At 65.5% G+C, this 48,124-nt stretch carries 47 protein-coding genes and 1 tRNA gene (1 of these 48 cut by a window edge); 29 read left to right on the top strand and 19 right to left on the bottom strand.

The window, feature by feature from the left end:
• Positions 1-211 precede the first annotated feature (211 nt).
• Positions 212-1,039 (bottom strand): outer membrane protein assembly factor BamD, encoded by an 828-nt coding sequence (locus BLT40_RS08325; protein WP_090352639.1) that lies wholly within the window; start codon positions 1,037-1,039, stop codon positions 212-214.
• A gap of 69 nt (positions 1,040-1,108) precedes the next feature.
• Here BLT40_RS08325 and rluD point away from each other — a divergent pair, with 69 nt between their 5' ends.
• Together rluD and pgeF are read left to right on the top strand one after the other, a co-directional pair.
• A complete protein-coding gene (gene rluD / locus BLT40_RS08320; RefSeq protein WP_090352638.1) occupies positions 1,109-2,083 on the top strand; it encodes a 23S rRNA pseudouridine(1911/1915/1917) synthase RluD in 975 nt (324 codons plus the stop codon).
• A gap of 2 nt (positions 2,084-2,085) precedes the next feature.
• Positions 2,086-2,820 carry a peptidoglycan editing factor PgeF gene (gene pgeF, locus BLT40_RS08315; RefSeq protein ID WP_090352637.1) on the top strand — a complete coding sequence of 245 codons (735 nt, stop codon included), beginning with the start codon at positions 2,086-2,088 and terminating at the stop codon, positions 2,818-2,820.
• 10 nt (positions 2,821-2,830) lie between these two features.
• Here pgeF and otsA read toward each other — a convergent pair whose 3' ends face one another.
• A complete protein-coding gene (gene otsA / locus BLT40_RS08310) occupies positions 2,831-4,246 on the bottom strand; it encodes an alpha,alpha-trehalose-phosphate synthase (UDP-forming) (protein WP_079522658.1) in 1,416 nt (471 codons plus the stop codon).
• A 17-nt stretch (positions 4,247-4,263) separates the two neighbouring features.
• Entirely contained in the window at positions 4,264-5,028 is a 765-nt protein-coding gene (gene otsB / locus BLT40_RS08305; protein ID WP_090352636.1) for a trehalose-phosphatase, read from the bottom strand.
• Between the two features lie 165 nt (positions 5,029-5,193).
• Between otsB and clpB the strand changes: the two genes are divergently transcribed.
• On the top strand, positions 5,194-7,776 hold the full coding sequence (gene clpB / locus BLT40_RS08300) for an ATP-dependent chaperone ClpB (RefSeq protein ID WP_090352635.1): 2,583 nt from the start codon (positions 5,194-5,196) through the stop codon (positions 7,774-7,776).
• Positions 7,777-7,853: 77 nt separating this feature from the next.
• Here the strand turns inward: clpB and BLT40_RS08295 are convergent, their stop codons facing one another.
• Complete coding sequence (locus tag BLT40_RS08295) at positions 7,854-10,280, bottom strand: TonB-dependent receptor domain-containing protein (RefSeq protein WP_090353823.1); 2,427 nt, start codon at positions 10,278-10,280, stop codon at positions 7,854-7,856.
• 380 nt (positions 10,281-10,660) lie between these two features.
• On the opposite strand from BLT40_RS08295, the gene BLT40_RS08290 reads away from it, so the two are divergent.
• From BLT40_RS08290 to queC, 18 genes are all read left to right on the top strand, one after another.
• On the top strand, positions 10,661-10,972 hold the full coding sequence (locus BLT40_RS08290; RefSeq protein ID WP_036110620.1) for an FmdB family zinc ribbon protein: 312 nt from the start codon (positions 10,661-10,663) through the stop codon (positions 10,970-10,972).
• Between the two features lie 98 nt (positions 10,973-11,070).
• Positions 11,071-11,634: a DUF3011 domain-containing protein gene (locus tag BLT40_RS08285; protein WP_254857321.1), complete on the top strand. Its 564-nt coding sequence runs from the start codon at positions 11,071-11,073 to the stop codon at positions 11,632-11,634.
• Between the two features lie 73 nt (positions 11,635-11,707).
• The gene (gene aspS / locus BLT40_RS08280; protein ID WP_036110622.1) at positions 11,708-13,480 is read left to right on the top strand and encodes an aspartate--tRNA ligase; all 1,773 of its coding nucleotides are present in this window, start codon (positions 11,708-11,710) and stop codon (positions 13,478-13,480) included.
• Positions 13,481-13,499: 19 nt separating this feature from the next.
• Positions 13,500-14,144, top strand: a complete 645-nt coding sequence (locus BLT40_RS08275) for an esterase/lipase family protein (RefSeq protein WP_079522654.1) — start codon at positions 13,500-13,502, stop codon at positions 14,142-14,144.
• Positions 14,145-14,194: 50 nt separating this feature from the next.
• Positions 14,195-14,944 (top strand): YebC/PmpR family DNA-binding transcriptional regulator, encoded by a 750-nt coding sequence (locus tag BLT40_RS08270; protein WP_079522653.1) that lies wholly within the window; start codon positions 14,195-14,197, stop codon positions 14,942-14,944.
• A gap of 41 nt (positions 14,945-14,985) precedes the next feature.
• The gene (gene ruvC / locus BLT40_RS08265) at positions 14,986-15,507 is read left to right on the top strand and encodes a crossover junction endodeoxyribonuclease RuvC (protein ID WP_036110629.1); all 522 of its coding nucleotides are present in this window, start codon (positions 14,986-14,988) and stop codon (positions 15,505-15,507) included.
• Entirely contained in the window at positions 15,504-16,103 is a 600-nt protein-coding gene (gene ruvA / locus BLT40_RS08260) for a Holliday junction branch migration protein RuvA (protein ID WP_036110633.1), read from the top strand. The genes ruvC and ruvA overlap by 4 nt, the downstream gene beginning before the upstream one ends.
• Positions 16,104-16,106: 3 nt before the next feature.
• Positions 16,107-18,008, top strand: a complete 1,902-nt coding sequence (locus BLT40_RS08255; RefSeq protein WP_079522652.1) for a potassium transporter Kup — start codon at positions 16,107-16,109, stop codon at positions 18,006-18,008.
• A 22-nt stretch (positions 18,009-18,030) separates the two neighbouring features.
• Complete coding sequence (gene ruvB, locus BLT40_RS08250) at positions 18,031-19,071, top strand: Holliday junction branch migration DNA helicase RuvB (protein ID WP_036110638.1); 1,041 nt, start codon at positions 18,031-18,033, stop codon at positions 19,069-19,071.
• Positions 19,068-19,472, top strand: coding sequence for a tol-pal system-associated acyl-CoA thioesterase (ybgC, locus tag BLT40_RS08245; RefSeq protein WP_036110640.1), 405 nt, complete (start codon positions 19,068-19,070; stop codon positions 19,470-19,472). Before ruvB ends, ybgC begins: the two co-directional genes overlap by 4 nt.
• Before the next feature lie 32 nt (positions 19,473-19,504).
• Complete coding sequence (gene tolQ / locus BLT40_RS08240; protein ID WP_036110643.1) at positions 19,505-20,188, top strand: protein TolQ; 684 nt, start codon at positions 19,505-19,507, stop codon at positions 20,186-20,188.
• Positions 20,189-20,200: 12 nt separating this feature from the next.
• Entirely contained in the window at positions 20,201-20,653 is a 453-nt protein-coding gene (tolR, locus tag BLT40_RS08235) for a protein TolR (RefSeq protein WP_043695681.1), read from the top strand.
• Positions 20,640-21,581: a cell envelope integrity TolA family protein gene (locus tag BLT40_RS08230; protein WP_036110649.1), complete on the top strand. Its 942-nt coding sequence runs from the start codon at positions 20,640-20,642 to the stop codon at positions 21,579-21,581. The genes tolR and BLT40_RS08230 overlap by 14 nt, the downstream gene beginning before the upstream one ends.
• Before the next feature lie 110 nt (positions 21,582-21,691).
• A complete protein-coding gene (gene tolB / locus BLT40_RS08225) occupies positions 21,692-23,020 on the top strand; it encodes a Tol-Pal system beta propeller repeat protein TolB (protein ID WP_090352634.1) in 1,329 nt (442 codons plus the stop codon).
• Between the two features lie 245 nt (positions 23,021-23,265).
• A complete protein-coding gene (gene pal, locus BLT40_RS08220; protein WP_036110655.1) occupies positions 23,266-23,775 on the top strand; it encodes a peptidoglycan-associated lipoprotein Pal in 510 nt (169 codons plus the stop codon).
• A gap of 3 nt (positions 23,776-23,778) precedes the next feature.
• A complete protein-coding gene (gene ybgF / locus BLT40_RS08215) occupies positions 23,779-24,642 on the top strand; it encodes a tol-pal system protein YbgF (protein WP_176167874.1) in 864 nt (287 codons plus the stop codon).
• Between the two features lie 4 nt (positions 24,643-24,646).
• A complete protein-coding gene (gene queE, locus BLT40_RS08210; RefSeq protein ID WP_090352633.1) occupies positions 24,647-25,339 on the top strand; it encodes a 7-carboxy-7-deazaguanine synthase QueE in 693 nt (230 codons plus the stop codon).
• Positions 25,340-25,362: 23 nt separating this feature from the next.
• Positions 25,363-26,046, top strand: coding sequence for a 7-cyano-7-deazaguanine synthase QueC (gene queC / locus BLT40_RS08205; protein WP_079522649.1), 684 nt, complete (start codon positions 25,363-25,365; stop codon positions 26,044-26,046).
• Positions 26,047-26,067: 21 nt separating this feature from the next.
• Here the strand turns inward: queC and BLT40_RS08200 are convergent.
• The 9 genes from BLT40_RS08200 to BLT40_RS08160 all read right to left on the bottom strand — a co-directional run bounded on the left by BLT40_RS08200 (position 26,068) and on the right by BLT40_RS08160 (position 35,651).
• Positions 26,068-26,143 (bottom strand) — tRNA-Lys (locus tag BLT40_RS08200).
• A gap of 66 nt (positions 26,144-26,209) precedes the next feature.
• A complete protein-coding gene (locus tag BLT40_RS08195; RefSeq protein WP_197056491.1) occupies positions 26,210-27,154 on the bottom strand; it encodes a DedA family protein/thiosulfate sulfurtransferase GlpE in 945 nt (314 codons plus the stop codon).
• 77 nt (positions 27,155-27,231) lie between these two features.
• Positions 27,232-28,620 (bottom strand): sensor histidine kinase, encoded by a 1,389-nt coding sequence (locus BLT40_RS08190; RefSeq protein ID WP_176809129.1) that lies wholly within the window; start codon positions 28,618-28,620, stop codon positions 27,232-27,234.
• Positions 28,621-28,724: 104 nt separating this feature from the next.
• Positions 28,725-29,762 carry a phosphate/phosphite/phosphonate ABC transporter substrate-binding protein gene (gene phnD / locus BLT40_RS08185; protein ID WP_090352631.1) on the bottom strand — a complete coding sequence of 346 codons (1,038 nt, stop codon included), beginning with the start codon at positions 29,760-29,762 and terminating at the stop codon, positions 28,725-28,727.
• Positions 29,763-29,831: 69 nt separating this feature from the next.
• Entirely contained in the window at positions 29,832-30,596 is a 765-nt protein-coding gene (locus tag BLT40_RS08180; protein ID WP_079522646.1) for a LuxR C-terminal-related transcriptional regulator, read from the bottom strand.
• A gap of 87 nt (positions 30,597-30,683) precedes the next feature.
• Positions 30,684-32,594, bottom strand: coding sequence for an ATP-binding response regulator (locus BLT40_RS08175; RefSeq protein ID WP_079522645.1), 1,911 nt, complete (start codon positions 32,592-32,594; stop codon positions 30,684-30,686).
• Between the two features lie 63 nt (positions 32,595-32,657).
• Positions 32,658-33,350: a TVP38/TMEM64 family protein gene (locus tag BLT40_RS08170; protein WP_079522644.1), complete on the bottom strand. Its 693-nt coding sequence runs from the start codon at positions 33,348-33,350 to the stop codon at positions 32,658-32,660.
• A gap of 16 nt (positions 33,351-33,366) precedes the next feature.
• Positions 33,367-33,924 carry a nucleoside deaminase gene (locus BLT40_RS08165; protein ID WP_090352630.1) on the bottom strand — a complete coding sequence of 186 codons (558 nt, stop codon included), beginning with the start codon at positions 33,922-33,924 and terminating at the stop codon, positions 33,367-33,369.
• A complete protein-coding gene (locus BLT40_RS08160; protein WP_090352629.1) occupies positions 33,924-35,651 on the bottom strand; it encodes a glutamine--tRNA ligase/YqeY domain fusion protein in 1,728 nt (575 codons plus the stop codon). Before BLT40_RS08160 ends, BLT40_RS08165 begins: the two co-directional genes overlap by 1 nt.
• A gap of 100 nt (positions 35,652-35,751) precedes the next feature.
• Between BLT40_RS08160 and BLT40_RS08155 the strand changes: the two genes are divergently transcribed.
• Together BLT40_RS08155 and BLT40_RS08150 are read left to right on the top strand one after the other, a co-directional pair.
• Positions 35,752-36,027 carry a putative signal transducing protein gene (locus BLT40_RS08155; protein WP_036110680.1) on the top strand — a complete coding sequence of 92 codons (276 nt, stop codon included), beginning with the start codon at positions 35,752-35,754 and terminating at the stop codon, positions 36,025-36,027.
• Positions 36,028-36,057: 30 nt separating this feature from the next.
• Complete coding sequence (locus tag BLT40_RS08150) at positions 36,058-36,576, top strand: adenine phosphoribosyltransferase (protein ID WP_090352628.1); 519 nt, start codon at positions 36,058-36,060, stop codon at positions 36,574-36,576.
• A gap of 9 nt (positions 36,577-36,585) precedes the next feature.
• On the opposite strand, the gene BLT40_RS08145 is transcribed toward BLT40_RS08150, so the two are convergent.
• Both BLT40_RS08145 and oxyR read right to left on the bottom strand, forming a co-directional pair.
• On the bottom strand, positions 36,586-37,191 hold the full coding sequence (locus BLT40_RS08145) for a hypothetical protein (protein WP_090352627.1): 606 nt from the start codon (positions 37,189-37,191) through the stop codon (positions 36,586-36,588).
• A gap of 12 nt (positions 37,192-37,203) precedes the next feature.
• The gene (gene oxyR, locus BLT40_RS08140) at positions 37,204-38,163 is read right to left on the bottom strand and encodes a DNA-binding transcriptional regulator OxyR (protein WP_090352626.1); all 960 of its coding nucleotides are present in this window, start codon (positions 38,161-38,163) and stop codon (positions 37,204-37,206) included.
• 153 nt (positions 38,164-38,316) lie between these two features.
• Here oxyR and BLT40_RS08135 point away from each other — a divergent pair, with 153 nt between their 5' ends.
• The 3 genes from BLT40_RS08135 to BLT40_RS08125 all read left to right on the top strand — a co-directional run bounded on the left by BLT40_RS08135 (position 38,317) and on the right by BLT40_RS08125 (position 42,532).
• On the top strand, positions 38,317-38,865 hold the full coding sequence (locus BLT40_RS08135) for a peroxiredoxin (protein WP_079522639.1): 549 nt from the start codon (positions 38,317-38,319) through the stop codon (positions 38,863-38,865).
• Positions 38,866-39,125: 260 nt separating this feature from the next.
• A complete protein-coding gene (locus BLT40_RS08130) occupies positions 39,126-39,668 on the top strand; it encodes a carboxymuconolactone decarboxylase family protein (protein ID WP_043695646.1) in 543 nt (180 codons plus the stop codon).
• A 179-nt stretch (positions 39,669-39,847) separates the two neighbouring features.
• A complete protein-coding gene (locus tag BLT40_RS08125) occupies positions 39,848-42,532 on the top strand; it encodes a M1 family metallopeptidase (protein WP_043695643.1) in 2,685 nt (894 codons plus the stop codon).
• 70 nt (positions 42,533-42,602) lie between these two features.
• Here the strand turns inward: BLT40_RS08125 and BLT40_RS08120 are convergent, their stop codons facing one another.
• Positions 42,603-43,028, bottom strand: a complete 426-nt coding sequence (locus BLT40_RS08120) for a DUF4879 domain-containing protein (RefSeq protein WP_090352625.1) — start codon at positions 43,026-43,028, stop codon at positions 42,603-42,605.
• A 175-nt stretch (positions 43,029-43,203) separates the two neighbouring features.
• On the opposite strand from BLT40_RS08120, the gene BLT40_RS08115 reads away from it, so the two are divergent.
• On the top strand, positions 43,204-43,683 hold the full coding sequence (locus BLT40_RS08115) for a hypothetical protein (RefSeq protein WP_143025854.1): 480 nt from the start codon (positions 43,204-43,206) through the stop codon (positions 43,681-43,683).
• Positions 43,684-43,726: 43 nt separating this feature from the next.
• A complete protein-coding gene (locus BLT40_RS08110) occupies positions 43,727-44,758 on the top strand; it encodes a LacI family DNA-binding transcriptional regulator (protein WP_217699787.1) in 1,032 nt (343 codons plus the stop codon).
• 35 nt (positions 44,759-44,793) lie between these two features.
• Here BLT40_RS08110 and BLT40_RS08105 read toward each other — a convergent pair whose 3' ends face one another.
• Entirely contained in the window at positions 44,794-45,912 is a 1,119-nt protein-coding gene (locus BLT40_RS08105; protein ID WP_079522634.1) for a Gfo/Idh/MocA family protein, read from the bottom strand.
• 140 nt (positions 45,913-46,052) lie between these two features.
• On the opposite strand from BLT40_RS08105, the gene BLT40_RS08100 reads away from it, so the two are divergent.
• Positions 46,053-46,955, top strand: a complete 903-nt coding sequence (locus tag BLT40_RS08100) for a phytanoyl-CoA dioxygenase family protein (RefSeq protein ID WP_090352623.1) — start codon at positions 46,053-46,055, stop codon at positions 46,953-46,955.
• A 65-nt stretch (positions 46,956-47,020) separates the two neighbouring features.
• Here BLT40_RS08100 and BLT40_RS08095 read toward each other — a convergent pair whose 3' ends face one another.
• Together BLT40_RS08095 and BLT40_RS08090 are read right to left on the bottom strand one after the other, a co-directional pair.
• The gene (locus tag BLT40_RS08095) at positions 47,021-47,917 is read right to left on the bottom strand and encodes an alpha/beta hydrolase (protein ID WP_079522632.1); all 897 of its coding nucleotides are present in this window, start codon (positions 47,915-47,917) and stop codon (positions 47,021-47,023) included.
• Positions 47,918-48,059: 142 nt separating this feature from the next.
• Positions 48,060-48,124 carry the final stretch of an alpha/beta hydrolase gene (locus BLT40_RS08090; RefSeq protein WP_079522631.1) on the bottom strand. 793 nt of this gene lie beyond the right edge of the window, so only the last 65 of its 858 coding nucleotides appear in the window; the start codon falls outside the window, past its right edge — the gene reads right to left on this strand; its stop codon occupies positions 48,060-48,062.

The raw sequence follows: 48,124 nt of genomic DNA, 5'->3' as shown, positions 1-48,124 counted from the left end.
ACCCGGCCGAAGGCCATTGATACACGGCCGCGGTAGCGGCCCTCCTTGAGGGGTCGCCGCAGGCGTGGACGCGAGGGTGGCACCCGCCGGCTCTTCGACGCGACACCACACGCCGCGACAACGCCAAACGCGATGGCGCAGCCGAGCCCCTACAGAGCATTACCAACCAAAAAAAAACCGGCTTTCGCCGGTTTTCTTCGTCATCCAGGGATCAATGGTGCCCCGAGAACGGGATCGCCTTGCGCCAGACCGACGGGTGGTGCGGCCAGTTCGGGTCCGTGAGATACGGGTGGTCCGGATAGTTCAGGGCCAGCACCTTGCGGCTCTGGTCCGCCAGCGGCTGACGGTCGAGGCCAAGGTAGCTGCGGGTCAGGATGGCCAGGGCGTCGCCCGTTTCCGGCGACTGCTGGTAGTGCTCGATCACGTACTGGGCGCGATCCGCCGAAGCGATGTAGGCCTTCGTGCGCAGGTAGTACTCGGCCACGTTGATCTCGAAGCGGGCCAGCTGATTGCGCAGGAAGATCATGCGCTGGCGGGCGTCGGTGGCGTAGGCGCTGTTCGGATAACGACGCGTCAGCTGGCTGAAGTCGTCGAATGCGGTCAGGTTGAACCCCTGGTCGCGACGGGTCGAACCCGAGTTGTCACGCTGCAGATAGCGCTCGATGATGCCGCCCGTGCGATCGAAATTGATCAGACCGCGCAGGTAATAGGCATAATCTGCATGCTTGTGGGTCGGAAACGTCTTGATGAAGCGGTTGATCGTCGAGTAAGCGTCGTCCGGCTTGTTGTCTTTGTACTGCGCGTAAGCCAGTTCGATTTGCGACTGTTCATTGATGTCACCCGACGGGAAGCGAGCGATCAGTCGCTGGTACGCTTTCTCGGCCGCGGCGTAATCGGAATGCTCCAACGAGTTGTGAGCATTGGCATACAGCCGGTCGACCGGCATCGTGTCGATCGTCTCCTTCTTGCTGCGGAACATCGAGCAGGCGCTCATCGACAGGGCGAGGACGAGCAGAATGGTGATCTTGGTTGCACGCATTGAGAGAGTTCGGATGCTTAAGCGAATGGGCATGATAGCCGAAACCGGCCTTCGGCCGGGCGGGTCGGTATGACGACGGTCCGGCATGAAGCCACGGTACCGGTGACGGCCGCTGGACGGCGTTTCGACCAGTCCGTGGCCGAGATGTTCCCCGATTACTCCCGATCCCGCCTGACGGGCTGGATCAAGGACGGGAAACTGTTGCTGGACGGGGCCCGGGTGGCTCCGCGGCATCTCGTCCGGGGTGGGGAGCACGTGGTGCTGGAAGCGGAACTGGAGGCGGAAGTCCACGCCCTGCCCGAGGATATCGCTCTGGACATCCGCTATGAGGACGACGACCTCCTGGTGCTGGACAAGCCTATGGGGCTGGTCGTCCATCCCGGGGCGGGCAATCCGGCGGGCACCCTGCTGAACGCGTTGCTGCACCACGCGCCGTCGCTGGCCGAGCTGCCGCGTGGCGGCATCGTGCATCGTCTGGACAAGGACACGGCGGGTCTCATGGTGGTCGCCAAGTCCCTGGCGGCGCACACGGGCCTGGTCGCCATGCTTTCGCGCCACGACGTCCACCGGCAGTACGAAGCGGTGGTACTCGGCACCATGGTCGCCGGCGGCACCGTGGACCAGCCGATCGGCCGTCACCAGCACGATCGGCTGAAGCAGGGCGTTCGCGACGTGGTGGACGGCGGCAAGGAAGCGATCACCCATTACCGGGTGCGCGAGCGGTTCCGCTCGCACAGCGTCCTCCAGTGCAACCTGGAGACGGGGCGTACCCATCAGATCCGCGTGCATATGGCGCATATCGGCCATCCGCTGGTCGGCGATCAGCTCTATGGCAACGGTCTGCGCCTGCCACGCGGCGCCAGCCAGGAGCTGATCGACGCCCTGCGCGGCTTCCGTCGGCAGGCTCTGCATGCCGAGAAGCTGGCCTTCGACCACCCGATCACCGGTGAGCGTCTCGAGTTCGACTCCCCGCGGCCGGCGGATCAGGACGCCCTGATCGCGACGCTGCGGCTCGATACCGAGCTGCATCCGATCGAGGACTGAGCATGCCCGACGCCTGGATCGTTCCGGACTGGGTGGCGCCCTCGGGCGTCGGCGCCGTCGTCGCCACCCGGAACGGCCCCGGCGTATCGGTCGGTCCGTACGGACGGTTCAACCTGGGCCTGCGCTCGGGCGATGCGCCGGAGGCGGTGGCCGCCAACCGCGCGGCGCTGTTGCCGGCCCTCGGTCTCCCCGAGGCGCCGCTGTGGCTGCGCCAGGTCCACGGCGTCGACGTGGCCGACGCACCCGGCGCCCACGGTGAGGAGCCCGTGGCCGATGCCGCGATCGCACGCGGGCCGGGTCGTGTCCTGGCCATCCTGACGGCGGACTGCCTGCCGGTGCTCTTTTCTTCGACGGACGGTGAGACCATCGGCGCCGCTCACGCCGGCTGGCGCGGACTGGCGGCCGGTGTCCTGGAGCACACCGTGGCGCGGATGGATGCCGATGGCGTTCAGGCCTGGCTGGGACCCGCGATCGGTGCGGCGTCTTACGAAGTGGGCGAGGAGGTCCGTGCGGCCTTCGTCGACTCGGATCCGGGTGCCGAAGCGGCGTTCACGCCGACGCGGCCCGGACACTGGCGTTGCGATCTGTACGTGCTGGCGCGGCGCAGGCTGTCGCGCGCGGGAGTGACGAACGTGTCCGGTGGCGGCTTCGACACCTTCCGCGACGACCGCCTCTATTCGTATCGTCGCGACGGTGCGGCCAGCGGCCGCTTCGCCAGTCTTATCTGGACCCGCTGAGGCGACCGCCTCAGGGGGCCGTCATGGGTCGCTGCACGTAGATTTCCGGCTTCACCTTGGGCGGCTCCATCAGCGCATGCAGGAACGCGTTGCGCCACGTCGTAATGTCGTTCCGCTCGAGCACGTCCATCATCGACTGCCAGCGCATGCGCCGCTCTTTCAGCGGCATCTCGAGGGCTCGCTTGAGCGCTTCCGACACCTCGTCCAGATCGGACGGGTTCACCAGCAGGGCGGCGTCCAGTTCCTGGGCCGCACCGGCAAAGCGCGACAGCACGAGCACGCCCGGATCCTGCGGGTCCTGGCAGGCCACGTATTCCTTGGCGACGAGGTTCATGCCGTCGCGCAGGGGCGTAACGAGGCCGACCTTGGCCACACGGAAGTACCCGGCGAGTACCTTGTGCCCGAAGGATTTGTTGACGTAGCGAATGGGCACCCAGTCCGGCTCGGCGTACTGGCCGTTGATGTGACCGGCGCTGCGCTCGAGTTCGCGGCGCAGCGAGCGATATTCCGGAACGTCCGAGCGCGAAGGCGGGGCGATCTGCAGCAGCGAGACCCGGCCGCGCATGTCCTTGTGGTCGCGCAACAGCCGCGCGAAGCCCTCGAAGCGCTCTGGAAGGCCCTTGGAGTAGTCGAGGCGGTCGACGCCGATGATCAGCTGGCGATCGTCGATGCTGGCCCGGAGCTTGGCGACCGCACCACTGTCTTCGGCGCGATGGGCCAGCTCGACCGCTTCGGCCGTATCGATGCTGATCGGGAAGACGCCGGCGCGGAAGATGCGACCGTTGGCGGCGCGGATCCGGCCACCCGTGCGCATCGCCGCGCCCAGTTCGTGCAGGAAATAATCTTCCAGCGCGCGCAGGTCGCGCTGCGTATGCAGGCCGACCAGATCATAGGAAGCCAGCGGCTCGAGCAGTTCGCGATGGCGGGGCAGCGTGATCAGCAGACCGGCGGCCGGCAGGGGCGTGTGCAGGAAGAAGCCGATCCGGTTCTCGACGCCCAGTTCGCGCAGCATGGAAGCCAGCGGAATCAGGTGGTAGTCGTGCACCCAGATGATGTCGTCTTTCTTGAGCAGCTTGGCCACGCGCTTGGCGAATGCCCGGTTGACCCGGAAATAGCCTTCGAGGTGGTCGCGCCGGTAGTCGACCAGATCGCCCCGGTAGTGAAACAGGGGCCAGAGCGCGCGGTTGGCGAAGCCGCTGTAGTAGTCGTCATGGTCCGCTTTGGACATGTCGATCGTGGCGTATTCGATGTGTCCGTCGCTGACTTCGTGCAGCTCCTTGCCGGTCTCGGCAGCGATGTTGCCGCTCCAGCCGAACCAGAGGCCGCCCATTTCCTGCAGCGCCGCGTTCATCGCGGAGGCAAGGCCACCGGTCTGCGTCTGCTTGGGCAGCGCCACGCGGTTCGATATGACGACTAGTCGGCTCATTGTGCGCGCACGGCTCCTTACATCAACCTGGATTTCACGGAATCCAGCCAATTGTGAACATCGGCCGGGCTAGACAATGTGAACGTCGCTTGTGACGGGGTCCGCGTGCCGATCCGGATGGATGCGCCGCCCCGTTCATTGACGACGGCAAAGGCGTGCTCATCGGTCAGGTCGTCACCCACGTAGACCGGGCGTCGGCCCGCGAAGGGCGCTTCGGCGAGAAAGGCGGCGACCGCCACCCCTTTGTCCATGCCCCGGGGTTTGAACTCGAACACGTAGCTGCCCGGCTGAAGTTCGAAGCCGGGAAACGCCGCCGCGATCTCCGGCGTCCGTCTGGCCAGTTCGGCTTCGAAACGCGGGTGTTCCCTGCAGTGGAGCGCCACCGACCAGCTCTTGTCTTCCACCCGCACGCCCGGCAGTTCCGCCGCGACGGCGTGCACCGTCGCACGCAGCCGGGCCAGGGCTTCCTCGTCGACCGGCACCGTCACCAGTTGGCCCTTGTCGTCCCGGCGCTCCAGGCCGTGCTGCCCGGCGGCCGCCCAGTCCGGACGATGGAAGATCGCGTCGAGCCCGGCGATGGCCCGTCCGCTGACCAGTGCCACGGCGCCACCGAGTTCCCTGCGCAGGGCATCCAGCGTATCCATCAGGCCGTCCGCGGGCGCGACGGCGGCGGGGTCGTCGGCGAACGCCAGGAGCGTGCCATCGGCGTCGAGGAAGAGAGCGGTCCGGCTGTCGATCAGATCCACAGGTGGACGGGGCAAGGTGTCGCGGTCGGCTGTCACGGCGTTTCCATCGGGCGGCTATTCCCCGAGGATGCCGTCGCTCGCGTGAAAAAAGTGCTCGCTTTTCACCGTTGAAGGACTAATGTTCGAGCCGCATCTCTTGCGCCAGAGGCGGTCGCGGGGAGGTCCCGGGTCGCGCCATCACCTTTTGGGAGACACCTTACGATGCGAATGGACAGACTTACGTCGCGTTTCCAGCAGGCCCTGGCGGACGCACAGTCGCTGGCCGTGGGCCGCGACAACAACATGCTCGAGCCGGCCCACGTCCTGGTCGCGCTGCTCGACCAGCAAGGCGGTTCGACGGGTCCATTGCTCACCCAGGCCGGGGTCAACGTACCCGCGCTGCGCCAGCGTGTGGGCGAGATCCTCGACCGCCTGCCGCGCGTCAGCGGCCAGGAGGGCAACATCAACCTCGGCAACGACCTCAACCGCCTGTTGAACCTCACTGACAAGCTGGCCCAGCAGCGTGGCGACCAGTTCATCGCCAGTGAGCTGTTCCTCCTGGCGACGCTGGAGGATCGTGGCGAAGTGGGTGGTGCGCTCAAGGCCGCGGGCGCGACGAAGGAGCGCCTCGAGGCCGCGATCGAGAAGCTGCGCGGTGGTGAGAAGGTGCAGTCCGAGAACGCCGAAGAGCAGCGGCAGGCGCTCGAGAAGTACACCATCGACCTGACCGAACGGGCTGAGAACGGCAAGCTCGATCCGGTGATCGGCCGTGACGAGGAAATCCGGCGCACGATCCAGGTGCTTCAGCGCCGCACGAAGAACAATCCGGTGCTCATCGGTGAGCCCGGCGTGGGCAAAACGGCCATCGTCGAAGGCCTGGCGCAGCGCATCGTCAATGGCGAAGTGCCCGAAGGTCTGCGCGACAAACGCGTCCTTTCGCTCGACATGGGCGCGCTGATCGCGGGCGCGAAATTCCGTGGCGAATTCGAGGAGCGCCTCAAGGCCGTGCTCAACGACCTGTCCAGACAGGAAGGTCGGGTCATCCTGTTCATCGACGAGCTGCATACCATGGTCGGTGCGGGCAAGGCCGACGGCGCGATGGACGCGGGCAACATGCTCAAGCCGGCGCTTGCGCGTGGCGAACTGCATTGCATCGGTGCCACGACCCTCGACGAATACCGCAAGTATGTGGAAAAGGATGCCGCGCTCGAGCGTCGCTTCCAGAAGGTCTACGTGGGTGAGCCGAGCGTGGAAGACACGATCGCCATCCTGCGCGGGCTGAAGGAGCGCTATGCCGTCCATCATGGTGTCGAGATCACCGACCCGGCGATCGTGGCGGCCGCCACGCTTTCGGCGCGCTACATCCCCGATCGTCAGCTGCCCGACAAGGCCATCGACCTGATGGACGAAGCGGCATCGCGTATCCGCATGGAGATCGACTCCAAGCCGGAAGAACTCGACCGCCTCGAACGCCGGCTGATCCAGCTGAAAATCCAGCGCGAGATGCTGAAGAAGGAGCCGGACGACGAGTCGAAGCAGCGCCTCGCCAACCTCGAGTCGGATATCGAAACCCTCGATCGCGAATTCTCGGACCTCAACGAGGTATGGAAGTCCGAAAAGGCGATGTTGCAGGGCGCCACGAAGATCAAGGAGCAGATCGAACAGGCTCGCCTCGAACTCGAAGCCGCACAGCGTCGCCAGGATTACGGTGCGATGAGCGAGATCCAGTACGGCCGTTTGCCCGCTCTGGAAGCGCAGCTGGCGGCCGCGCAACAGGCCGAGAAGCAGGACTTCACACTGCTGCAGGACCGCGTGACGGCCGAGGAGATCGCGGAGGTCGTCGCTCGCTGGACGGGTATTCCGGTCAACAAGATGCTCGAAGGCGAGCGCGAAAAACTCCTGCACATGGAGAGTGCGCTGCACGCCCGTGTCGTCGGGCAGGAAGAGGCGGTGCGCGCGGTGTCGGATGCGATTCGTCGCGCGCGTGCCGGCTTGTCGGATCCGAACCGTCCTTATGGCTCGTTCCTTTTCCTCGGCCCCACGGGCGTCGGCAAGACGGAACTGTGCAAGGCGCTGGCGGACTTTCTGTTCGATACGCAGGACGCGATGGTCCGCATCGACATGAGCGAGTTCATGGAGAAGCACTCCGTGAGCCGCCTCGTCGGCGCGCCTCCAGGTTACGTCGGTTACGAAGAGGGTGGGTACCTGACAGAAGCAGTGCGTCGTCGTCCGTACAGCGTGATCCTGCTAGATGAGGTCGAGAAGGCGCATCCGGATGTGTTCAACATCCTGCTGCAGGTGCTGGACGACGGTCGCCTCACCGACGGTCAGGGTCGCACGGTCGATTTCCGCAACACCGTGATCGTCATGACCTCGAACCTGGGCTCCAACCTGATCCAGGAGCAGGCGGGCGACAGCGAGGCCGACTACATGCAGATGAAGGCATCCGTGCTGGGTGTCGTGCAGGCGCACTTCCGTCCGGAGTTCATCAATCGTCTGGACGATCTGGTGGTGTTCCGCCCGCTCGACAAGAAGCAGATCCGGTCGATCGCCCGCATCCAGCTGGATTACCTGGCAAAGCGTCTGGCCGATCGTCAGCTGTCGCTGGAACTGAGTGACAAGGCGCTCGATCTGCTGGGAAGTGCGGGCTTCGATCCGGTCTACGGTGCGCGCCCGCTCAAGCGGGCTATCCAGCAGCAGCTGGAGAATCCGCTGGCGCAGCGGATCCTGCAGGGTGCGTTTTCGCCCGGGCAGACGATCCGGGTCGATTCGGATGGTAATCACCTGATCTTCGAGGCGGCATAAAAGCCCGTGTAGGAGCGCGCCTCGCGCGCGATTCTTCACGATCGCGCGCAAGGCGCGCTCCTACACGTTCCGGTTCTTCAGAACCGGAACCCCACCTTTGCGTAGTAATACCGCCCGTTGAAGCCGAACGGCGACAATGCCGAGTACTGCAGGCCGCTGAAGTAGTCCTCGCCGCTGTTGGTCGGCTTCACGCGCTGCGGGTACTGGTTGGTGACGTTATCCACGCCGACGCCGAAGTTCCACTGGCCGATGGTGTAACCGCCGGACAGATTGAGCAGCCAGCGCGCTGGAAACTTCTGATCGGTGCTCGGATCGGTGTTCACGCGGATCACCGAGCCATAGCGAGTCAGATCGGCATGGGCGTTGAATCCACCAAGCGTCCAGTCGGCACCGAGCAGGAACTTCGTTCGCGGTGTTGCGCTGGTCAGGATGCCCTGGCTGGATCGGCCGAAGAGTTCGATCGGGCCTGACGAGTTCTCCTGCAACACGGCTGGTGTCGCCCCGACCGAGAGCACCTTCACCTTGTTGTAGTTGCCGCTTGCCAGCAGGTTGAACTGGCCGAAGCTCGTCGTCGGCACGCGATAGTTCAGGACCAGATCGGCACCGCGCGTGCGTGTGGCGGCCGAGTTGGCGAAGTACTGAATCGCCGTTACCTGCTGGCCGGGTACCACGCTGTTGAAATACGCCGCCAGCAACGGGTCGGTGAGGCTGATGGTGTCGGAGTAGAGGATCTGGTGCCAGATACGGATCTGGTAGACATCGAGCGTGGCACTGAAATCCGCGGTCGGTTCCCACACCGCGCCGAGGCTGTAGTTCGCGGATTTCTCCGGCTTCAGGGGTTTGGCGCCGAGGGCGACGGCCGCGGGATCGGAGGTGCGGTACGTGCCGGTCTGCGCAAGCTGGCCGGTCGTGGGGTCGATGATGGTCACGACCGACTGATAGTTCTGCTGGGCCAGCGACGGTGCGCGGAAGCCGTTCGAGATGGTGCCGCGCAGCGCGAACTCAGGCACGAACTGGTAGCGCGCGGAAAGCTTGCCTGAGCGTGTCGAGCCGGAGTCGCTGTAGTGCTCGTAGCGGCCGGCGACCCCGGCGGAGAACTTGTCGGTGAGGTCGGTTTCGAGGTCGACGTATGCCGCCTCGCTGTGTCGCGTGAAGCTTCCGGCAGCGGTCGGGTTGAGGCCCGGAAACACCTGCGCACCGCCGGCATACGGCGTGTCCGTGCCCGGAATCAGCGTGTTCTGATTGAAGTAGTACGACTCCGGATCGCCCGCATCGATCTGGTACTTCTCCTTGCGGTACTCGGCACCGAAGGCGAGCGTCAGGGGGTTGGGCAGCCAGCCGACACTGAAGTCCTTGCCGATGTCGATGTTGGCCAGCGCCTGCGAGTTCTTGAAGGTGCCCGCGTTGAAATACGTCGGCGACGCGCCGGTGGAGTAGTACAGATTGGTGTTGATGCTGTTCTGTACGTCGAACACCAGGCTGTTGATGCCGTAGTTGCCGGAGGCGTCCCAGCGCCATCCGCCGTCGGTCACGCCTTTGACACCGAGTACGCCGGTGGAGTCGTTGGTATGGTTGACGATCTGCGGAAGGAAACCGTCGGGGTAGATGTCGGGTACGTTGCGCGCGTTCGTGGCGCCGCGGTAATAGCCGTTGGAGACGACGTCACGACGGCTGAGGCTGAGGAAGCCATAGACGTCGACGTTATGCGCGACCGCGTACTGAAAGTTGGTCAGTACCTGGTAGGTCTTTACCGCAGGGTCGCCGTAACGCTGGTGGGCGACGTTGCCGTCGGCGGCCTCTTCCGGGGTGAACAGGCTCACCGGCGAGGCGCGGTTGGTGTTCATCGAATTCTGGTAGTTGAACGCGATACGCGCCCAGCCCTTCGCATCGGCTCCCTTGCCGCCGAGGTCGATGCCGAGCGACCCGTCGATACCGTTGGTTTCGCCGTCGCCCTTGTCCATGATGCCGTAGTTGGCATTGATCGAGTTCTTGCCTTCGCCGGCGCCGTGTTTGAGCACGACGTTGATCACGCCGGCGATCGCATCCGATCCGTACTGCGCCGCGGCGCCGTCACGCAGCACCTCGATGTGGTCGATCGCGGAGATCGGAATGGAGTTCAGGTCGGCCGGTGCGGCGCCGCGTCCCACCGAGTTGTTGTAATTGACCAGTGCCGACGTGTGATAGCGCTTGCCGTCGACGAGGACCAGCGTGGCGTCGGGGGACAGGCCGCGCAGGCTGGCCGGGCGGATCGCGTCGTTACCGTCGTTGATCGCGGGACGCGGAAAGTCCAGGGAGGGCAGCAGGCGTCCGAGCGCCGTGGCGAGGTCGGTACTGCCGGTTGAGGTAAGATCCTTGGGCGAAAGTACGTCGATGGGGGAAAGCGAATTCGCTTCCGTCCGCGTCGTGCTGCGTGTACCCGTGACCACCACCTGATCGAGCTGGCGTGCCTCCTTCGTATCGGGGGGCGGTGCGGTGTCCTGTGCATAGCCGGGCGTCACGATCATGAGGCCAAGCGCGGGTAGCCAGAAGTTGGCCGACGGTTTGCGTCGTAGGGTCTTGCCTGTCGTCATTGATGGGTCCCCAGGGCGAGCTACGGTACGCGAGGCGGGACACCCCGCGGACGCGGGCGAAAGTGCCGCGTTGGATTCACGCTATGCACGCACCTTGCGGTGCGTCAACACGCTCGTAACAAATGCGCCATAATGGTGAAACGAAGGCATGACGAGCCCTTTTTTTAAGGGTCTGGCACGAAACTGGCTCGTAAGACCATGTTGGTGCAATGCAAAATCCTGTGCCCGGTTCCGCGTTCGCACCGCCGGGCGGATCATTGAAAATCCCCGCGCCGGCCAGATAATGCCGGGCTGAATCCCAAGGCTCCCGCGTCATGCCCATCTACGAATTCCAGTGCAAGGCCTGTGGTCATCGTTTCGAGCGGCTGCAGAAGATGTCCGACGCCGATCCGTCGGTGTGCCCCAGCTGCGGCGAACCACAGGTCGGCCGGATGCTGAGCGCGCCGCAGTTCCGCCTTGCCGGCGGTGGCTGGTATGAGACGGATTTCAAGAAGGACGGCGACAAGAAGCGAAATCTTGCGGAAGGCTCGTCCGGGGCGCCCGCGCCGGCCGCTGCGCCGGCTCCGTCCCCGGCGCCCGCGCCCGCGCCGGCTCCCGCCGCGGGTTCGAAGTCCACGGGCGACTGACGGCCTGCCGTGGCGGCAACGTTTTCCTGCGATCCGTTCAAACAGCGTTGCGGATCCTTCCGATAGTTTTTGCGCCACACACATCGGAGGTCAGGGGTATGAAACGCATTCTTGGGTTGGTCGGCATGCTGGCGCTGGGCGCGGGCCTGTTCGCTACGCCGCACGTCGCCCATGCCCAGCGCGGCGGCGACACGGTCAACTGCTTCAGCGACAACGGCCGCCGGTCCTACTGCCGGGTGCCGTGGCGTGACGCCCGCCTGATCCGCCAGGATTCGAAGACCGCCTGCATACGGGGTCGCACCTGGGACATGGACCGCAACGGCCTGTGGGTCGACGACGGTTGCCGCGGCATCTTCCAGGAGGCCGGCGGCTGGGGCGGCGGCGGGCGTCCGGGCTGGGGCGATGGCGGTCGGCCGGGCTGGGGTGACGATGGTCGTCCCGGTGGCGGTCGTCCGGGGTATGGCGGCAACAGCGGCCAGATCGTCTCCTGCGACAGCGAAGACAACAAGCGCGTGTTCTGCCGCTGGCCGCTCGGCCGCGGTGCTCGCCTGGTTGAACAGAACTCCAATGCCTCCTGTCGCGAGGGCTACAGCTACGGCTTCACCCGGGACGGCATCTGGGCCGATCACGGTTGCCGCGCGAAGTTCGATATCGGCCGCTGAGCGGCTCCCGTCGGCGCCTGGGGACCCCGGTCGTGTTACGATCCGGGGTCTTTTCCCACGAAGCTTCAAGCGCATGCGCACTCATTTTTGCGGACTCATCGACGAGTCGCTGATCGGTCAGGAAGTCACCCTGTGCGGCTGGGTCAACACCCTTCGCCTGCAGAGCCATGTGGCCTTCGTCGACCTTCGTGACCACGAGGGCATCGCCCAGGTCGTGATCGAGCGCGAGAATGCCGTCGCCTTTGCCGTCGCCGGCGACCTGGGAAACGAGTTCGTCATCCGCGTCACGGGCCAGATTCGCCAGCGTCTGTCGCCTAACGACAAGCTCAGGACCGGCACCGTCGAGCTCCTGGCGGATTCCGTCGAGATCCTCAACGAAGCCCGCGACCTGCCGTTCGCGCAGCACGAGACGCCGAACGAGGACATGCGGATGACCTACCGCTACCTCGACCTGCGCCGTCCCGAGATGCAGCAGATGATGCGCACGCGTACCGCACTGGTCCGCGAGCTGCGTCGTTATCTCGATACCGCCGGTTTCCAGGACATCGAAACCCCGATCCTGACCAAGGCCACGCCGGAAGGCGCGCGCGACTATCTGGTCCCCAGCCGCGTGCACCCGGGCCAGTTCTATGCGCTGCCGCAGTCGCCGCAGCTGTTCAAACAGATCCTGATGATGGCCGGCTTCGATCGCTACTATCAGATCGCCCGCTGCTTCCGCGACGAAGACCTCCGCGCCGACCGCCAGCCGGAATTCACCCAGCTCGACCTGGAGTTCGCCTTCGTCGAAGAGCGTGACGTCCAGGACTTCGTCGAGAACCTCATTCGCCACGTCTTCCGCGAAGTGCGCAAGGTCGAGCTCGATGCGTCGTTCCCGCGTATGACCTATGCCGAGGCCATGCGCCGCTTCGGGTCCGACAAGCCCGACCTGCGCATCGCGCTCGAGCTCACGGACATCGCCGAGGCCGTGAAGCACGTCGAGTTCAAGGTTTTCTCCGGCCCCGCCAACGACCCGGCCGGTCGTGTGGCGGCCCTGCGCGTGCCTGGCGCGGCGGATCTGTCGCGTAAGGACATCGACGGTCTGACCGAATACGCGGGTCGCTACGGCGCGAAGGGCCTTGCCTGGCTGAAGGTCGACGACCTCGCCAAGGGTCGCGAAGGCATCAACTCGCCGGTGGCTAAGTTCCTCGACGACGCCGCGCTCGAACAGGTGCTGTCGCTCACGGGCGCCGGCAACGGCGACATCGTGTTCTTCGGTGCAGGCGCATGGAAGACGGTTACCGACTTCATGGGCGCCCTGCGTATCCGTGTCGGTCGCGATCGCGGTCTGGTCGAAAACAGCTGGAAACCGCTGTGGGTCACCGACTTTCCGATGTTCGAGTACGACGACGAGGAAAAACGCTTCGTCGCGCTCCATCACCCGTTCACCGCCCCGAAGGTCGACGACATAGCCGATCTTCGCGCCCATGCCGCTGACGCCGTGAGCCGCGGCTACGACATGGTCCTCAACGGCAACGAGATCGGTGGAGGCTCCATCCGTATCCACCGTCCCGAGATGCAGAGCACCGTATTCGACCTGCTCGGCATCGGCGCGGACGAGGCGGAGGCCAAGTTCGGCTTCCTCCTCAAGGCGCTGCGCATGGGCGCGCCGCCCCATGGCGGCCTGGCCTTCGGCATCGACCGCATCGCCGCGCTCATGGCGGGTACGGAATCCATCCGTGACGTCATCGCCTTCCCGAAGACCACCAGCGCCCAGGATCTTATGACCGATGCGCCGTCGCCGGTCTCCGAGCCGCAGCTGAAAGAACTGCACGTCCGCGTCGCCGCCGCGGAGGCGCTGAAAGCCTGACCCTCGGAGCCTCGTGTCCATGAGTGACTCGCCTGCCGATGTCCTGCTCCTCCATGGCTTGTGGATGCGGGGCTTCGCCATGGCGATGCTCAGCCGGCGGCTGCGCGAGGAAGGTTTCCGGGTTCACCAGTTCGAATACATGAGTGTGGCCGCGCCGCCGGAGCAGGCGATCGCGCGGCTGCGCAAGCGCATCCGCCATCTGGGGCCCGGGCCCGTCCACGTGGTGGGGCACAGCCTGGGCGGCATCCTTGCCTTGCTGGCCTGCCGCGACGAGGACCTGCCCCAGGGTCGTATCGTATGTCTCGGTTCGCCGCTCAATGGCAGTGGCGCGGCCCGTGGGCTGACCCACCGCTGGGGCGGCGACATGCTGCTCGGACGCGCCCGGGGCCTGCTCGAGCACGGTCTGGACCGCTGGGACGGTCCCCGCGAGGTCGGCATGATCGCCGGCCGCATGCCGGTCGGTCTGGGGGCGTTCGTCGGCGAACTCGGTGCCGAGCACGATGGTTCCGTCGGCGTGGAAGAAACCCGCCTGCCGGGGCTTTGCGCGCACTGCGTTCTGGAGACCAGCCACACCGGCATGCTGGTGTCGGCGGACGTCGCCAGGCAGGTCGGTGTCTTCCTGAGGGAGGGGCGTTTCGATACCCCCCTTAGCCCCCCGACGTGATTGCGGATAGAATCGCGCCCTCGTCCGTCCGGTAAGTCCAGGAATCGAACATGGGTAGAGGCCCTTCCATCGAAGGTCGCAAGAATGCCGAAGACGCCAAGCGCGCCAAGGTGTTCACCAAGCTGATCCGCGAAATCACCATCGCCACCCGTGGCGGCGTGCCCGATCCCAACGGCAACCCGCGCCTGCGCGCGGCTGTCGACAAGGCGCTGGGCGCCAACATGACCAAGGACACCATCGATCGCGCGATCAAGCGCGGTTCGGGTGCCGAGGGCGGGGCGGACATGCACGAGGTTCGCTACGAGGGCTACGGTCCGGCGGGCACCGCGCTGATCATCGACTGCGTCACCGACAACCAGACCCGCACCGTGGCCGACGTCCGCGCGTCGCTGACCAAGCTCGGCGGCAACCTCGGGACGACCAACTCGGTCGCGTTCCAGTTCACCCGTGTGGGTCAGGTGCTGATCCATACCGGCGGCGACGCGGACATCGAGGGCAAGCTCGAAGAGGCCGCGATCGAAAACAACGCGGAAGACATCGTCATCGAGAATGGTGTCGGTACGGTGCTGCTCGCCGCCGACCCGATCGCCGTGGAGGCCATGCGCAAGGCGCTGGTGGCGGCGGGCTTCGAGGTCGAAAGCTCCGACGTGGTCATGCGGCCCAACGGCCCCCTGGTCACGCCGACCGGCGAGGCGCTGGAGCATTTCGAGAAGCTTCTCGACCGGCTCAACGCGCTGGACGATGTCGACGAGGTCTACCACAACGCCGTTCTCCCGACGCAGGATGCGGACGAGGCGTGACGCCTCCGCCCCCTTATCGTCTTGCGTATTAATTCGCTGTCATGACCCGCATCCTCGGTATCGATCCGGGTAGCCAGCGTACGGGCGTCGGTCTCATCGACGTCGCCGACAATGGCGCGCTCACCCATGTCTGGCATGGCGCGCTCGTCGTCGGCGGGGAAGCGACCTTTCCCCTCCGGCTGAAACGCATCTTTGACGAACTCTGCGCCATCATCGGTACGCATGCTCCCGCGGAAGCCGCGATCGAGCGTGTGTTCATGGCGCGCAACGCCGACTCGGCCCTGAAGCTGGGTCAGGCGCGTGGCGCGGCCGTGTGTGCCGTTGTCAGCCAGGGAATCGTCGTGCATGAGTACGCGGCGACCGAGGTCAAACAGGCGGTGGTCGGTACCGGCCGCGCCGACAAGACCCAGGTCCAGCACATGATCGGGATGATCCTCGGTATCAAGGGTCCGCTCCAGGCGGACGCCGCCGACGCGTTGGCGATCGCGATCGCCCACGCGCATACCCGTTCCAGCATTGAACGCGTGGGTATCCCGCGCACGGCATGGAGACGTCGCCGATGATCGGCCGCCTGCGAGGCACTCTTATCAGCAAGCAGCCGCCCTCCCTCCTCATCGAGGTGGGTGGCGTGGGTTACGAGGTCGACGCTCCCATGTCGACCATTTACGACCTTCCGGCGACCGGCAAGGAGGTCATCCTTCTCACGCATTACGCGGTGAAAGAGGATGGCGTGTCGCTTTACGGCTTTATGCACGAAGCCGAGCGGGCGATGTTCCGCAACCTGCTCAAGGTGAGCGGTATCGGCGCGAAGATCGCGCTGGCCGTGCTTTCGGGCGTGTCGACCGATGAGCTGTCGCGCCTGGTTCATGCGGGCGACGTCGTGGCCCTGACCAAGATTCCGGGCATCGGCAAGAAGACCGCCGAGCGGATGGTCGTGGAACTCCGTGACCGCGTCGACGCGGTGGGCGTGCGCCTGCCGGCGGCGATGGGGGCGGGCGTGTCCGCGCCGGTCGACCCCGTGAGTGAAGCCACGGTGGCCCTTCAGCAGTTGGGCTACAAGCCGGTCGAAGCGTCGCGTCTGGTCCAGAAGGCGGCCGCCGACGGCGACACCGCCGAAGCCATCATCCGCAAGGCGCTCCGCGCCGCCCTGGGGGGCTGAGCCATGGGCCATCATAATCCCGCCGAAGAACTCCAGAACGCGCGCGGCAAGAAACTGGCCGCGCTGGCTCTGGGCGCCATCGGTATCGTCTTCGGCGACATCGGCACCAGCCCGCTGTACACGATGAAGGAAACGCTCGGCACGCACGGCATGACGCCGCAGCCCGCCGCGGTGCTCGGCGTGCTCTCGCTGATCTTCTGGTCGCTGCTGATGGTGATCTCGCTCAAGTACGTCACCTTCGTGATGCGCGCCGACAACAAGGGCGAGGGCGGCATCATGGCGCTCATGGCGCTGGCGCAGCGCAGCGTCAGCGGTTCGCCGAGGGCGCGCTGGGTTCTGGCCGCGATCGGCATCTTCGGCGCCTCGCTGTTCTATGGCGATGGCGTGATCACGCCGGCGATGTCCGTGCTTTCGGCGGTGGAGGGCCTGGAGGTCGCCGCGCCATCGCTGGACACCTACGTGGTGCCGATCTGCCTGGTCATCCTGGTGGTGCTCTTCGCGATCCAGCGGCACGGCACCGAGATCGTCGGCAAGGCGTTCGCGCCGGTCATGACGCTGTGGTTCCTGGTGCTAGCGTGGCTGGGGCTGCGCCAGCTGATCCAGCATCCGCAGGTGCTCTGGGCCTTGAATCCGTACTACGCCGTGAAGTTCTTCACGGAGCACGGCCGCTCCGCCTTCATCGCGCTTGGTGGTGTCGTGCTGGCACTCACCGGTGGTGAGGCGCTGTATGCCGACATGGGGCACTTCGGCAAGAAGCCGATTCGCCTGGCCTGGTTCTTCTTCGTCCTGCCGGCGCTCCTGATCAACTATTTCGGGCAGGGCGCGCTGCTGCTGCACGATCAGACCGCCATCGAGAACCCGTTCTACAAGATGGTCCCGGAGGACCTCCTGTATCCGATGATCGCGCTGGCGACGGCGTCCGCCGTGATCGCTTCGCAGGCCGTCATCTCGGGCGCGTTCTCGATGACCCGCGAGGCCATGTCGCTGGGCTACTCGCCGCGCATGGCCGTCGTGCACACCTCGCACGAGATGTCCGGCCAGATTTTCGTGCCCTGGGTGAATCGCCTGCTGATGGTGCTGGTGTTCCTCGCCGTCATCGGCTTCCGCTCGTCGAACAATCTGGGCGCGGCCTACGGCATCGCCGTGACCGGTACGATGACGATGACGACGCTGCTCGCCCTGGTGGTCGCGCGCCGTCGCTGGAACTGGCACTGGTCGGCGGTCATCACCGTCGGCGTCATCTTCCTCATCACCGATCTCGCGTTCTTCGGTGCCAACGCGCTCAAGATCGCTCATGGCGGCTGGTTCCCGCTGGTGCTCGGTGTGGTGATCTTCACCATGATGACGACGTGGCGGCGGGGCAGGGAGCTGGTGGTTCGCGAGATCAAGCAGTCCGGCCTGGCCCTCGAACCCTTCGTCGCGAATATCGCCGATCACCCGCCGCTGATCGTGCCGGGGACGGCCGTGTTCCTCACGGCCAACCAGAACGCCGTGCCGCACGCCATGCTGCATAACCTCAAGCACAACAAGGTGCTGCACGAGCGCAACGTCCTGCTTACCGTCGAAATGCTGGAGACACCGGTGGCGGACTTCGACGAGCGGATGGAAGTCATCGAGTACGGTGGCGGCTTCTTCGGGCTGCAGCTGCGCTATGGCTTCGCCGAGGATCCCAACATTCCGCTGTCGCTGTCTCGTGCCAGCTCGCGAGGACTCGACTTCGACATGATGGACACGACGTTCTTCCTGTCCCGCGAAACGATCGTCGCGGATGCCCGCCGTCCGGGTATGGCGTTGTGGCGCGACAAGCTGTTCGCCTTCCTGGCGCGTAACGCGATGCCGGCCACGGCGTTCTTTCAGATTCCGGGCAACCGGTTGATCGAGCTGGGCGCGCAGGTCGAGATCTGAGGCGGCATGCCATAATGCGGGCATGTCCGAGCACCGCATTATTTCCGCCACCGCCGCCATGGATGACGACGCCCTGGAGGCGAGCATCCGGCCGAAGCGCCTGGCCGAATACCTCGGCCAGGAGACGGTGCGCGAGCAGATGTCGATCTACATCGAAGCGGCGCGTCGTCGTCAGGGTGCACTCGATCACGTCCTGATCTTCGGGCCCCCGGGGCTGGGCAAGACGACGCTGTCCCACGTCATCGCCAACGAGCTGGGCGTCAATGTGCGCTCCACCTCGGGGCCGGTTCTCGAGCGCGCCGGCGATCTCGCCGCGCTGCTGACCAACCTCGAAGCCAATGACGTCCTCTTCGTGGACGAGATCCACCGGCTGTCGCCCGTGGTCGAGGAGGTCCTCTATCCGGCGATGGAAGACTTCCAGATCGACATCATGATCGGCGAGGGCCCTGCCGCCCGGTCGATCAAGCTCGATCTGCCTCCCTTCACCCTGATTGGCGCCACCACACGCGCGGGCCTGCTCACCGGCCCCCTGCGCGACCGCTTCGGCATCATCCAGCGGCTGGAGTTCTACAGCGTGGACGAGCTGACCGCGATCGTCCGGCGTGCCGCGAAAATTTTCGGCATCGACTGCGATATGGATGGCGCGATCGAGATCGCCCGGCGCTCGCGCGGTACCCCGCGTATCGCCAACCGGCTGCTGCGCCGGGTGCGCGATTACGCCGAAGTGCGGGGCGACGGCAAGATCACCCATGCCCTGGCCCGGGCGGCGACGGACATGCTCAAGGTCGACGCGGAAGGTTTCGACGACCTCGATCGCCGCCTGCTACGTACGATTATCGAGAACTTCGAGGGTGGTCCGGTCGGTGTCGAGTCGCTCGCGGCGGCCCTGAGCGAAGATCGCGGCACCCTGGAGGACGTGGTCGAGCCCTACCTGATCCAGCAGGGTTATCTGATCCGCAGCGCGCGCGGCCGCATGGCGTCGGCCAAGGCCTGGCGCCACCTCGGGCTCAATCCGCCCCCGCGCCAGACGGCCATGCCGGACCTGTTTTCGGACGACGCATGAGCGATTTCAGCTTTCCTGTCCGCATCTACTGGGAAGACACCGACGCCGGTGGTGTCGTGTATCACGCCAACTACGTGCGCTTCATGGAGCGGGCCCGTACCGAATGGCTGCGCGCCCAGGGCATCGACCAGCTGGCCCTGAGGGAATCCACCTCGCTCGGCTTCGTGGTCCGCGAGATGCACCTGGACTTCCTGCGTCCGGCCCGTCTGGATGATGAACTCCAGGTCACGGTCGCCGTCAAAGAGAGGCGTTCAGCCAGTATGCTGTTCGGTCAGGAGATCGTGTGTGGGGGCACGACGTTGTTGCGAGCCACGGTGCGAGCAGCCTGCGTCAACCTCGACACGATGCGTCCGGCCCAGATTCCGGCCGGGCTGTTCCCCCAGACCTTCCCTATTACCTAAGCCCCAGATACCCGGCGGAGAGCCTTCAAGCGATGAACGGTGGACTGAACATTTTCAAGCTGGTCGCGGAAGCGAGCCTGCCGGTGCAGCTGGTGATGCTGCTTCTGCTCGTCTTCTCGTTCCTGTCGTGGGTCATCATCATCCGCAAGTACAGCCAGCTGAAGACCGCCCACGACAACGCCGAGACCTTCGAGGACCGTTTCTGGTCCGGCGCCGACCTGGCCGCCCTGTTCCGCGAGGTGGGCAACCGCGAGGGGCAGCACGGCATCGAGAACGTCTTCGAGGCGGGTTTCCGCGAGTTCGCGCGTCAGCGCCAGCGCCGCGTGACCGATGCCGACCGCATCATGGAAGGCTCCGAGCGCGCCATGCGCGTGGCCGGCACCCGCGAGATCGGCAAGCTCGAGCAGAACCTCGAATTCCTCGCCAACGTTGGCTCTATCAGCCCCTACATCGGCTTGTTCGGTACCGTCTGGGGCATCATGGGTGCCTTCCAGGGTCTGGGTGAGATGAAGGACGTGACCATCTCGGTCGTCGCCCCGCACATCTCCGAGGCTCTGATCGCCACCGCCATGGGCCTGTTCGCCGCCATCCCGGCCGTCTGGGCCTACAACCGCTTCGCCACCAAGGTGGAGCGCGTCGCGTCGCGTTACGAGGTCTTCCAGGAGGAATTCTCCTCGGTGCTGCAGCGCCAGATCCACGCCGACGACGTCGCCTGAGCCCGCCGCCCCATGGCCACGCGTAACGTACATCGCCGTCACAAGCGCAAGCTGAAGTCCGAGATCAACGTCGTGCCGTACATCGACGTCATGCTCGTGCTGCTGATCATCTTCATGGTCACCACGCCGATGATGAACCTCGGCGTCGACATCCAGCTACCGCAGACCAACGCCAAGTCCCTGCAGGACAAGAAAGACCCGATCGTCGTTTCGGTGGACGAGGGTGGGCAGATCTACCTCACCGCGAACGGCACCAAGCGTGAGCCGGTCAGCGCCGACGAGTTCAAGAGCAAGATCACGGCGTTCCACGATGCCAATCCCGAGCTTCAGGTGCTCGTCGCCGGCGATCAGCGCGTGGGCTACGGCAAGGTTTACCAGATCCTCCCGATCCTCCAGGAAGCGGGCGTCTCCAAGATCGGCCTGATGAGCCAGCCGGAGTCGGGCGCGCAGAATGGAAAACCGTAACGGTACGCCGCGCGCGGTCGTCCTCGCCGCGCTCCTGCACATCGGTATCGTGGCCTTCCTTGGCCTCGCGATCATCCCGTGCTCGGACTACGAAAAGTGGGCCGACGCCATCGGCTTGCCCGCCGACTGGAATCCGCTGAAGTGTCCGGCGCCCATCCAGTTGCCGGGTCAGATCATCGAAGCGACCCTGATCGGTCCGACGGGCGCGCCGCCTCCCAAGCACACGCAGAAGCCGGTGCCCAACACCGTGCCGCCACCGCCCGCGCAGCCCACGCCGACGCCGCCGCAGCCGGAGAAGCCCAAGGTCGAGACGCTGCCGCCTCCGCCCAAGACGCCGGCCCTGAAAGACCAGGAGAAGGTAGTCGACGACGCCGTGCAGAAGGCCGAGGATGCGAAGCGCCTGCAGGAAGAGCAGCAGCGTCAGCGTCAGGCCGAGCTGGATGCGCAGCAGGAAGAGAAGAAGAAAGAAAAGCAGAAGCAGATCGACGAGATCTTCAAGCAGCTCGATGCCGCCAAGTCGCAGACCAAGCAGGCCGACAGCAAGAAGAAGCAAGCCGAGCAGCAGCTGAAGGATCTGGCCAACGCCAAGGACGACGGCCGGGAGAATCTTCCCCCTGCCGACAAGGTTCAGACCGGCCAGAACGGCAAGGACAACAGCAAGCAGGCTCTGTACATCGCCGCCATCCAGAACGCGGTGACGCCGAACTGGCTGCGCCCGGACAATATGCCGGACGCGCCTTGCGCGGTGCATATCACCCAGATTCCGGGTGGGCAGGTGCTCAGCGCGAAGGCCGATGCCAGCTGTCCTTACGACGCGGCGGGCAAGGCCTCGATCGAGAACGCGGTGCTGCGCGCCCAGCCGTTGCCCTATCAGGGCTTCGAGGACGTCTTCCAGCGCAACCTCACCTTCACGTTCAGGCCGCAATGATGTGTCGCGCCCCGACCCGGCTGCGCCGGGCGGGGCGGTTCATATTCGGGTCACGCTGGCCGCTTCCAGCGCGCTAACATGCCGTCGCCGTCCCCCAACCCCAGGTCGCAATGAATCCGCCCATGCGCAGAATGCTTTCCCGCCTCGCCATCCTCCTGGTTGCCCTGACCGCCTTCGTGGCCGGTCCGGCCGCTGCCCAGTCCCTCAATGTGGACATCGTCGGCGGCCTGAAGACGGCTACCCCGATTGCCGTGGTGCCGTTCGCCCAGGCTGGCGGTGCGCCGCTTCCGACCGACGTCGCCGACGTCATTCGCGCGGATTTCAACCGCTCCGGCAAGTTCCGCTCGCTGGACAAGGCCGACATCGTCGAGACGCCGTCTCAGGGCTCGGACATCAAGTTCGCCACCTGGCGTCTGCTCAAGCAGGATTTCCTCACGATCGGCCGCATCAGCGACGCCGGCGGCGGCAACCTGAAGATCGATTACGAGCTGTGGGACGTGAACAAGCAGCAGAGCCTGCTGGCCCAGTCGTTCACCGCGCCGGCGGGTGACCTGCGTGGCGTCGCCCACCAGATCGCCGACCAGATCTATGAAAAGATCACCGGTGTCCGAGGCGCCTTCTGGACCCGCATCGCCTACATCACCGCCGTGGGCGTGGGTAACAACGCGACCTACTCGCTGATCGTAGCCGACTCGGACGGTTTCAATCCGCAGGTCGTCGCCCGTTCGCGTGAGTCGCTGCTCTCGCCGGCCTGGTCGCCGGACGGCAGCAAGATCGCCTACGTCTCCTTCGAGAGTGGCAATTCGGCGGTCTATATCCAGAACATCAATACGGGCTCGCGCAGCCTGATCGCCTCGCACCCGCGCGGCATCAACAGCGCTCCCGCCTGGTCGCCCGATGGCAGCAAGCTGGCGGTGAGCCTGTCCTACGTGGGTAACCCCGAGATCTTCGTTATCGACGTGGCCAGCCGCACCGAAACGCGGGTGACCAACAACTTCGCGATCGACACCGAGCCGACCTTCACCCCGGACGGCCAGAGCATCCTCTTCACCTCGGATCGCTCGGGTAAGCCCCAGATCTACCAGATGTCCGCCGCCGGCGGCGCGGCCACCCGCGTGACCTTCCAGGGTGGCTTCAACGCCAGCGCTTCCGTCAGCTATGACGGTAAGCAGATTGCGATGGTGCAGGGCAACGGGAACGTGTATCGTATCGCCATCATGGACCGCAGTCTGGGCGGGCAGGTGCGCTTCGTATCCCCGGGTAACGTGGACGATTCGCCCAGCTTCGCGCCCAACGCCAGCATGCTGCTTTACGCCGCATCGCAGGGTACGCGCGGCGTCCTGTATGCGGTTTCGGCAGATGGTGCCGTGCGTCAGCGCCTCGTCCTCTCGGACGGCGACGTGCGCGAACCGTCGTGGGGACCCTATCGACAGCGCTGATGCGGCGACCCTTCGGGGGCGCGGCGTCGGCAACGTCCAGGGAAGGGCGCGGATATTCCGCGCCTTTTCTGCGGACGACAATTAACCGGTAGCCGCTTCGCGGCGGTTATCGGAACGAAGACGCAGGGTGCGGGACAGCGCCCCGTCGGCGTAGATGTAAGTAGAAAAACAGCCGGACAACCGGCGGTGCCTGTCCCGAAACCGAAAACCGACTGTCGGAACTCAACTGTTTGAAGGAACGTCCCATGAATAAGACTGTTACCGTCACCCTGGCTGCCCTGCTCTGCGTGGGCGCGGCCGCTTGCTCCAAGAAGCAGGTCAAGCCGGTCGCTCCGACCGAATCGCAGCCGGTCACGCAGACCCAGGCTCCGACCAACGACGGCAAGTACCAGCCGTCCGACCTCGACACCGACGCTTGCCTGCGTCAGCGCGTTGTGTACTTCGACTTCGACAAGAACGACGTCAAGCCGGAGTTCCAGCAGATCATCGCTTGCCACGCCAAGTACCTGCAGGATCGTCCGCAGTCGGCCATGACCCTCGAGGGTAACACCGACGAGCGCGGCACCCGCGAATACAACCTCGGCCTCGGCGAGCGTCGCGGCAATGCCGTCTCCAGCGCTCTGCAGGCGGCTGGTGGTTCGGCTGGTCAGGTCAACGTCACGAGCTACGGCAAAGAGAAGCCGACCTGCCGTGAGCACAACGATGACTGCTGGGCCAAGAACCGTCGCGTTGAGATCGTCTACACCGCGAAGTAAGTAATGAAGAAGACTCTGGCTACCAGCTTTACGGCCAGGCTTGGCATGGCGGGCGCTCTTGCGTCCGCCATGCTTTTTGGTCTGCCCGCCACCGCACAGGACACGCGCCTCAGTCTCGCCGATCGCGTCGCGCGGCTCGAGCAGCAGTCGCAGGCCCAGGCCGGTTCGACCACACTGGTCAATCAGGTCAACGATCTCCAGCAGCAGGTGGCCCAGCTGCAGGGTCAGATCGAAGAACTGCAGCACCAGAACCAGCAACTCCAGGATTCCCAGAAGGCGCAGTACGCGGATGTCGATTCGCGTCTGGGTCGTATTGAAAAGGGTGGCGCCGCGCCTCAGGGCCAGCAGCCCGCCGCACCCGCCGCACCGCAGGCCTCCGCCGCGCCGCCTGCCGCCTCGCAGCAGGGTCCGGCCGCCCAAGCCGCTGCCGCGTCCGCGGCGCCGACGGCGGCGGGCGCCGCGTCCGCTCCCGCCAGCGGCGACCAGCAAGCCGCGTACGACGCGGCGTTCAAGTCACTTCGTGGTGGCGATTACGTCACCGCATCGCGTGGTTTTCGCGACTTCCTGATCAAGTATCCGGACAGCCCGCTCGCGCCCAACGCCTACTACTGGCTGGGTGAGTCGTACTACGTCACGATGAACTACCCGGTGGCGATCGAGGCGTTCCAGCGTCTGGTCAAGCAGTACCCGCAGAGCGACAAGGTCTCCGACGGCCTGCTCAAGGTCGGCTATTGCCAGATCGAGCTGAAGCAGCAGGACGCCGCCATCGCCACGCTCAAGCAGGTCACGGCGAAGTATCCCGGTTCCAAGGCCGCCGGCCTCGCACAGGAACGCCTGCGTCGTCTGCAGCGCCAGACGGCCAACTGATCCCATGAACGGCAGCACCGCAATCCCGGCGGACGTCTCGCCGGTCGCGCCCGTCGCGGAGCGGCTGCGGATCACCGAGATCTTCCACTCCGTCCAGGGTGAAGCCGATGCGATTGGCTGGCCCACGGTATTCGTGCGCCTGACCGGCTGCCCGTTGCGCTGCGTCTGGTGCGATACCGAGTATTCGTTCCACGGCGGCCAGTGGCACGACATCGATGCCATCGTCGCCGAAGTCGCCAGCTACGGGGCCCGCCACGTCTGCGTGACCGGGGGCGAGCCGCTGGCGCAGAAGCGCTGCCAAATCCTCTTGCGCAAGCTCTGCGACGCCGGGCACGACGTGTCGCTCGAGACCTCCGGTGCGCTCGATGTCTCCGCGGTCGATCCGCGCGTCCGTAAAGTCATGGACCTGAAGGCCCCTGACTCGGGCGAGAGCGCACGCAATCTCTGGTCCAACCTCGATCACCTGTTGCCGCACGACCAGATCAAGTTCGTGATCGCCAGCCGCGGCGACTTCGAGTGGTCGCGTGACGCGGTCCGGGAACACCACCTCGATAGCCGGGCGATGTGCCTGTTCTCGCCAGTGTGGGGCGAGGTGGAGCCGCGCGAGCTGGCCGAGTGGATCATCGCCGAACGCCTGCCGGTGCGTTTCCAGCTGCAGTTGCACAAGCTGCTCTGGAACGATGCGGCCGGCCACTGAAACGTCTTTAAAAAGGTACCGCCATGAACGCGTCGAACCCCTCCCGCAAAGCCGTGATCCTCGTCTCCGGCGGCATGGACTCCGCGGTGACCATCGCGATGGCGCGCGAGCAGGGATTCGACGTGTATGCGCTCAGCGTCGCCTATGGTCAGCGTCATAGCTCCGAGCTCGAGGCGTCGGAGCGGGTCTCGAAGATGCTCGGCGCGGTTACGCACAAGACGGTCCACGTGGACTTGCGCAGCATCGGCGGGTCGGCGCTGACGGCCGATATCGACGTGCCCGAAGATGGCGGTGAAGGTATCCCCGTCACCTATGTGCCCGCCCGCAACACCATCATGTTGTCGATCGCGCTGGGCTGGGCCGAAGTGCTCGGCTCGACGGACATTTTCTGCGGCGTCAACGCCGTCGACTATTCCGGTTATCCGGACTGCCGCCCGGCGTTCATCGAGTCGTTCGAGGCTCTGGCGAACGTCGCGACCAAGGCTGGCGTCGAAGGGGCGGGCATCCGCATCCATGCGCCGCTGATGCAGATGGGCAAGGGCGACATCGTCCGCGAAGGCATGCGTCTGGGTGTGGATTTCTCGGCCACGGTCAGCTGCTATCAGGCCGACGCCGAGGGCAGGGCGTGTGGTCACTGCGATGCATGCCGGCTGCGTGCCGAGGGCTTCGCCAAGGCTGGCGTGCCGGATCCTACGCACTACGTCTGAGTGCGGGGTTTTCGCCGCGAATGGTGGGTCGTGCCGGATTCGAACCGGCGACCTACGGATTAAAAGTCCGCTGCTCTACCAACTGAGCTAACGACCCATACGCGCGAAGCCGCCTAGTTTAGTCGGCGGGCAGGGCAGCGCACAACCCGCCTCGTGGGCTGGTTCAGGTCGTGGCGACGATCGCTTCCACGTCGCGGCCCGCGTCACGCCATGCGCCCAGGCCGCCGGTCAGTGGCCGGACGTTGCGGAAGCCGAGCTTGCTGAGCCGTTCGGCCACCTTCGCGGCGGAGACCTCGTTGGGGCACGAGCAGTAAATGACGACCGCGCTGTGCCGCGGCAGGGTGGCGATATCCGCGTCCGCGGTCGCGAAATCGAACAGGCGGGAGCCCGGGATCACGAACGGGTCGTCGCGTCGGCTGATGGCCGAGCGCACGTCGACGATCAGGGCGCCGGGTTCGCTGGCCAGCAGCAGCGACAGTTCGTCGACCGAAATCCGGGACTTGCGCAGCTGTTGCAGCAACAGGGAGCGTCGCGCGTAGCGAAAGCCGATCCACAAGACGATACCGATCGCGGCAACGGCCGCCATGCCCAGTCCGAACTCGCGGAGGAGTGCCAGAACGGCGTCGATCTGCCGGTAGAAAAGCATGCCTGCCGAGAGGCCGACGGCGATCCACAGGGAGGCGCCGAGCAGGTCGTAGAGCGTGAAGCGTACGAACCGGGTATCGCCCGCACCCGCGATAGGAATCGCCACGAGCGACAGCCCCGGGATGAACCGGGCGACCAGCAGCAGCTTGACGCCCCGCTTTTCGAAGAATCCGCTAGCGCGCCGCACGCAGGTGTCGGGCGAGAGGGAAATGCGGCAGAGGCCATCGAGCACGCGGTAGCCGAACCGGCGTCCGGTCAGAAACCACGCCGCGTCACCCAGGAAGGCACCGGCCAGCGCGGCGGCGAACGTCGCCATGATGAGTAGCGGATCGCGCGAGGCCACGAGGGTGCTGCCGACGACGATGAGCGTCGGCATCGCCGGTACGGGCAGCCCGATGGCGCCCGCGAATACGCCGAGAAAAGCGACCGTTGGCGCTGTGTCCGACCAGTTGATGCTCGCCACGCCCGCCACCCTCGAAAAAGGTCCTGATGCTCACGCAACGATACGCCGGTCGGGCGTCCGCGGACAGGTAGCGTGGCTCAGGACGCGGCGTGACGGATCAGGGCGGACACGACACCGCGAGATGCGGGTCCGATGGCTGCGTGGTCCAGCTCCACCCAGAACAAGGTGCCGCGTCCCGGGCTGGATCGCACGCCGATGTGGCCGCCGAGGGTATCGGCGATGCGGCGCGCCACGGCGAGGGCGAGTCCATAGCCCGGCTGGCCGGGGAGGCGCGTGAACTCCTCGAACAGGCGCGCCTGTTCCGCCGGCTCGACGCCCATGCCGTTATCCCGTACCTCCAGGCGAATGGCGTCACCACGACGTCGTATCGCCACCAGTACGCGACCATGCGGTGTGCTGAGTACCGCGCACGACACCAGGCGGTTGAGCAGCTCGACCAGCAGGGCCCCGTCGGCGTGGAAAGGCACCCGTCCGCCACGCCAGCGCACGTCGACGCCAAGTCGCATGGCATCCGCTTCGACATGGGAGCGGACCCGGACGAAGAGGTCGGCTGCCAGCACGGCCGTCGGCGCCGGCTCCACGGCGCCGGCGTCGAAGCGCGCCATCTCGAGCAGCCCGTCGAGCAGCTCGGTGAGTCGCGTCAGGCTGGTGCGCATCTGACCGAGCACCGCACGCTGGCGCAGGTCCTCTCCCGGTTGCATACCCGCGACAAACAGGGACAGCGCCTGTAACGGCTGTCGGAAGTGGTCGCCGATCTGCTCGACGAAACGTGTGTGTCGGGCGATGTCCTGCAGCCGCTGGCGAAGCGCGTCCGCCATGGCGGCCTCGTGCCGTGCGCGAAGCTCGACCAGTTCGTCCAGTAAAGTATCGATGGCCCGCACGGGGTCGTCCGGTGTGCCGGCGTGGGTGCCTCGCGGATGAAGCGCCTGTACCAGGCGTGCGCGCAGCCGATCGACCGGCTGAGCGACATCGTGTTCCACAGCGCGTCGCGCCAGGAAGAACACGCCGCAGACACCTGCGCCGAGCAGGAGACACATCAGGGTCGCGGCGGTGCGCCTTTCGCGCAATGCGGATGCATCGGACACCGTTTCCAGCTGCCCCGCGGCGGTGCTGAGGCGAACGTGAAGCCCATGGCGGTCCGGCGCATCGCGTCCGCTTGTGACGATCAGATCGGGTGCGTCGTCGCGATAGAGGATCGCGCGCTGCGTCGGCGCGCTGCGCGACAGCGCTCGGGTGAGCGCATCGCGAAGGGCGTCGTCGCCCATGACACCGTTGACCGAGCCCGCGAGCCTGACCGCCTGGATCCGCGCAACGGCGTGTGCCTCCGATCCCAGCGCTCGAAATTGCATCACCGCGAGAGTCGCCGTCATGGCCAGCGCGACGACCGTCATCGGCAGCAGCCCTTTGAGGACGAGCTGGCGGCGCAACGACACGATCCTTCCTGGCAGGTGCAGCGACGCGTTCATGGGTTGCCTTGTGGCACCGGATTCCATGACGAATCTATGAAACGCGTGTTCGCGACGCGATAGACAAGGGGGCTTAGTGCTTGCGGCCTAGGCCTTACGGTCTATCACTTGCCGCGCAACCTGGCCACGAGCGCGCCATGATCGGATTCGATCTTATGGAAACGCGTCTCGCGCGCGCCCTCGCTTACCCACTGCGCGCTGGTGGCCCGGCGTTTTTCCAGCGCGTATTCGATGTCGGCGAACGGTACGAGGTCAGCGTTTGTCGCCGGCGCGAAGCCGCTGATATCGTGGATCAGCTTCAGGTTGCCTTCCTCACGCGTGCCGTCTTTTCCTTTGCCATACGCCGTGATGAAACTCGCCACACGGTCGCGCAGCGATGCCGGCAGATCGTTGCGGATGACGATGACGGCATGCGGTATCAGGGAGGATTTCCAGATGATGCGCAGCCGCGCGTACTGATCGGGAAAATGTTGCTGGAAACGTTCCAGATCGGCCGTGTTGTTGGTCGCGACGTCGGCCTCGCCGTTGGCCACGGCCAGCGCGTTGTTCTGGTGGTTGTCGATATGCACGCTGGCGAAGAACGTGTCGGAATCGACGCCCCGCGCGGCGAAAAGCTGCGTTTCCGGAACGAGGTAACCCGAGGTCGATAAGGCCTCACCGCGCGCGAACCGCCACTTGCCCGGTCGTGAGAACAGCTGCTCCAGATTGCCGATGCGCGAATCGGATGCCACGATCAGTTCGGCGTAATAGCCCTTCGATCCGTCGCCGCGGGTGAGCCGGCCGATCACCTGCATGTTCTGCCGGGTCACCGCGTCGAGGGCCAGCCGCCCCGACAGAAAGGCGATGTCCACGCGCTGCTCGCTGATGGCCTGAGCGATGCCTTCGTACGTCGTTACGGAGACGGCGCGAACGGGCCGTCCCAGGGCTTTATGAAGGTCGTCGAGAACGGGCCGCCAGGCTTCCAGTGACTCGGCGGGGCCGCCGATGGGCAGGATGCCGAAGGTCAGCGGCGCATCGGGGTCGATATCGTTCCTGTCGCGAGGCGACGCAGGCGAAGGGGCGATCCACAGGGCGCACAGAAGCGACGCGGTCAGCCACCCGCGAGCCCAACGTCCTGCCGCGTTCCTCACGCCTGCCTGCATCGCGCCTGCCCCGCGTCCCACCCTGGAGCCGAGCCTACGCCGGACCCCGGTCGAAAAATGTGTCGGCCGTCAGTCGCCCAGATGCTGGGCGGCCACGAGGGCCTCCAGCCGGTTGCGCACGTGCAGTGCACGGAAGATGGCGGCCAGATGGATTTTTACCGTGCCCTCGCTGATGCCCAGCTCGCGGGCGATCAGCTTGTTCGGCCGTCCCTTCGCGAGCAGCTTGAGGACGTCGATCTGACGGTCCGTAAGGACGGTAGCCAGACGCTCCTTGGTGGTCAGTCCGTCGCTGCCGGTGCCCTGAAACGCGAAGGCGGGCACAGGCGTCGAAGCGGCCGCCTTCATCGCCTCCGGCGGTATGTAGATTCCCCCTCCCACGACGAGCCGGACCGCGCTGAGGATGACGTCGGGGGGTGAGGATTTCAGGATGTAACCCTGGACGCCCAGATCCAGCACGTGACGGATCGCGGCGGAATCTTCCGTGCCGGACAGCACGATCACGGCGCGCTTCTGCGCGGTATGGGTGCCGATGAGGTCAGCGGCATGCCGCCGTTCGTCTTCCGTGAGGTCGCTGCTCGCCCGGTCGCCGGCGGTGACCCGGTCGTCGGCATCGGCAAGCGTTTCGAGCGCCTCCTTGATGTGCTCGACGCCATTGGCGCCGGGCATGGCCATATCGATCAAGGCGAGATCGGGCAGCGGTTCACGAGCGAGTTGCGCCCGGAGCTGTGCCACGCTTTCGGCCTCGACGAACTCGACGTGGTCACCCAGCTCGCGAAGCTTCAGCTTCACCCCTTCGATGATCAGACGATGATCATCCGCGATCAAGACACGCATGCCACTCCTCCGCCCGCACTGCCACAGGCATCCCCGTTCCCCGGACCATAGCCCTCCGGCCGGTCGTCGGCAAGCAGGCCATCCGGCTCAGACGGGTGCATGATGGACAGCCCACGCGGAAACCATTACTTCGTGGAGGCGTTCAGGCGAAACCGGCTTGAACAGCACCTGCGTCGTGCTCGCATCGACGTTGCGCAGGAAGTCGCCCCGTGTCTCGCCGGTGATCAGCACGCGCGCGAAGGGAGGCGCATCGCCGGGACGTCGCCGGTAGTAGCGGTCGAGCAGGGCGATGACGTCCAGCCCGGTACCCTCGCGCAGGCGCAGGTCCGAGATGACGATGTCCGGCGGCTGCATCCACTGGTGCACCGCTTCCATGGCCTGCTGAGCATCCTCCGCCGTCATGACCTCGCAGCCCCAGCTGCCGAGCAGATAGCTGATGCCTGCCAGGATGCTGGGCTCGTCGTCGATCACGAGGACCCGCATGCCGGCGACGTCGCGTGTGGCGGCGGGCGCCTGCGCGGGCGTCTGGCGAGGCTCCAGGGTTCCGGCCTGAGTCTCGGGCAGGGTGATCGAGAACACGCTGCCCTTGCCTGGCTGGGAGCGCACGGATGCCTCGCTGCCAAGCAGTCCCGCAAGGCGCTGTACCGTCGAAAGCCCCAGACCGAGGCCCCGTCGCGTTCCTTCCGGCCGGCCGGTTTCGGGGCCGCTCTCCACACGATAGAACTCGTCGAAGATGTGCCGCAGATGCTCCTCGCCGATGCCGAGTCCGGTATCCCAGACGTCGACCCTCACCCTGCCGTCCAGCCGCTTGCGGGCGCCGACCAGCACTCCGCCACAGCGGGTGTAGCGCAAGGCGTTACTGACGAGGTTGTTGAGAATTCGCGCAAGCATCGTGCGGTCGCATCGCACCCACAGGCCCGTCGTACGGACGACGAGTCGCAGATCGTGCTGCTCGGCGACCATGCGGAAATTCACGCTGACCTCTTCGAAGACGTCATCGAGCGCGACATCGCGGATCACCGCGGGCATGGCACCGGTCTCGAGGCGGGACAGGTCCAGCAGTTCGCTGAACAGATGATCCAGCGCATCCACGCACTCCTGGATGTGCGCGATGCGGTTGAGTCTCAGCGGATCGTATTCATCCACCGCGAGGCCCGAGGAAAACAGGGTGAGGGCGTACAGGGGCTGGCGAAGGTCGTGGGAGGCGGCGGCCAGAAAGCGGGCCTTCGCCACGCTGGCAGCTTCCAGCGCCGCATTTTTTCGGGCCAGCTCTTCGGTGGCGGCCGCGATTTCCCGCTCCATACCGATCTGGGCGTGCAGCAGCTTCGACGCGGCGCCATTGAAGCCGCGCTGGAGATCGCCGATTTCGGTGTCGTCGGTGACCGGCACGACGACGGTGCGGTCGCCCAGCCCGAGCTGTCGCACGGCGATCGCCAGATTGCGCAGCGGCGCGCTCAGCCAGCGTGCGGTCGACCAGCCGATCATGACGGCGATGAACAGGCTGAGCGCCAGCCAGAGCAAGGCGTTTTGCATGCTGGCGCGCTGCGCGGCGATGGCGTCCTCGACGCTGACGTCCACCGTTACCGACCCGACCACCCGATGGGTCAGGGGATCGAGCACCTCGCGCGCCACGGTCAGGCTGTCGTCATCGCCGATCGTGCCGTTGACGCGGTCGGCGAGGATTTCGCCGTCACGGTCACTGATCCTGACACGCGATACCTGCGGGAGCTGGACGATGGACTGGGCGATGCGGGCGATTTCGCGGCGCTCACCGGTGCGCAGGGCATCCCCGGATACCGTGGCGGATTGCTGGGCGATGGCGTCCGCCGTCGAGCGGCCCATCTCGTGCAGGGTATCCATCTGATGCCGGGTCAGCAGCGTCACCAGCAGCAGGGCGCTGATCGCCGTGGGTACGAGCGCGACGCAGGTCAGGCGCTGCACGAGCGACGTGCGACGCCACACCTTTTCCAGCCATGACGAAGTCGACACGTCGCGCATGAACTCCCCCGGCGGGCCTCTCCCAGGCGCCGCGAGGCTACAGCCTAGCGCAGTTCCGCCGGCTCAGTCGCGGCGAAGGCGTGTCCGGACGGAGCGAGCCGCCAGCGGCAGCAGGCTGACGACCAGAAAGGCGCACAGCGGCACCAGGATGCGGGGGTCGATCAGACTGAAAGGCGCATCCCCGCCCAGGGTGGAGGCCAAGCCGGCACCGATCGCGCTCTCGATCACGAGGGACACGGTGCCGCCCAGCCAGGTGGCGGCGATGAACAGCCAGAGGGGGCAGCGAAGCCACGCCAGCACGACGGTCATGGCGCCCAGCGGCACGACGGGAACGAAGCGCAGGGCGAACGTGTAACTGACCGGACGCCGCGCATAGCCCTCGCGAACGCGCCGCGCCAGATCGGGCGGCTGGCGCCCTCCGTGACCGAAGGCATGCCGGCTGGCGGCATAGAGAAGCAGGGAGCCGGCCACCAGGGCCAGCGAAGACAGGGCACTGCCCTCGGCGATGCCGAAGAGCAGTCCGCCGGCCAGAACGATGACGATCGTACCGGGCACGCCGGTCGCGATGGCCAGCGTCAGCAGCACGGCATACGACACACGGGAGAGCACGGGATGGACGGCGATGCTCGCGCGTAGCATGCCTTCCTCCGCCAGCAGGTGACTGGGGTGAAGGCGGTCCAGTGCGCCACTGGCGAGCGCGATGACGCCCGCCAGCACCATCAGGGCGAGAGGCAGGGCGGCGCGCCAGCGTTTCACCGGGTGAGCATCCGGATCAGTAGGCGACGCCGGATTCGCCATAACGGCGCAGGACGTCGCGAGCTTCGTCGCGGCGGATGTCCCGGCGCACGGCGATGCCGCGGCGCTCCAGTTCACCGATCCAGTCGGCGGGCAGGGGGCCTTCGTCGAATGGCGTGAGTTCCTCGACGTCCGCGGATCGCGCGCCGATCAGCAAGACATCGACGCCCGCCCACACGGTGGCGCCGTAGCACTGGCAGCAGGGCTGCGAACTGGTGGCGAGCACGAAGCGTGAGCCGTCCTCGTTGAGGCGGAAACGCTGCATCCGCTGCTGAGCCGTCATGTACGCCATCATTTCCGCGTGTGCGACGGAGCAGCTATGCGGCACGACCCGGTTGACGCCGATGGAGACGATCCGGTCGTTGCCATCGAACACAGCGGCACCGAACGGGCCGCCGGTGGCGAGATCCACGTTACGCGACGACAGCTCGATGGCGAGGCCGACCTTGGCCTCGTCACCGGCGTACGTCATCGACGTGTCGACCGCTTCGTGGACCCAGGCGGGCAGGGTGAGATGGACCTGTGCGTACAGCATCAGGCCTGCTTCGCCCAGGAATCGCGCAGGGTGACGATGCGGTTGAATACCGGCGCGTCCTGCGTGTGGTCGTGCATATCGGCCACGAAGAAACCCAGTCGTTCGAACTGCACGCGGTCCTCCCGCGCGGCAGCGGCCGCGGCGGGTTCGACATAGGCATGCACGATCCGTCGCGAGTTCGGGTTGATATGGTCCTTGTACGTCTTGCCGTCGCTGTCGTCGTCCGGATCGGTAACATCGAACAGGCGGTCGTACAGACGCACCACGGCCGGGACGGCATCGCGTGCGCTCACCCAGTGGATCGTGCCCTTGACCTTGCGATCCGCGCCCGGCATGCCGGTGCGCGACTCGAGATCGAGCGTGCAGCGCAGTTCGGTGATGGTGCCGTCCGCGTCCTTGATCATCTCGTCGCAACGGACGATACCGACGCCGCGCAGGCGCACTTCGCCGTCGGGCTTCAGACGATGGAATCCCTTGGGCGGGACTTCAGCGAAATCCTCGCGCTCGATCCACAGCTCGCGCGAAAACGGCACGCTGCGGCTGCCGAACGATTCGTCCTTCGGATGATTCGGGAAGGTGAGCGACTCCGCATGCGCGGCATCGAGGTTAGTGATGACGAGCTTGACCGGATCGATCACGGCCAGGCGCCGCGCCGCGGTCACGTCGAGGTCTTCACGCACGGCGCCTTCGAGCACGCTCATGTCGATCGTGCTGTTCTGCTTGCTCACGCCGATGCGTTCCCAGAACAGGCGGATGCCGGCGGGCGTAAAGCCGCGGCGACGCACGCCCGCGATGGTCGGCAGGCGTGGATCGTCCCACCCGTCCACCAGATTTTCGGTCACCAGCGTGATCAGCTTGCGCTTGCTCATCACCGTGTAATTCAGATTGCCACGGGAGAACTCGATCTGGCGCGGCTTGCTCGGGCTCGTCGGCAGGCCGGCGTCGACCAGCGGCTGCCAGAGCGCCGCATCGTTGGCCAGATCGACGTGGTCGACGCACCAGTCGTAAAGCGGACGATGGTCTTCGAATTCCAGCGTGCACAGCGAATGCGTGATGCCTTCGAGCGCGTCCGACAAGGAATGCGCGAAGTCGTACATCGGGTAGATCGGCCAGGCGTCGCCGGTATTCTGATGGTGTACCTTGCGCACGCGGTAGAGCGCCGGGTCGCGCAGGTTGATGTTGCCCGAGGCCATGTCGATCTTCGCGCGCAGCGTCTTGCTGCCATCGGCGAATTCACCGGCGCGCATGCGCTGGAACAGATCGAGGTTTTCCTCGATGGAGCGGTCGCGGAACGGCGAGTTGCGGCCGGGCTCGGTGAGGGTGCCGCGGTATTCGCGCACCTCGTCCGCGGAAAGGTCGTCGACATAGGCGACTCCCTTGCGAATCAGCTTCAGCGCCGAACGGTAGAACACCTCGAAGTAGTCCGAGGCGTGACGCAGTTCGGCCCACTCGAAGCCGAGCCACCTGACGTCGCGCTGGATGGCCTCGACGTACTCGACGTCCTCCTTGGAGGGGTTGGTGTCGTCGAAGCGCAGGTTGCAGACGCCCGTGTAGTCGGTGGCGAGACCGAAGTTCAGGCAGATCGACTTCGCGTGACCCAGGTGCAGATAGCCATTGGGCTCCGGCGGGAAGCGCGTGCGGACAGCCGCGTGCTTGCCGGATGCCAGGTCGTCGCGAACGATCTGGCGGATGAAGTTCTGCTGCAGGACGGGCGTTTCGGTCGACATCGCTTAGGCTCGGAAAGAAGGGCGCGGCAAACGTCCGAGTTTACCTTTGTTGGGCCCGCGACGCTTGCCGTCGGGGCACGGCGCGGGGTAGCTTGGGCCCATGCGCATCGCTTACCACGCCGAGACCCTGATCGACGCCCACCTCGTGAAGGACGCGCTCGAGCACGCGGGTATCCCGGCGTTCATCGCGGGCGAGTTCCTCACCGGGGCGGTGGGTCAGCTCCCGGCGCGCGATTTCGTCGCCGTCATGGTGCCCGACGCGGCGACCGAGGCCGCCGGGAGCATCGTTCGCGCGATCGACAGGCAGCTCGTGGAAGCTCGCGCCAGCGTGGCCGCCGACGACGATCTCGACGACAGCGTTATCCTGCCGGCCTGAGCCGCCGCCCCCCTTCTTCAGGAAAGCTCCATGTCGTTCATTTCCCACCTCGTCCGGGACGTCCCGGATTTTCCGCGTCCCGGCATCATGTTCAAGGACATCACGCCGCTGCTGGCCGATGCCACCGCCTTCGCCGCATGCATCGACGCGCTCTGTGAACCCTGGCGTGGCCAGGGCATCGGCGCTGTCTGTGGCATCGAGTCGCGTGGCTTCATCTTCGGCGCCGCCATGGCCCGGGCACTGGATGCCGGATTTGTCCCCATCCGGAAAGCCGGCAAGCTGCCACCGCCGGTGGTGGGCCTCGACTACGGACTCGAGTACGGGATGGACCGCCTTGAGATCGGTACGCAGGCCTTGTCGCCGGGCGAGAGAGTCATCGTGGTGGACGACGTGCTGGCGACGGGTGGCACCCTGGAGGCCGCGCGTCGGCTGGTCGAACGGCTCGGCGCCGAAGTGCGGGGCGCCAGCGTCGTCATCGAGCTGGCAGGCCTGAACGGTCGGGCCAAATGGATAAGTGACGCTCCTTTGCATGCCCTGATCGGGTCCTGAGGACCGCGATCAGGGGCTCGCCGGCTTCTCTTCGCGCAGATCTTCGACGAGCACGATTTCGCAGCCGCCCGCGCCGGTGTCCTCGCGGGTCAGTGAGGTATTCCAGTGCCACCCATCGTCGCGATCGACGTCGACGAGGAAGCCTTCGAAGTGGACAACCTCGCCGGGGCGTACATCGCGCAGTTCCCGGGCGGCATTGTCGTTAGCCGGGATCATGTGCATGTTGGCGCTGGAATCCTCGATCTCGCGGCGCGGGATCGGGAAGTGGTCGGTGTACCAGAAGTAGAACCGGTTCGACTGCGAGATGCGGATCTTGTCCAGTACGGCATTGTCCGACATGCGCCCCCAGCCCAGGGCGAGGTCCGTAGGCGCGATGGGCGCGAGATCGTCCAGCTGGTAATCCTCGCGAGACAGGACGCGCCCGCTCATCGAGAATTTCGCGCGCGGCGTGAGCGTGAAGCGTCCGCGCTTGAGCAGGGTGCCCGAGCCCAGCGCTTCCTGATCGGGTATGTCGCCCGCGACGATGCCAGGGGCGTCATGCACGGGACGATGCCGCCACCAGGCATAGCCGCCCCAGCCACAGATGATCAGCAGAAGGACGAGCCAAACACGCATGCGGCGAAACCGTCAGAGAGATGGAGAGGCAACGGCCAGGCGGCCGTCCGGTTGACGCGCCCCCGTCCCTCGCGGATGAAAGAGGTCGGCGGGCAGGTCGCGGACGATCCCCGCCAGCGCTTCGAAGAACGGCGTCATGGCCGAACTCTTGCGCCACAGCATGGCGATCCGGCGGCTCGGCGCGGGGGCCTCGAAGGCGATCAGGTCGACGTTCGGCGACTGGGCGACGGGCGCCTGGACGGCCAGCGCCGGGAGCAGCGTGATGCCGACGTTGGCGGACACCATCTGGCGAAGCGTTTCCAGACTGGTCGCGCGGAAGCCGGTTTTCTCGCCCGCGCCCGCGAGGTGGCACACCTCCAGCGCCTGATCGCGCAGGCAATGCCCATCCTCCAGCAGCAGCAGGTTCTGATCGGAAAGATCGTCCATACGCAGGGCGACGCGCCCGGCCAGCGCATGCCCGCTGGGCACGGCAAGCACGAAGGGCTCCTCGAAAAGGAACTCGACGTGCAGGGAGTCGTCGTGGACGGGCAGGGCGAGTATCCCGGCGTCGAGGGTGCCCTCGCGCAGCATGTGCAGCACCTGCTCGGTCTTTTCCTCGCGCAGGAGAAGTTCGAGCCGCGGGAAACGCGCCCGTAGCTGAGGAATCACGTGCGGAAGCAGATAAGGACCCAGGGTGGGGAAGATGCCCAGGCGGATCGTGCCCGACTCCGGGTCGCGGGTTCGCTGGGCGATGGACTTGATCTCATCGATCTGCGACAGCACGCCGCGCGCGCGACGGGCGATCTCACCGCCGGTCTCCGTAAGCAGTACTTTTCGGGGGGTGCGCTCGACCAGCGCGACGCCCAGTTCGTCTTCGAGCTTGCGGATCTGAGTGGATAGCGTGGGCTGGCTGACAAAGCTAGCCTCCGCGGCCCGGCCAAAGTGGCGGTACTCGGCGAGGGCGACGAGATACTGAAGGTCTCGCAGATTCATAGCGGCGGGCTCAGGACGTTCTTAATAGCCGCAGCCTATCACATTGATGCCTACAATCGATTTGAGATATCTGTTCGGCCCCGCTAACCTTAGTGTTCAGTCGCGTCACCAAGCGCGCAATGACTTCAACCACCCTCAACGGAGAGTCGTAACATGCTGACCATTGGCGATAAGTTCCCCGAGTTCAACCTGCTGGCTGTCGACGGCGGCCCGCTTGCCAACAAGATCGAAGACGCGTTCACGACCATCTCGGACAAGTCGTACGAGGGCAAGTGGAAGCTCGTTTTCTTCTACCCGAAGGACTTCACCTTCGTCTGCCCGACCGAAATCAAGGGTTTCAGCGACCTGAACGAGAAGTTCGCCGACCGTGACTGCCAGATCCTGGCCGTGTCGACCGACTCCGAGTTCGTCCACCGCGCCTGGCGCATGGACCACGCCGACCTGAAGGACCTGACGTTCCCGATGCTGGCGGACATCAAGAAGGACCTGACTTCGGCCCTCGGCATCCTGACGGCGGACGGCGTTGCCCAGCGCGCCACGTTCCTTGTCGATCCGAACAACGAAATCCAGTTCGCCTACGTCACCGCCGGCTCGGTCGGCCGTAACCCGGACGAAGTGTTGCGCGTCCTCGACGCCCTGCAGACCGACGAACTGTGCGCCTGCAACTGGAAGTCCGGCGACGAGACCCTCAAGGTCGCCTGAAGCACCAAGCGTTGAAAGTCCCGCGCCGCTTCCCTCCCTCCCCCGCGCGGCGCGGGCACCCTGTGTAGGAGCGCACCTTGTGCGATGCGTGCTCGCGATGACCTCGGGTCGCGCGCATGGCGCGCTCCTACACGCTCTTTTCGTTACTTCCCGAATTCTTTGCGGCGTGCCTTCGGCGCGCCCCGCGTGAACCGGTGCCCGCGCTCCGAGCTATTCCGCGACCTATCCGCACGTCTTTCATTACGATCAGGAGCACACCGATGAGCATTGCCGATCTTCGCAGCCAGCTTCCCGAGTACGCCAAGGACCTCAAGCTCAATCTCGACTCCGTGTTGAGCGAAGCGGGCGCCCCGGGCCTCAATCTCGCCCAGATCTCCATGGTCGCCCTCGGCGCCGCGTTCTCGACGCGCTACAAGCCGCTGACCGAAGCCGTCGCGTCGTTCGCCGCCGAGCACGCGTCGGCCGAGCAGCTGACCGCCGCCAAGGGTTCGGCCGCGATCATGGGCATGAACAACATCTATTACCGCTTCCAGCATCTGGTCAGCCACCCGGAATACGCGACCATCCCGGCGAAGCTGCGCATGAACGTCATCGGTGCGTACAAGGGCGATGCGAAGAACGACTTCGAGCTCGTCTCGCTGGCGGTGTCGGCCGTCAACGGCTGCGGCATGTGCATCGATTCTCACGACAAGGTGCTGCGCGACGGTGGGGTTTCCGTTCAGGCGATTCAGAGCGCCGTGCGTATCGCGTCGGTGATTCACGCCGTGGGCGTGGTGCTCGAGCAGGCGGAAGCCGCCGGCTGATCCGAGGCGGACGACTGTGACCCCGAAAGGCCGCTTAACGCGGCCTTTTCTTTTCGCCAAGAGGGCACGCCGCCGGTTTCTGACGCGCCGCAGCGAGCGAGGGGTGCCTTCTGGCACTGTGTCGAAGGTCACCCCTGTTCCCAGGATGGGGGATTACCCACAGGGGAGTCCCACCCGCCATGCGTCGTCTCGTCCGCCCTCTCGTTCTCACCGCGCTTGCCGCCTGCTGTGGCGCTGCGCTCGCCGCCGGCACGGACGCCGCGCCGCCCACCGGCCATCTTCCCACCTGGGCCCAGCCTGAAAGCTACAAGCTCTCCTTCAAGGTCGACCCCAGGCAGGAAGACTATGCCGGTTCGTCGACCATCAGGATCAAGCTGACGCAGCCGTCGGACTTCGTCTGGCTGCACGGCAAGGAGCTGAAGGTCTCCAGGGTCACCGTCACCGACGCCGCCGGCAAGAAGCACACGGGCAAATACACCGTGGCCGCGGAGAAGGAAGGTGTCGCCCGTGTGGATCTCGGTGCGAAGCTCGAAGGCGAGATCACCCTCGCCATCGAATTCACCGCGCCGCTCAACAAGCAGTTGCAGGGTCTGTACAAGGTCTCGCACGAAGGTGTGCCGTACGCGATGACGCAGATGGAGCCGGTCTCCGCGCGCTACGCGTTCCCCGGTTTCGACGAGCCCTCGTTCAAGGTGCCGTTCGACATCAGCCTGACCATCCCCTCCGACGAACAGGGCGTCGCCAATACCGCCCAGATCAAGGAAGAAAAAGCCGGCGCCGGCTGGAAGACGCTGACCTTCTCCACCACCAAGCCGCTGCCGACGTACCTCGTCGCGTTCGCCGTCGGTCCGTGGGATGTGGTCAAGGGCCCGGACATCTCGCCGACCCAGTACCGCACCACCGCCACCCCGCTGCGCGGCATCGCCGCCAAAGGCGAGGGCCACCGCATGGAGCACGTGCTGGGCGAGACCAGCTCGATCATCCACACGCTCGAGGATTACTACGGTTTCGGCTACCCGTACGACAAGCTCGACCTGCTGGCCGCACCGGACTTCAGTGCGGGCGCGATGGAGAACGCCGGGCTGGTCACGTTCCGCGACTGGCTGCTGCTGATCGATCCGGATTCCGCCGCTCAGTACGTACGCGGTTCGTTCAACGTCAACGCGCACGAGCTGGCCCATCAGTGGACCGGCGACACCGTGACCATGGCCTGGTGGGACGACCTCTGGCTCAACGAGGCCTTCGCCACGTGGATGCAGCAGAAGGTCACGACCAAGGTGCACCCGGAATACCGCGCCGACCTCGATCGCGTGCGTGGTGCCGAGGGCGCGATGAACAACGACAGCCTGGTCAGCGCGCGAAAGATCCGTCAGCCGATCACCGGCAATGGCGACATCGAGACCGCGTTCGACGGTATCACCTACCAGAAGGGTGCGGCCGTACTCGGCATGTTCGAGGGTTATGTCACCGACCCGGTCTTCCAGAAGGGCATGCGTGCCTATATCCAGAAGCACAAGTTCGCCAACGCCACGGCCGACGATCTGATCGATGCCATCGCCGAGGCGGCCGGTCAGGGCGATGCGTTCAAGAAGGCCTTCCGTAGCTTCCTCGACCAGTCCGGCGTGCCGTATGTCACGACGGAAGTGAAGGTCGAAGGCGGCAAGACCGTGTTGCATCTGGCGCAGAGCCGTTACCTGCCGCTCGGCAGCACCGGCGACGCGAGCCGCGTCTGGGGCGTGCCGATGTGCGTCCGTTACGGCACCACGGGTGGTGCGAACAAGGTCAAGTGCGAACTGCTCGACCAGGCCACCGGCACGATGGTGCTCGATGGCGCGACGAAGAACACGTGGGTGCTGCCCAATGCCGACGGTCGCGGCTATTACCGCTTCGCCCAGAGCAAGGCCGATCTCGCCGCGCTGACCAAGGTAGTCGGTACGCTGAGCGACGCCGAGCAGCTGGCCTATGCGGATGCCGTCCGTGCGGCGTTCCAGCACGGCGATCTCGATGCCGGCGACGTCCTTGCCGCCATGAAGCCGCTGACCGCGTCGAAGACCCGCGAGGTGTTCACCGCACCGCTGATGACGTTCAGCTGGATCTTCAACAACGAAGCGTCGACGGATGCGCAGCGTGCGCATCTGCGCAAGTGGGCGATCGACGCCTATCTGCCCAAGGTGCAGAGCCTCGGCTTCCGCAAGAAGCCCGGCGAGCCCGACAACGACACGCTCACCCGTTCCGCGTTGGTCGGCTTCCTGGGCGACGACGACATCGCCGAGAAGTCGGTGCGTGCCGAACTGCTCAAGCAGGGCGATGCGGCTCTGAAGAGCAAGGACGGTCATCTCGATCTCGAAGCGGCCGATCCCGACCTGCTGGCCGATGCCCTCGGCGTGGCGGTGCAGGAGCGTGGCGCTCCCGCGATCGACGCGCTGATCGCCGAGATCCCGAAGACGTCGGACCCGGCCAAGCGCAATGCGATGCTGTCCGCGCTCGCGTCGACCAAGGATCCCGTGCTGGCCAACAAGGCACGTGACTTCTCGCTCGGCAAGGACGTCAAGGTCGGTGAGATGGCGTCCATCCTTCGTGGCGGTCGCGCCACGGAAGCGACCCGTAACGATCTGTGGAAGTGGTTCACCGCGAACTACGACAAGATCGTCGCCCGCACGGGCAGCTTCGCCGGCGGCAGGCTGCCGGAGATGGCAGCCGGTGGCAGCTGCTCGAAGGAGGAAGCCGACCGTCTGGACGCGTTCTTCAAGCCGCGTCTGGGGCAGGTCAGCGGCGCGGAGCGTGGTCTGGCGCAGACCAGCGAGCAGACGCTGCTCTGCGCGGCGTTGAAGGCCAAGCAGGACCCGAAGACGATCACGCGCTGATCGATCTTTGTCGGTGATGTATCGAAGGCCGGGCGAGCGATCGCCCGGCTTTTTTGTTGTCCGGGATGCCTCAGCGAATCTGGAAGCTCACGCGCACAGGCGCGCCGACGCCGTTCGGTATCACCATGTACTCGAAGTTCCCACCTTCCCGGCCACTCGCCTCCCAGGTACGACGGTAGCCGATGACGGTGCCGCGGCCGTTGCAGAGCGCCGTTCGTCCGTTGACCTTGCACAACGCATGCGTCTGAACCTCACGCAAGGGACTGCCCAGCAATCGCGCTTGAGCGTGTTTCCCGTAACCTATGTCATCCGTTCTGATGAGCATCGACGTTCCTCCGTGATCACGGGTGGTCGACGATCTCCCCGATGTGTCTTCGAAGCCTCCCTTACTCGAGGTGACGGACGATACGAAAGCGCGGGAGAGATTGTTTCCTTGTGCGAAGGCTTGCGTCGATAACATAAAAAAGGCTGCTGCAGCGAGCACGTCTGCTTTCATCGAGGATCTCCACGAATACCAGTTTCAGGGTCCTCATTGTTATGAACGACGCCGCGCATCACACATCAGGGACTAAGGATTCTTTCGTAGGGTGAGTCTCGATCGTCCTCGTCTTTTCCTGTCTTCGTCTTCTTCGTAAGCGAACAGATCGATCGTGCGAAAGGTTTCGTCTCTCTTGGCTGTTGATGGCTGGCAGCATTCCCGCGGTTTTGCTTTGCTTGGTCCTCTCTCAAAAGAGGACATCGGCATGCACGTCTCAGCGCCAGTAGCGAATTCGTATCTTTCGGCCACCCAGTCCATAGCGGTGCCCGCAAAATGTTCACCTCGGATCGTTGAGTCGCCATCGGCGCCCGGCAACGTCGCGCGCATCGATTTCTCACGCATCACGCCGCGGCAGCTTCAGGCCTACCTCGACGAAAACCTCAAAAATGGCACGATCGATATTGGCGATGCCTCCGCACTGGGAAGTTCGATCCCTGGGGAGTGGTATACCGAGCGGGCCGATTCGCCCATCGATCTTAAAGGGACGATCGAAGGCATCGCCAGCTTCGACCGTCGTAACGGCTACGATACGGCTGCGGTTTTCTATGAAGGGCTCGCAGCCCGCATGAGCCTGATGGAACAGGCGTCGGCACGCATCTCCGTGACGGTGTGATCTACGTCGGCGTGTTGGCCGCGTCATGCGCTAATCTTGCACCATGTCACAGCGGACCATCCCATCGCCACGTCCCATCTCGGCCACCGCTCGCGATGTCGCCGAAGCCGCCGGCGTGTCGATTTCCGCCGTCTCCCGGACGTTCACCCCAGGTGCCAGTGTCTCCGCCAGGACGCGCGAACGTGTGACCGAGGCGGCGACGCGACTGGGGTATCGCCCCAATCATTTAGCGCGCAGCCTTATGACCGGCCGCACCGAGCTGATCGGGCTGGTATCGAATCATTTCGCCAACCCGACCTTCATGGAGGTCTTCGACCTGTTCACCCGTGAGCTGCAGGCGAGGGGCCTTCGCCCGCTGCTGGCGAACCTCGGTGAGGACGAAGATGGCAGGGCAGCCATCGACATGGTGCGCCAGTACAACGTGGATGCCGTGCTGATTGCGACCTCCGCACCGCCAGCGGGCTTCGCGGCCTCATGTCGCGAGGCGGGGCTGCCCGTGCTGCATGTCTTCGGCCGGCCAGGGCGTTCGTCGCCCGTTCCGGTGGTGACGGTGGACAACGAGGCGGGCGGGCGGATGGTAGCGGAGACGATGCGCGAACGCGGCCTGGTCCGGCTGGCGTTTATCGGCGGCTCCGCGCACGATGCGTCGACGCTGGATCGCGGTAACGGTTTCGCGTCCGCGGCGGGAGGTCTTCTGCTGGAGAGCATCCATGCGGGCGACTACAGCCACGAGCACGGCCGCAAGGCGATGCACGCGTTGCTCGATGGAGGTGCGGCCATCGATGGGGTTTTCTGTGCGGACGACGTGCTGGCGCTTGGTGCCATCGACGCGTGTCGTGAGCGTGGCTTGAGCGTGCCGGAGGACATCAGCATCGTCGGGTTCGACGACATGCCGCTGGCGGCGTGGGCGTCCTATTCGTTGACCACGGTTCGACAGCCCATTCGCGACATGGTGCTGCACGCCATCGAACGCATCGTCGCCTGGATGGAAAACCCCGAGACGATCCCGCGCAGCAAACTATTTTCCTGCGAGCTCGTCCAACGGAACAGCCTCCGCAAGGCCGCCAAGCTGTAGAAGCGCGCCTGCGCGCGACCCCGGCAGCCGAGAACTCACCCCACATCGACCCACCGCCTCTCACGGTTCGACACCAGCGCCGCCGCGATCACCTTATCCACCTCATACCCATCGCGAAACGTCGGCCACACGGCATCGCCCGTCGCCACCGCCTGCAGAAAATCCCGCGCCTCGATCACGATCTGTTCGTTGTATCCGGTGCCGTGGCCGACGCCCTGATTGAAAGCCAGGTAATCCGGGTGCGCCGGTCCCATCAGCAGCTTCTGAAAGCCTCGGCGAGCCGGGTCACGCGAGGCGTCATACAGCCACAACGCGTTCTGGTCTTCCTGATCGAAGGCGATCGCACCGCGGGTACCGGTGATGCGATACGTGTAGCCCATCTTTCGTCCCGCGGCCATGCGACTGAAGCTGATGCTGCCGGTGGCTCCGTTGGCGAAGCGCAACAGCATCTGGCCAAGGTCATCGTTCTCCACGGCTTCGGGACCATGTGCTCCGGCCCGGGTCGGCTGGACGATGCGTGTGTCCGCCACCAGGCTGGCGATCGGACCGACGAGGCGCAGGCAGGCGTTGACGATATGCGTGGCGACATCGCCCAGGGCGCCGGCTTCGGTTCCCGTGGCGATGCGCGTGCGCCATGAGGCTGGCAGCGAGGGATCGTGCAGATAGTCCTCAACATGCTCGGCACTGATCTGAATGACATCGCCGATCTCGCCCGAAGCGACGATCTGCCGGGCGAGCTGACTGGCCGGCGTGCGGATGTAGTTGAAACCGACCATGTTCGCCAGGCCGGCCTTCTCGACCGCTTCGGTCATGGCGAGGGATTGCTCCGCACTGGCACCGAGTGGTTTCTCGCAGAAGATCGGTTTTCCCGCCGCGACACAGGCCATCACCATGTCGAGATGGGTGCGCGGTGGCGTGGCGATCACCACGGCATCCACCGCCGGATCGTCAACGAGTTCCCGCCAGTCGCCGGTGGATCGCCTCCACCCCCAGCGGGCGGCGTGTTCGGCGGCCCCCGCGGCGGTCGAGGTCGCCAGCATCTCGCAGATCGGTCGCAGCGTCGGTTCGAAAGTCGCCGCCACGCTGTGGAACGCCAGCGTGTGCGCTTTACCCATGTAACCGGCGCCGATCAATCCGATCCTCAGCTCGCTCATGGCATGGTCTTCCGGGGTTGGGAGAGACCGACTCTACGGATGCTGCAATGCAGTTTGCAAGCGCTTGCAAATCGGCCTAGCGTAGTACCGAGCCGGTACCTCGCCGGTCCTCCCACAACGCGCACCGCGCAGGAGTCCGCATGAATGCCTCCTTCCAGACCGATCGCCGACCGTCCATCGTTCCGCGCGTCTTCACCGAAGACACGCTGGATACGGGCCTCATCGTCAACGAACTGCTCGACGGCATCGGCGCGGTGACCTTGCGGGGGCTGTTCAGCGCTGACGAGATCGCCGAGGCCCGCGCTATCGTCATGCGCGAATCGAACGCGGATGACCGTGGCGGAAAGGTCACGCATTTTCAGGGCGATGCCGAGCGGGCGGGGCGGATCAATCTGCAGCGTCGCGTATGGAATCTGCTCGCGAAGGGCGAGATCTTCTCGCGGATGGCGGCGCATCCGGCGATCATGAAGGTCATGCGCGCCTTCATCGGCAGCGAGTTCATCATGGGCTCGATCGCGGCCAATCGCATTCTTCCCGGCGGCCCCGGGCAGGAGCCCCATATCGATTATCCGTACTGGGATTACCACTCGCCGCAGACGCATCCCGTGCGTCTCAACTCGACGTTTCCGCTGAACGCGCAGGCGACGATCATGCTCGATCCGTTCACCGAGGAGACCGGAGCGACCGCCTATGTACCGGGTTCGCAGCGTCAGCTGCATTACCCGGATGAGAGCGATCGTTTCTTCGACCGGTGCGAACGCATGCTCGGCGAGCCGGGCGATACGGTGATCTTCTTCGGCGCGGTGTGGCATTGCGCGATGCCCAACCGGAGCACTATCGACCGTACGGCGATCATCACGCAGTACCTGCCGAAGTTCATCAAGCCGATGGAGGACATCCCCGCAGCCTTGCCTGCCGAGTTCGTAGAGAACGCCAGCGCGGACGTCAGGCAGCTACTGGGACTGAATTATCCGTACCCGGAAGTGCTCGACGCGGCGCGCGGTGGAAATGCCGAAGGGCGGGATGTAATGAAGGCGCGCTGATAGCGGCGTCGTTGCGGCCTGTATCGCCGTCGGGATGGTTCCCATCCGAGCCGCTCCGATCGACGTCACTTCGCGTGATGCGGCGTCCGCACGCTGGCGGCAACCGGCGTCGCTGGCGACGGGCTCCCGACGAAATGCACGACATCATCCAGCACCGGCGGGGCTTTCTTCCCGCCGCGCAGCGCGAACAGAATGCCCATGTGCCCCATGTCGGGGTAGAGCTTCACCACTACCGATTCACCCTGGGCCTCGTAACGCCGCTGCAGGGAAAGCGCATTTGACGGCCGCACGGTCGAATCGTCCTGACCTTGCAGAAGCAAGGCGGGGGGCTCGTCGCCATCGACGAAATTCACCGGTTGCGAGCGCGCCTGTTCGGCCGGTGTATGGCCGAACATGTCGATGAAGTCGTCGTCCTTCAGCGGCAGGAAGTCGTACGGCCCGGCCAGCCCGATAAAGCCGGACAGATCCCGCGGCTTCATGCCGACCGCGCCAAGCCAGCGCGCATCCGCGGCCAGCAGCGCGGCGATGTGCCCGCCTGCGGAATGGCCCATCACGAAGACGCGCCCGGTGTCACCGCCATAGGTGCCGATGCGATCGTGCGTCCAGCGGACGGCCTTTGCCGCATCGCCGACGAACCCGTCCAGTTTTACCTTCGGCCACAGGCGATAGTCGGGTACCACGGTGACGATGCCCCGCGACGCCAGCGCCTCGCCCACCCAGCGGTACCACTGCCGCTTGCCGCTCTTCCAGCTGCCGCCGTAGAGGAACACCACCACGGGCGCGTTCTTCGCATCGACGGGGCCGTACACATCCAGCGCCAGCCCGTCCGACGGGTCGTAGACGATGTCGTGGTGCGCAACGACGCCGGTGGACGACTGGCGTGCATTGATCACACCGAACAGAGCGGACTGGCAGCCGGAAAGGAGCAGGGCGCCGAGAGAAACGAGGAAGAGTCGGGTCATGTAAGCACTCTACGGACCGCCCGTGAAAACGGATGCAGCGCCACGTCCGCCGTGCTTCCACACCGCTGTGATTCAGAACCCCGGTGATTCCATACCCCAGTGATTCCATACCCGGTGGGAGCCAGCCCGGCTGGCGATGCCCTCAGTGCGCCGCCGGATGCCGCCGGATAAAATCCACGGTGTCCGCCAGCACCGAAGCCGACCGCT

Origin of the sequence: Dyella sp. 333MFSha, assembly GCF_900102405.1 — a bacterium.
Taxonomy (GTDB): Bacteria; Pseudomonadota; Gammaproteobacteria; order Xanthomonadales; family Rhodanobacteraceae; genus Luteibacter; species Luteibacter mycovicinus.
The sequence above is the reverse complement of the archived record's forward strand: the minus strand, read 5'-3'. Positions and strand labels throughout refer to the sequence as shown.

Bases quoted from the DNA above. Each gene is read 5' to 3' on its own strand.
- BLT40_RS08325 (WP_090352639.1), bottom strand. From the start codon at position 1,039: ATGCGTGCAACCAAGATCACCATTCTGCTCGTCCTCGCCCTGTCGATG.
- rluD (WP_090352638.1), top strand. From the start codon at position 1,109: ATGACGACGGTCCGGCATGAAGCCACGGTACCGGTGACGGCCGCTGGA.
- pgeF (WP_090352637.1), top strand. From the start codon at position 2,086: ATGCCCGACGCCTGGATCGTTCCGGACTGGGTGGCGCCCTCGGGCGTC.
- otsA (WP_079522658.1), bottom strand. From the start codon at position 4,246: ATGAGCCGACTAGTCGTCATATCGAACCGCGTGGCGCTGCCCAAGCAG.
- clpB (WP_090352635.1), top strand. From the start codon at position 5,194: ATGCGAATGGACAGACTTACGTCGCGTTTCCAGCAGGCCCTGGCGGAC.
- BLT40_RS08295 (WP_090353823.1), bottom strand. From the start codon at position 10,280: ATGATCGTGACGCCCGGCTATGCACAGGACACCGCACCGCCCCCCGAT.
- BLT40_RS08290 (WP_036110620.1), top strand. From the start codon at position 10,661: ATGCCCATCTACGAATTCCAGTGCAAGGCCTGTGGTCATCGTTTCGAG.
- BLT40_RS08285 (WP_254857321.1), top strand. From the start codon at position 11,071: ATGAAACGCATTCTTGGGTTGGTCGGCATGCTGGCGCTGGGCGCGGGC.
- aspS (WP_036110622.1), top strand. From the start codon at position 11,708: ATGCGCACTCATTTTTGCGGACTCATCGACGAGTCGCTGATCGGTCAG.
- BLT40_RS08275 (WP_079522654.1), top strand. From the start codon at position 13,500: ATGAGTGACTCGCCTGCCGATGTCCTGCTCCTCCATGGCTTGTGGATG.
- BLT40_RS08270 (WP_079522653.1), top strand. From the start codon at position 14,195: ATGGGTAGAGGCCCTTCCATCGAAGGTCGCAAGAATGCCGAAGACGCC.
- ruvC (WP_036110629.1), top strand. From the start codon at position 14,986: ATGACCCGCATCCTCGGTATCGATCCGGGTAGCCAGCGTACGGGCGTC.
- ruvA (WP_036110633.1), top strand. From the start codon at position 15,504: ATGATCGGCCGCCTGCGAGGCACTCTTATCAGCAAGCAGCCGCCCTCC.
- BLT40_RS08255 (WP_079522652.1), top strand. From the start codon at position 16,107: ATGGGCCATCATAATCCCGCCGAAGAACTCCAGAACGCGCGCGGCAAG.
- ruvB (WP_036110638.1), top strand. From the start codon at position 18,031: ATGTCCGAGCACCGCATTATTTCCGCCACCGCCGCCATGGATGACGAC.
- ybgC (WP_036110640.1), top strand. From the start codon at position 19,068: ATGAGCGATTTCAGCTTTCCTGTCCGCATCTACTGGGAAGACACCGAC.
- tolQ (WP_036110643.1), top strand. From the start codon at position 19,505: ATGAACGGTGGACTGAACATTTTCAAGCTGGTCGCGGAAGCGAGCCTG.
- tolR (WP_043695681.1), top strand. From the start codon at position 20,201: ATGGCCACGCGTAACGTACATCGCCGTCACAAGCGCAAGCTGAAGTCC.
- BLT40_RS08230 (WP_036110649.1), top strand. From the start codon at position 20,640: ATGGAAAACCGTAACGGTACGCCGCGCGCGGTCGTCCTCGCCGCGCTC.
- tolB (WP_090352634.1), top strand. From the start codon at position 21,692: ATGAATCCGCCCATGCGCAGAATGCTTTCCCGCCTCGCCATCCTCCTG.
- pal (WP_036110655.1), top strand. From the start codon at position 23,266: ATGAATAAGACTGTTACCGTCACCCTGGCTGCCCTGCTCTGCGTGGGC.
- ybgF (WP_176167874.1), top strand. From the start codon at position 23,779: ATGAAGAAGACTCTGGCTACCAGCTTTACGGCCAGGCTTGGCATGGCG.
- queE (WP_090352633.1), top strand. From the start codon at position 24,647: ATGAACGGCAGCACCGCAATCCCGGCGGACGTCTCGCCGGTCGCGCCC.
- queC (WP_079522649.1), top strand. From the start codon at position 25,363: ATGAACGCGTCGAACCCCTCCCGCAAAGCCGTGATCCTCGTCTCCGGC.
- BLT40_RS08190 (WP_176809129.1), bottom strand. From the start codon at position 28,620: ATGAACGCGTCGCTGCACCTGCCAGGAAGGATCGTGTCGTTGCGCCGC.
- phnD (WP_090352631.1), bottom strand. From the start codon at position 29,762: ATGCAGGCAGGCGTGAGGAACGCGGCAGGACGTTGGGCTCGCGGGTGG.
- BLT40_RS08180 (WP_079522646.1), bottom strand. From the start codon at position 30,596: ATGCGTGTCTTGATCGCGGATGATCATCGTCTGATCATCGAAGGGGTG.
- BLT40_RS08175 (WP_079522645.1), bottom strand. From the start codon at position 32,594: ATGCGCGACGTGTCGACTTCGTCATGGCTGGAAAAGGTGTGGCGTCGC.
- BLT40_RS08165 (WP_090352630.1), bottom strand. From the start codon at position 33,924: ATGCTGTACGCACAGGTCCATCTCACCCTGCCCGCCTGGGTCCACGAA.
- BLT40_RS08160 (WP_090352629.1), bottom strand. From the start codon at position 35,651: ATGTCGACCGAAACGCCCGTCCTGCAGCAGAACTTCATCCGCCAGATC.
- BLT40_RS08155 (WP_036110680.1), top strand. From the start codon at position 35,752: ATGCGCATCGCTTACCACGCCGAGACCCTGATCGACGCCCACCTCGTG.
- BLT40_RS08150 (WP_090352628.1), top strand. From the start codon at position 36,058: ATGTCGTTCATTTCCCACCTCGTCCGGGACGTCCCGGATTTTCCGCGT.
- BLT40_RS08145 (WP_090352627.1), bottom strand. From the start codon at position 37,191: ATGCGTGTTTGGCTCGTCCTTCTGCTGATCATCTGTGGCTGGGGCGGC.
- oxyR (WP_090352626.1), bottom strand. From the start codon at position 38,163: ATGAATCTGCGAGACCTTCAGTATCTCGTCGCCCTCGCCGAGTACCGC.
- BLT40_RS08135 (WP_079522639.1), top strand. From the start codon at position 38,317: ATGCTGACCATTGGCGATAAGTTCCCCGAGTTCAACCTGCTGGCTGTC.
- BLT40_RS08130 (WP_043695646.1), top strand. From the start codon at position 39,126: ATGAGCATTGCCGATCTTCGCAGCCAGCTTCCCGAGTACGCCAAGGAC.
- BLT40_RS08125 (WP_043695643.1), top strand. From the start codon at position 39,848: ATGCGTCGTCTCGTCCGCCCTCTCGTTCTCACCGCGCTTGCCGCCTGC.
- BLT40_RS08120 (WP_090352625.1), bottom strand. From the start codon at position 43,028: ATGAAAGCAGACGTGCTCGCTGCAGCAGCCTTTTTTATGTTATCGACG.
- BLT40_RS08110 (WP_217699787.1), top strand. From the start codon at position 43,727: ATGTCACAGCGGACCATCCCATCGCCACGTCCCATCTCGGCCACCGCT.
- BLT40_RS08105 (WP_079522634.1), bottom strand. From the start codon at position 45,912: ATGAGCGAGCTGAGGATCGGATTGATCGGCGCCGGTTACATGGGTAAA.
- BLT40_RS08100 (WP_090352623.1), top strand. From the start codon at position 46,053: ATGAATGCCTCCTTCCAGACCGATCGCCGACCGTCCATCGTTCCGCGC.
- BLT40_RS08095 (WP_079522632.1), bottom strand. From the start codon at position 47,917: ATGACCCGACTCTTCCTCGTTTCTCTCGGCGCCCTGCTCCTTTCCGGC.